We start from the raw sequence: 57671 nt of genomic DNA, 5'->3' as shown, positions 1-57671 counted from the left end.
CAACCGATCGGCGAGCCGCTGCAACTCGATCGCCTGCAGACCGACATGGGCACCCTGTACGGCCTGGACTATTTCGACCAGGTGCAATACCGCGTGGTGCACAAGGGCGACGCCAACACCCTGGTGATCAAGGCCCGCGGCCGGCGCGGCGGTACCGACTACCTGCGCCTGGGCCTGAACCTGTCCGATGACCTGCGCGGCGACAGCGCCTTCAACCTGGGCGCCAGCTACCGGGTCAACGGCATCAACCGCCTGGGCGCCGAATGGCTGACCCGCGCCCAGATCGGCGACCAGCAGGAGCTGTACAGCGAGTTCTACCAGCCGCTGGACGTTGGCTCGCGCTACTTCATCGCCCCGTATCTGGACCTCGGTTCACAGAACGTCGAGGCCACGCTGGACAACGACCCGGTGGCCGAATACCGCCTGGAGCGCTACGGCTTTGGCCTGAACGTCGGGCGGCAGATCAGCACCTACGGCGAAGTGCGCCTGGGCGTGGGCAAGGCCTGGGGCCAGGCCGAGGTGCGCATCGGCGACCAGAGCCTGCCCAAGGTCAGCTTCAACGAGGGCTTCTACGAGCTCAAGTACTCGTACGATACCTTCGACAATGTCTACTTCCCCCACAGCGGCGAGGAAATCGGCCTGACCGCGCGCAAGTACGACCAATCGCTGGATTCGGACCAGGACTACCGGCAGTGGTTGTTCAACCTGGACAAGGCCTTCAGCAGCGGACCGAATACCTTGGTGCTGGGTGGGCGCTACGGGCGCACGCTGGATGATGCCGAAGTGGTGACATCGAGCTTCGTGTTCGGCGGCGCCCGGCAGCTGTCGGGCTTTCGCCAGGACTCGATTTCCGGGCAGAACATGAGCCTGCTGCGCATGGTCTATTACCGCCGCCTGACGCCACGCGCCTACCTGCCGCTGGACTTCCCGCTTTACGTGGGCGGGTCGCTGGAGAGAGGTCGGGCGTGGAACAACGACAATGAATTCGACAGTGGCTACATCAATGCCGCGAGCATCTTCCTCGGGCTGGAGACGCCGCTCGGCCCGCTCAACCTGAGCTATGGGGCCAACGATGCGAATGAGCAGGCGGTGTACCTGAATCTGGGGCACACCTTCTAGAACGCATCGCGGGGCAAGTCGCAGCGGCGCACCGCCGCTCCCACGCTGTGGACGCTGCGTGGGAGCGGGCTTGCCCCGCGATTTGGCTGCGACTCAGGACTTCTCGAGATTGCCGAGAATCTTGGCGTGTACCCGCATGCAAACTTCCAGATCGGCTTCATCCACCCCGCTGAACAGCTCCACGCGCAGAGCATTGGCAATGGTCTCGATCTGATCGATCAGCGGTTTGGCCGGTGGGCACAGCACAATCTTCTTCGCCCGACGATCCTCCACCACCGCCTGACGCCGCACCAGGCCCTGGCTTTCCAGGCTGTCGAGCAGGCGGGCCAGGGTCGGGCCTTCGACCCCGACGCTCTGGGCCAGCTCACGCTGGGTTGGCGCATCGTCGAAACGCGCCAGGTGCAACAGCACCAACCAGCGCGCCTGGGAAAGATTGAGCCCGGCGAGGCGGCGGTCCAGTTCGGCACGCCAGCCCCGGGACATCTGGGCCAGCTGCATGCCGAAGCGGTGTTGGTTGTCGGTCAGGGGCATAAGCAACTCAATGAATAGAACTAATTATTAGTCAGCTAACCATGCCCCAGCCCATGAGGCAAGGTTCAGCGCTTGGGAAATATCCGATAATCCTGTAATCGCCTGACAAAGGTCAGCAAATGGCACAAATGCCAGCGATCACAAGCCGAACTCCGATGCCAGCGCCGCCCGCACGCAATACAACACGCCTTCGGGAACGCGTGAGCCGAACAGCGGCGCGACTGCCGAGACCGGCGGCAGCTCGCCCTCGCCATCGAGGAAGGCATCCTGCACCTCCATCATCAGCTCTTCGGGCAGGTCGAGCGCCTGCTCCAGGCTCAACTCCTGTCGGCCGATGGCTTCTGCCAACAGGCTGTAGACGTTCTTCTCGCTGCAGTTGAGCTGGCCAGCGATCTGCGCCGGGGTCATGCCGGCGCGGGCCAGGCTGACCAGCTCGTGGCGCAGGTCGAGCACCACTTTCGGTGCCTCCTCGGTGCCGCCGGCACCATTGAGCACTTCGAGGAAGGCCTGGCCGTAGCGCTCCAGCTTGCGGGCGCCGACGCCGCTGACCTGGGCCATGTCGCTGAGGCTGGTGGGCATGCTGCGCAGCATTTCCAGCAGCGTCGAGTCGGGGAAGATGACGTAGGGCGGCACGCTGTGCTCTTCGGCCAGTTTGCGCCGCAGGGTGCGCAGCGCCTCCCACAGCTCGCGCTCCTCGGCCCGCACCAACTGGCTGGCCGGGCTGCCACCGCTGCTGCCGGACGACTTGGCCACGGTTTGTGGCTTGAGGTCGCGACGCAGCTGCAGGTTCACCTCGCCACGCAGCAGCGGCCGGCAGCTGTCGGACAGGCGCAGGCCGCCATAGCCTTCAAGATCGATGTCCACCAGGCCGCGGGCCACCAGCTGGCGGAACAGCGAGCGCCATTCGGCCTCGGCCAGCGCCTTGCCGACGCCGTATACCGAGAGTTTCTCGTGGCCGAAGTTGCGCACCTTTTCGTTGTCCTTGCCCAGCAGCACGTCGACCAGATGGCCGACGCCATAACGCTGGCCTGTGCGGAACACCGCCGACAGTGCCTGGCGGGCAGGCTCGGTGGCGTCCCAGGTCTGGATCTGGTCTACGCAGTTGTCGCAGTGGCCACAGGGCTGCTCCAGCACTTCGTCGAAGTAGGCCAGCAGCGACTGGCGGCGGCAACGGGTCTCTTCGCACAGCGCCAGCATGGCGTCGAGCTTGTGCTGTTCGATGCGTTTGTGGCGCTCGTCGCCTTCGGAGTTCTGCAGCATCTGCTTGAGCATGACCATGTCCTGCAGGCCGTAGGCCATCCAGGCATCCGACGGCAGGCCATCACGGCCGGCACGGCCGGTTTCCTGGTAGTAGGCCTCGAGCGACTTGGGCAGGTCGAGGTGGGCGACGAAACGCACGTTGGGCTTGTCGATGCCCATGCCGAAGGCGATGGTGGCGACCATGATCAGCCCTTCCTCGTTGAGGAAGCGGTGCTGGTTGGCGGCGCGGGTTTCGGCTGCAAGGCCTGCGTGATAGGGCAATGCCGGGAAGCCCTGCTCGCAGAGGAAGGCCGCGGTTTCGTCGACTTTCTTGCGTGACAGGCAGTAAACGATGCCGGCGTTGCCACGGCGCTCGGCGAGGAAGGCCATCAGCTGCTTGCGCGGCGCTTCCTTGGGCACGATGCGGTAGAAGATGTTCGGCCGGTCGAAGCTCGACAGGAAGCGCTCGGCGCCCTGCAGGTGCAGGCGCTGGACGATTTCCTCACGGGTACGCATGTCGGCGGTGGCGGTGAGGGCGATGCGCGGCACATGGGGGAACAGCTCGGCGAGCTGGCCCAGTTGCAGGTATTCGGGGCGGAAGTCGTGGCCCCATTGCGATACGCAGTGGGCTTCATCGATGGCGAACAACGAGATGTCGAGGTCGCGCAGAAAATCCAGCATGCGCTGCTGTACCAGGCGCTCGGGCGCCAGGTAGAGCATCTTCACCTCGCCGCGGCGCAGGCGCCCGGCCAGTTCGCGCTGCTGCTCGGCACTGAGGGAGGAGTTGAGCGCCGCGGCGGCCACCCCCAATTCGTCGAGGGTGGCAACCTGGTCGGCCATCAGCGCGATCAGTGGCGAGACCACCACCGTCAGGCCCGGGCGCAGCAGCCCCGGCACCTGGAAGCACAGCGACTTGCCGCCGCCGGTGGGCATCAGCACCAGGGCGTCGCCGCCGTTGGCCACGCATTCGATGATCGCGGCCTGGCGCCCACGGAAACTGTCGTAACCGAAGACATCCTTGAGAACGCGCTGAGCCTGTTCGAGCATTTGCCACTCCAAAATCGCCGTACCATCCTGGACACAGGCTGGACGATAAATCCGCCAGGCACCGTACAAATGCGTAAGCGTTTTTTGCCGGATCGCCGCACAGGCCACCCAACACGAAAAGTGGCGGAGTATACCCGACTGGCTCAGCCCACGGCAGGCTGCGGTGACAGACGTTCCCTTTGCCCCGTTGCCGCCGCAAGGTGCTAGAATTCGTTATCGTTTATTCCCCAAGGTAGCCCTGTAATGTCCTTCGCCGAGCAACTGACCCGCCTGCAAGCCTTTCTCGATGCCGATGAGCTGCACGAAGAAGCGCTGGACTACGTCGCCGCACACGGCTACCTGACCGCACTGTCGATCTGCTCGGAAGAGGTTCCCGAGCGCGAATGGATCGACGCGCTGTTCGCTGAAGAGCCCCACTACACCAGCGATGCTCAGCGCACCGAGATCGAAGCCACGCTGGTAGCCCTCAAGGCCCACATCGCTCGCCAGCTGGCCAGCGAAGAGGAATTCGACCTGCCCTGCGACCTCGACCTGACCGACGAGCCGGACGACTCGGACCTGCGCGGCTGGTGCATCGGTTTCATGGAGGGCGTGTTCCTGCGTGAAGAGGCCTGGTTCGACAGCTCCGAGGATGAAGTCAGCGAAATGCTCCTGCCGATCATGGTCGGCTCGGGTCTGTTCGACGAGCAGCCGGAGTTCGCCGACATCGCCAGCGATGCCAACCTGCAGGACGACATGATCGTGCAGATTCCCGAAGCGCTGAGCGCGCTGTTCCTGCTGCAGCACGCACCGGACGAAAAACCTGCCGTACTCAAACCACGCCGACACTGATCGGCGTGGTGCGCTACCTGCTGCTGGCCGTCGGCTGGCTCAGCGTCGCGCTGGGGGTGGCGGGGATCTTCCTGCCAGTACTGCCCACCACCCCTTTCCTGCTGCTCGCGGCGGCCTGTTTTGCCCGTAGCTCGCCGCGCTTTCACGCGTGGTTGGTGAACCACCCGAAACTCGGGCCGTGGATTCGCGACTACCTCAGCGGCGAGGGCATCCCGCTCAAAGGCAAGGTGTATGCGATCGGCCTGATGTGGGCGAGCATCGGCTTGTCGTGCTACCTGGTACCGCTGTTCTGGGCGCGGGCGTTCATGCTGACCAGCGCGGTGCTGGTCAGTGCCTGGATTCTCAAGCAGAAGACATTGCGCCGCGAAGGCTGACGCCCTCGCGGCGCAAGACCATCTACACCGTATCTACCTTCAACGAATGGTCATTGAGCATGCCGTTGATGATGGTCGCCGTATCATGCCCGGCCGCGATCAGCCCGCCGGCACCTGCCGTGACCCCATAGTGCTGGGCCAGGTCGACCCCGGCCAGTTCGATGGTCTGGGTCGGCGCCGCCCCCGCAACGCTGCTCACCTCGATGGTCGACACCACGTTGCTGCCCGTGCCGCTGACCTTGAAGTGCAGGTAATCATCCAGCGAAGCGCTGGTGGCGTTCTCGCCCTGTAGCAACTGCGAGAGATCGAGGCGATCGGTGCCCGGGGTGAAATCGGTCACGGTGTCATGCCCGCTATCACCCTTCTGCCAGACGAAGGTGTCGTTACCACTGCCGCCGGTCAGGGTGTCATTACCAGGGCCGCCAATCAGCGTGTCGTTGCCGTCGCCGCCCTTGAGCACATCATTGCCAGCGCCACCGTTGAGCACGTTGTCGCCGCCATTGCCGATCAAGGTGTCGTTGTAATCTGAGCCGATCAGGTTCTCGATGCTGTTCAGGGTATCCACACCGGCGCCCCCGGTGTTCTGCGCACCGACGTTGCCCAGATCGACCACCACCCCGGCAGCGGCCTTGGCAAAACTGACCGTGTCGATGCCCTGCCCGCCATCGAGCAAGTCATTGCCGGGCCCTGCGATCAGCAAGTCATTGCCGTCGCCGCCATGCAGGCTGTCATTGCCGGCACCGGCCACCAGCACGTCATTGCCGGCCCCGCCGTTCAGCGTATTGTCGCCAGCTCCGGCGAGCAGCACATCGTCTCCCCCCGTGCCCTCGAGAACATTACCTGCCTGATAAGTGATATCGACGTTGCCGGTCGCCGTGCCGCCATGGTTGTCGCTGACACTGTAGGTGTCATGGACCACGGGGTTACTGGCGTTGCTGTAGTCCACCAGCAGGCTCAGCTTGTAGTTCTCGGCGGCCTTGCTGCTACCCAGGGCGTTCTCGGTGTTGACCAGGTGAATGCTGTACACCCCGTCATGGCTGGCCGTGAAACTCTGGCCATCGGCAATCGGCTGGTAACTGCCCGTGGCGTCCTTCCACTCCATCAACAGGTTGCCGGCCGGGCGGTCGTGATCGAGGGTGAGGGTTTCGCCCTTGCGCAGGGTGACGGTGAAAGTGTCCTCGTCGTTGGCATTGCTGTTGCTGATCAGCCCGAGGTAGCCCGCCACCACCAGTGCCGCGGTCATGCTGCCCGACTGGCTGGTGAACTCGCTGCGTGCCAGGCTGCGGAACTGGTTCTCGGCGCGGTCCTTGGTGCCGTCCATGTACAAGGTCTGCGCCTGGACGCCCGGGGTGAAGCCCGCGCCTTTGTCGGCGAAGCCGGTGTCGAAGGTGATCGGCGCCGCGCTCAGACGATCGTGGTCCGCATCGCTGTCGTTGGCCAGCAGCGCTTCGGCCGGCACGCTGATGCTGGGACCGCTGATATTGGTGATGATGTGGTCCGCGCCGGCGATCGGTGCATGGTTGCCGTTGATGTTCACCGTCAGGGTGGCGGTGCTGGTATCACCGTCGTTGTCGCTGGCGGTGAAGGTGAATTTCTCCACCTGGCCGCCGTTGTCCTTGGGTGGTGTGTAGGTGAATTCACCGTTGTCCATGTTCACCAGCAGGGTGCCGCCCAGGCTGGTCTTGATGGTGAGGCTGTTGCTGAGGGTATCGAACGACGCCTTGTCCACCCCGCCACTGACCGTGTAACCGCCCTGCCCGCCGTTGGCTTTCGGATCGAAGCCATAGGTGGTGCCGTCCACCATCAGGGCTTTGATGAAGCCACCATCGGCACCGAAGTCGCCACCACTCATCAGGCTGCCGGTGATCGGTGCGCCCTGCACCGTGCCCGAGAGCACCGCACCGAGCTGGTTGAGGTCGGTGACCACCACCGACTGGGTATCGACATGGCTGCTGCCATCGTAGGCCAGCGGGTCGAGATTGCCCTCGTTGACGCCATTGCCCATACCGATGGCGTAGGCCTTGATGCCATTCTGGTCTAGGAACGACTCCCACGTGGTTTCATGCGAGGAGGTCATGCCGTGGCCCGAGCTCGGCTCACCGTCGGAGAAGAAGTAACTGACATTCTGTGCACCTTCGAGCTTGCCGCTGGTGGCGAACGCCTGCTGGGCCTTGGTGGCTGCCGAGTCGTAGTAGGTCGCGCCGTCGGCATGGAGCCCGGCGATCAGGTTCTTGGCCTCGCCGATCGATACCCATGTCTGCGCCTGCTGGGTGGCGCCGCTGGAGAAGGTGACGATCTGCACCTTGATGTCGCCCATCGCGTCGTACTTGTCCAACAGCGTGTTGATCGCCTGCTTGGCCAGGTCCAGCCGGCTCAGGCCATTCACGCCGGAATCCCAGGCCATGCTGCCGGAGACATCGATCACCAGGAGGATATTGGAATCCACCTGGCCGGGGGTGATGCTGCGCACTGCGCACTCAGCCTTGGGCACGTCGTCGACGATGTTGATGGCAATGGTGTTGGTGACACTGTTGCCCTGTGCGTCGGTGGCCTTGTAGGTGAAGTGTTCCACCACCGTGTTGGCACCATCGTTGGCCCCGCCCGGAGTTTTCGGTGCAGAGGTCAGGGTGTAGGTGTAGGAACCGTCAGCCTTGAGCAGTAGCTGCCCGTACTGTCCTGTCGCATTGCTTTCCAGGCTGTAGGTCAAGGCGCCGGAGCCGCCGGTGACCGACCCGACCAGGCTGCCGGACGCCGTCTCGCCGGTCGACCCAGGGTCGCTGCCCACGACGCTGCCGGCCGCGAGGTCATTGCCGTCCTTATGCAGGTCCAGCGCCTTTTCATACACAGTGACGTCGTTGTCCTCGGACGCCATCAGCTTGCTGTCCAGCACCTTGACCGAAATGGTCGTGGTGCTCTCGTCACCATCGGCATCACGGATGGTGTAGACGAAGGTGTCCGTCGCCCATGGCGGCAGATCCTGGTTGGGGTTGGCGTGGTAGGTGGCGTTGCCCTGGGCATCCAGGGTCAAGTAGCCGTATTGGCCGTAGATCGGGTCACCTAAATGACCGCTGGCCGAGGTAGAGGTGTCGTTACCGGCGCGTACACCCACCACATACTGGCCGTCGCCGCGGACATCGGCGCCGATCACATCGTTGGCCAGCACGTTGCCGCTGATGCTGTCGCCCTCGCTGACATGGGCGAAATCGCAATGGGCCTTGGGCACATCGTCGACGATGCTGATCACGATGGTGCTGGTGGTGGTGTTGCCCAGYGARTCCTTCACCTGRTAGGTGAAGCTGTCGGTGATYACGTTCGGGCCGTCGTTGACATGATTCGGCGAGTTCGGCGCCGAGGTCAGGGTATAGGTGTAGCTGCCATCGGTGTTCAGCAGGATCTGGCCGTATTGGCCTGCAGCATTGCCCACCAGGGTGAAGGTCAATGCACCCACGCCACCGGTGACCGCATCAGTCAGCGAACCGGATGCTGTTTCGGCGCTGGAATGCGGGTCGCTTCCCTCTACGTTGCCACCGGCCAGGTCATTGCCATCCTTGGTCAGGTCCAGGGCTTTCTCGTAGACCGTCACTTCGCTGTCGGTGCCGGCGACCAGCTTGCTATCCAGCACTTTGACCGAGATTGTCGTGGTGCTCTCGTCGCCATCGGCATCACGGATGGTGTAGACGAAAGTGTCCGTCGCCCATGGCGGCAGGTCCTGGTTGGGATTGGCGTGATAGGTGGCGTTGCCCTGGGCATCCAGGGTCAGGTAGCCGTATTGGCCGTAGATCGGGTCACCTAGATTACCGTGCGCAGAACTCGACGTATCGTCGCCTGCTCGCACTCCGACCACATACTGGCCATCACCGCGCACATCCGCGCCTTTGACGTCGTTGTCCAGCACATTGCCGCTGATGCTGTCGCCCTCGCTGACATGGGCGAAGTCGGCATTGGCCTTGGGCACGTCATCGACGATGCTGATCACGATGGTACTGGTGGTAGTGTTGCCCAGCGAATCCTTCACCTGGTAGGTGAAGCTTTCGGTGATCACGTTCGGGCCATCGTTGACATGGTTCGGCGAGTTCGGCGCCGAGGTCAGGGTGTAGGTGTAGCTGCCATCGGTGTTCAGCAGGATCTGGCCGTATTGGCCGRCAGCATTGCCGAYCAGGGTGAAGGTCAATGCACCGACACCACCGGTGACTGCATTGGCCAGTGAACCCGACGCTGTTTCKGCGCTGGAGTGCGGATCGCTCCCCACYACGTTGCCACCGGCCAGGTCGTTGCCGTCCTTGGTCAGGTCCAGGGCTTTCTCGTAGACCGTCACTTCGCTGTCTGCGCCAGCGACCAGCTTGCTGTCCAGCACCTTGACCGAGATGGTCGTGGTGCTCTCGTCGCCATCGGCATCACGGATGGTGTAGACGAAGGTGTCCGTCGCCCATGGTGGCAGGTCCTGGTTAGGGTTGGCGTGATAAGTGGCATTACCCTGGGCATCCAGAGTCAGGTAGCCGTACTGGCCGTAGATCGGGTCACCTAGATTACCGTGCGCAGCACTCGACGTATCGTCGCCTGCTCGCACCCCGACCACATACTGGCCGTCACCGCGCACATCGGCGCCTTTGACGTCGTTGCCCAGCACGTTGTCGCTGATGATGCCGCCCTCGGTGACATGGGCGAAGTCGGCATTGGCCTTGGGCACATCGTCGACGATGTTCACATCAAGGCTGCCGCTGGCATGGCTACCGTTGCTGTCGGTGACGCTGACCGGGAAGTGTTCCATCAGGCTGTTGGTGCCATCGCCGTTGGGATGGCTTTCATTACTCTGCAGCGTGTAGCTGTAGCTGACCACGCCCGTGGCCGGGTTGTAGCCGATGATGGTGAGGATATTGCCAAGGCCGGTGACGATGGACTGCCCCACACCGGTCACCACACCGGCGGTAACCACGTTGATGCCGCCGACACTGAGGTTGTATACCCCATCCGGCGCCACCACGTTGAAACTGCCGTTTTGCGTCAATGCCGCCGGGTTGTCCGCGCTGCCCTGGGGCAGGTTGGCTTCGTTCACGGTCAGCTCACCCGGCTCGACCTCCAGGCCCTTGAGGGTGACCGGGTGATCCGGCGGGCTGGCTGGAGGTGGCACAAGCGGATTCAATGCCCCACTGTCGTTGCCGTCGATGTCCCGCTCGCCCAGGTAAAGATTGGCCAGCTCGGGGATACCGTTGAAACCTGCCGTCGGGAAACCGATGGTCGGGGCGACTCGCGCTGCCACCTCGGACAACATCACGAAACTGTGCCCGCCACCCAACGCGCCTGCCACACCACCGGGGTTACCACCCGCCGCAGTGGCCTCGGCTTCCTCGGTCGGGTCGGCACCCGCAGCGATGGCCTTCTGCAAGCGCTCGACATCACTGAGTTGCGCCTCGCTCGGTTGCAGGTCGGGGGTATGCACATGGGGCGCGTGATTGGCCAACAGCTCCGGGGTCATCTGCAGGCTGCTGTCGCGGCCCAGTGTGAGTTCGGCACCGTTTTGCAGGCGCACTGCCACGGCACTGGCATCCCCCGTTTCCAGCTGCTCACCGGCAAACAGGCGGTCGCCTTCCACCAGCAACCGCCGATGGCCGTCGTCCCCCACCGCGAAAACCTGGCCAACCACTTTGCTGACCACGCCGACTAATCTGGCCATGAATGCACGCCTCCCCTGCCGATGGGCTTTTCGCAGATCAAGGCATGCCGGGTAACTCGTGCAACGTTCCGTATAAGCTGTTTGCCGGACCGTTACTGTCACATACGCGGGAATCACCCTCCATGTGACTACTGCTGCGATAGCGGTGATAGGCAATGGCCATGAATAAATGCCAATTTATTGTCGCCAAATTCCGCTTTCGCCGTCCTCCCCGTACTGCTTATCCGCAAAAAATCTAGAACTTTCTGCAAAGCCCGAAAACCGCCTATCCCAGCCAGTTCGCCGAGCCACCTGGATAAAACAATGTCGTGGTTTCTTTAGACCGCATAAGTTTTTTTTCGCATATACCTTATGAGAAATTCTTCTTAGTTCGCGCGTTAAATGTTCTTAGCTCTGTTGTTACAAACCTGAAACGGTTTGATTCTAATATTTCGTCATTTTATTGGCGATCGCAGGACTTTTTAGAGACCAGGGAGAAGTACCCCATGCGCACGTTACCCCCCCTCACCAGTGCGATTCTATTGGCCATGGTTTGTGCCAATTCTCAGGCGATGTCCATCACCGAAGCCGTGCAGAGTGCCGTGGACCAGCATCCGCAGATCAGCGCCAGCCGTAACAGCCGGCTGTCGGCCGACGAGGATGTGAAGTTCGCCCGCGGGGGTTACTACCCAACCGTCGACCTGGTGGGCGGCTATGGCCGCCAGCGCTCGGACAACACCAACACCCGCGGTTTCAACCCGGACGGTACGCGCAACCACAACAAGGAAACCCTCAGCTACACCCAGTCCGAACTGCGCCTGCGGCAGATGCTGTTCGACGGTTTCAACACCGCCAACGAGGTCGGCCGCACCGAAGCGGTGGCCAACTCCCGTGCTTACTACACCCAGGCCACCGCCGAGACCGTGGCGTTGCGCGCCATCGAGGTCTACCTCGAAGTGCTCAAGCGCCGCGAGCTGGTGACCCTGGCCAAGAACAACCTGCAGGCCCACCTGCGGGTCAATGACCAGATCGGCCTGCGCAGCGAGCGTGGCGTGGGCAGCAATGCCGACCTCGACCAGTCCAGCGCCCGTCGCGCCCTGGCCGAAAACAACCTGGACACCGCCGAAGTCGATCTGGCAGACGCCGAAACCAACTTCTACAGCGTGGTCGGGCGCGTGCCCGACGAGCTGGAAACGCCGGTCACGATCAAGGGCGAAATGCCAGGGACCCTGCAGGATGCCCGCCAGGGCATGCTCGAGAACAACCCCTACCTCAAGTCGGCACAAGCGGACATCAAGTCCGCCGAGCAACAGTACGAAGTGGCCAAGTCGCCCTTCTATCCGCGCCTGGACGCGGTACTGGCCACCGGCGCCAACAACAACATCGCAGGCCAGAAGGGCCACGACAACAACGACTGGCAGGCTGGCGTCGAGCTCAGCTACAACCTCTTCCGCGGGGGCAGTGACAAGGCCCGCCTGCAATCCGATGCCCACAAGATCAACCAGGCCATGGACATCCGCAACAACGCACTGCGCGAGCTCAACGAAAACCTCGGGCTGGCCTGGAACGCCATGAACAACGCGCGCAAGCAGACCCCCACCGCACGTGAGTACGCCGAAACCACCCAGCGCGTGCGCGCCGCCTACCAGGACCAGTTCGGCCTCGGCCAACGTACCCTGCTCGATCTGCTCGACAGCGAAAACGAGCTGTACAACGCCAACCGCCGCTACACCGAGGTGCGTTACACCGAGGAGTTCTCGATGTACCGGGTACTGGCGACCATGGGTGAGCTGCTGGGCAAACAACGCATCTCGCTGCCGCCGGAGGCCATCGCCAAGAGCGAAGTGCGTAACGAGGCCAGGCTGCCCGACATGCGCTAAGCAACAAACACACAGGGATCTTTTGCGTCCACCGCGGCAGGAGTAGGCCATCGTGACCAGCATGCAAAGCACCCAACCGCGCCTGGATGTGGATGATCCGTTGCTCGATGGCTTGCTGATCCTGTGCAAGCTGCATGGCTGCCCGGCCAGCCGCGCCAGCCTGTGCAGCGGCCTGCCGCTGGCCGAGCAGCGCCTGGGGTTGGCGCTGCTGCCGCGCGCCGCCGCCCGTGCCGGGTTACAGGCGCGGGTGCTGCAGCGCACGCTGGACGCCATCTCGCCACTCAACTTGCCCGTGCTGTTGATCCTCAACGATGGCCGCAGCGCCGTGCTGCAACGTTGGGGGGACGACGGCCGGGCGTTGCTGCTGCCGTGCGAAGCCGAAGGCGGTGAACAATGGGTCGCGCGCGAGGCACTGGCCGAAGCCTACAGCGGCCAGGCGCTGTTCGCCCGCCCCCGACACACCCTGGAGGACGTCCGTGCTCCGCTGATTCCGAGGGTCAACGCCTGGTTCCGCGACACCTTGCGCCATTCCCGCTGGTTGTACGGCGACGCACTGCTGGCGAGCCTGCTGATCAACCTGCTGGGGCTGATGGTGCCGCTGTTCGTCATGCAGACCTACGACCGCGTGGTTCCCAACCAGGCGTTGTCGACCTTGTGGGTACTGGTCGCCGGCCTGTTCATCGGCACCGCCTTCGAGCTGGTGCTGCGCATGGTCCGTGCCCATCTGCTGGACCAGGCCGGCAAGAAGACCGACCTGATCCTGTCCGCCACCTTGTTCGAACGCATCACCGGCATGAGCATGAAAGCCCGCCCGGCCACCATCGGTGGTTTCGCCCAGAGCATCCACGATTTCCAGGGCCTGCGCGAATTCCTCACCGCCGTGACGCTGACCAGCATCATCGACCTGCCCTTCGTCGCGCTGATGCTGCTGGTGATCGGCCTGCTGGGCGGCTGGCTGGTGCTGATCCCGCTGATCGCCTTCCCGGTGGCCATGGGCCTGGCGCTGTTGATCCAGGTGCGCCTGCGCGACACCGTGCAAAAGAGCCTGAGCCTTGGCGCCGTGCGCCAGGCCCTGTTGATCGAAACCCTCGGCGGCCTGGAAACCCTCAAGGCCTGCGGCGCCGAAAGCGAGCGCCAGTACCAGTGGGAGCACACCAACGGCGCCATCACCCGCCTCGACGCCCACGCCCGCAATCTGTCGTCACTGGCCACCAACGGTACGCTGTTCATCCAGCAGTTCTGCGGCATGGCCACCATAGTCGCCGGCGTGTACAGCATCATCGCCGGCAACCTCAGCGTTGGCGCCCTGGTTGCCAGCTACATGCTGGGCAGTCGCGTGCTTGCCCCGCTGGGCCAGATTGCCGGGTTGATCACCCGCTACCAGCAGGCGCAATTGACCATGCAAAGCACCGATGCGCTGATGAGCCTGCCGCAGGAACGCCAGGCGGACCGTTTGGCGCTCGAACACACCACGCTGCACGGCGGCGTGAGCATCAGCCACGTCACCTTCCGCTACCCGGGCCAGGCTGCCCCAGCCCTCAACGACGTGAGTTTCACCCTCAAAGCGGGCGAGCGCATCGGCATCATTGGCCGCAGCGGCTCGGGCAAGAGCACTCTGGCGCGGCTGCTGATGGGCTTCCATCACCCCGACGAGGGCCAGGTACTGCTGGACAACCTCGACCTGCGCCAACTGGACATTGCCGACCTGCGCAACCAGGTCGGCTACGTCGCCCATGATCTGCCGCTGCTGGCCGGCAGCCTGCGCGACAACCTCACCCTCGGTGCGCGGCATGTCAGCGATGCACGCATGCTCGAAGTGGCCGAGCTGACCGGCGTCAGTGACCTCGCCCGACAGCACCCGCAAGGTTTCGAGCGCCCGGTGGGCGAACGCGGCCAACTGCTCTCCGGTGGCCAGCGCCAGGCCGTGCTGCTGGCCAGGGCTCTATTGCTGGAACCACCGATCCTGATCCTCGACGAACCCACCAGCCACATGGACAACAGCAGTGAGGAACAACTGCGCCAGCGCCTGGCGAACTGGGTACCGGGCAAGACACTGCTATTGGTCACGCACCGCACCTCGATGCTCAGCCTGGTGGACCGGCTGCTGGTGCTGGACAACGGCAAGATCGTCGCCGACGGGCCGAAAGATGCGGTGATCGATGCACTGCGCAAGGGCCGAATCGGTTCGGCTTTGTAGGTCAGCAAGCACAACACCATCGCTGTGGGAGCGGGTTCACCCGCGAAAGCGTCAGCTGGGCCACTGCCGCATTCGCGGGTAAACCCGCTCCCACAGGCTCTCCACTCTCCATCGGAGGCAGCAGATGTCCATTTTCCACAGCGTACGCAGCTACCTCCAAGGCACCGAACGGCACGCTGAACGCGATTACCTGCCAGAGCTCGCCGGCGCCACCTTGCAGGATTCACCCAGCCTGTCGCGCCTGACCGTGTGGCTGGCCGCCATCCTGCTGCTGGTGGCCCTGGTCTGGGCCAACTTCGCCGTGCTCGACGAGGTCACGGTCGGCGAAGGCAAGGCCATCCCGTCGAGCAAGGTGCAGGTGGTGCAGAACCTCGAAGGCGGTATCGTCACCGAGCTCTTCGTGCGTGAAGGCCAGATGGTCGACAAGGGCGCCACCCTGCTGCGCCTGGACGACACCCGGTTCAAGTCGAACAAGGGCGAAAGCGAAGCCGACCGCTACGCCCTTACCGCCCAGGTCGAGCGCTTGTCGGCTGAAGCCGAGGGCCGCCCGTTCGTGCTGTCGCAGGACGTGCGCGACAAAGCCCCGCAAGTGGCCGAGGACGAAGCGGCCCTGTACGACTCGCGCCAGCGTCGCCTGGCCAGCGAGAAACAGACCCTCAACGAACAACTGCGGCAGAAGACCCAGGAGCTCGCCGAATTCCGCTCCAAGGTCGAGCAATACCGCTCGGCGCTGGGCCTGTTGCAACAGGAACTGGACATGTCGGCGCCGCTGGTCAGCAAGGGCGCCATCTCACCGGTGGAAATCCTGCGCCTCAAGCAGCGCACCGTCGAAGCCCGCGGCCAGCTCAATGCCACCAGCCTGGCGATCCCCCGCGCCGAAGCGGCCGTGGCCGAGATCCGCAGCAAGATCCAGGAGTCCGACGCCACCTTCCGCTCCGAGGCGGCCAAGGAGCTCAACGACAAACGCACTGAGCTGTCGAAGATCACAGCCACCAGCATCGCCATTGACGACCGGGTCAACCGCACCACCGTGGTGTCGCCGGTGCACGGCATCGTCAAGCTGCTCAAGGTCAACACCATCGGCGGCGTGGTACAGCCCGGCAGCGATCTGGTGGAGATCGTGCCGATCGAGGACAACCTGCTGATCGAGGCCAAGGTAAGGCCACAGGATGTGGCGTTCCTGCACCCGGGGCAGACGGCGATGGTCAAGTTCAGTGCCTATGACTACACCATCTACGGCGGGCTCAAGGCCAAGCTGGAGCTGATCGGTGCGGACACCGTCACCGATGACAAGGGCAACGCGTTCTACCTGATCCAGGTACGCACCGACAAGAACCACCTGGGCGGGGATAACAAGCCGTTGCTGATCATCCCGGGGATGGTGGCCACGGTGGATATCATCACCGGGCAGAAGAGCGTGCTCGACTACCTGTTGAAGCCGGTCTTGAAGGCACGGACAGAAGCATTGCGCGAACGCTGATCGAAACGTGCGACCTACATGGGTGTGGGATCAGCCAGCAAGCCGTCGGCTGGTCCCGTGCGCTTCCAAGGGATTTCAAGCGCGCACCAAGCTCGATGCGGCTCGATCGAGGCATGAATCTCGAACTAGTCTGATCCCGTGCCGTGATTACGCTCGAATGTCTCCAGCCCCATCGCCCTGATCTGCCCCTCGATCAGGGCCTCGAAAGGTCGCAACACCGGATCGAACCGGCTCGCCCCTTCCAGCGCATTCAACGCCTGCACCACCGCCTCGATGGTCGACAACGCGCCCGGTTCCGGCGCCTTGCGCAGCCGATAGCGTGAGGGCGTCATATCACCCAGCGTCACCCGCGGCAGCGTGTCCAGCAGTGGGTTCAGGTAGAGCATCTTGCGCGCCTTGCGCCAGGTGCCGTCGGGGACGATCAACAGCAGGGGCAGCTCGCTGCCTTCGCCATAGCTACCCAGAACCTCGGCAGCGTCGCCGGGGAACAGCAGTACCGGCCGATACCCCGGTGTAGCCAGCAATGCTTCGAGGTCATCGAATACCTCGCCCACCCGCAGTTCGGCATTGATCAGCCCGAGGACTGCCAGGCGCGCGGTATTGAGCGCATGCGACGTTTCGCTGGGGTGCTGCAGCACGACCACCCGAGTACGGCTGGCGAGGCTGGGGATCAGCGGGCAAAGGCAATGGGCGAGCGGGCGCTGGCAACGATCGCAGTGGGGTCTGGGCATAGCGGGCTCCTTGAGGGCGCGCAGTTTGCCACAGGGTGGTGTCCAGGCGGGAATCCTGGGCCCGCGTTGCGGGCCATCGCGACACGAGGCCGCTCCTACAGGGCTATGCGCTCCCCTGTAGGAGCGGCCTTGTGTCGCGAAAGGGCCGCAACGCGGCCCCACGATCCACGCACACTCAGCGGTTGAACCGCTCCGCCAGGCTATGCAGGTACTCCGCCATGCGCTCCAGGTCCTGGCTGATCTCGGCTCCCTGCCTGGCTTGCCCGGCACTTTCATCACACAGCTGGGCAATGCGCACGATCTGCTGGTTGATGTCTTCGGCCACGTGGCTCTGCTGCTCGGACGCCGTGGCCATCTGCTGGCTCATGCCGGTGATGCGGCTGACCGCCTGGGCAATGCCGGACAACGCCTCCTGCACCGCCTCGACACTGTGCACGCTGTCGCTGGAGATCTGCTGGCCGCGGCTGGCACTGGCCACCGCACGGTCGGCCCCTGTGCGCAGGCCGGCGATGATGTGGTGGATCTCCTCGGTGGAGGCTCGGGTACGCTGGGCCAGCGAACGGACCTCGTCGGCGACCACGGCAAAGCCCCTGCCCTGCTCGCCGGCACGAGCGGCTTCGATCGCGGCGTTGAGCGCCAGCAGGTTGGTCTGCTCGGCAATCGAGGTGATCACGTCCACCACGCTGCCAATCGATTGGGTCTGCTCGGCCAGGGCATTGACCGCCTGGCCGATATCACTCACCGCCTCGCTCATGCTGCCCATCGCACGCAGGCTCTGCTGGGCCAGGTCGCTGCCCTGCTGGGCCAGCTGGTCGGCGTCGCTGGCGGCATGGGCAGTGCTCTGCACGTTATGGGTGACCTGCTGGATGGTCGCCGCCATCTGCGCGATGGCAGTGGCCGACTGGTCGGTTTCGCTGCGCTGGCGGTCGAGCATCTGCGCCTGGGCGTCGGACAGGTCGGCGGACTGCGCGGCCCGTGACTTGACCCCGACCCCGGCGTCCACCAGGCGGGTCAGCGCGGTCTGCAGACGTGCCTCTTCACTGAGGATCGCCAGGTCGAGCTGGCCCTGCAGGCCGGGGTTGTCGCTGTAGGTCAGGGCCACCAGCGGGCTGGTGAACGCTTTGGGATGCTCCTGCAAGGTGCGGCGGATGGCCTGGTTCTGCCGGTGCTCGACCAGGTACCAGGCCGCCAGCAGGCTGACCATCAGCACCCCCAGTGCGGCGTACTGGGGCAACCACAGATAGCCGGCGGCCGATATCAGCCCGGCACCGATCAACGGCCAGCCGTGGCCGATGCCATGGCCCAGGCGCGCGGCCAGCGCCACCGGCGAGCGACCGGCGCGCAGGCGCGCGTAGAGCGCTTCGGCACGGCGGATCTGCTCGCGGGTGGGCACCGAACGCACCGACTCGTAGCCGCTGATGCGGCCGTTCTCGTACACCGCCGTGACATAGGCGCTAACCCAGTAGAAATCGCCGTTCTTGGCGCGGTTCTTGACCACCCCCATCCAGGGTTTGCCTTGCTTGATGGTGTCCCACATATGGCCGAAGACTGCCGGCGGCATGTCCGGGTGACGCACCAGATTGTGCGTCTGGCCGACGAGTTCGTCGTAGGTGAAACCGCTGATGGCCACGAATGCGTCGTTGCAGTAGGTGATGCGGCTGTTGAGGTCGGTGGTGGAAATCAGCCGCTGGTGGTTGGGAAAGGTTCTTTCGTGTTCGGTGACGGGCAAATTCATGCGCATCGCTGGCGATCCCTTGCTTATCCAGATGAGTGGGAAATTCATCAAAGCAAGTAGATGTTTAGCAGAAGGCCATCACGTCAGTGGTCAAGTTTTGCAGGAATTTTTACCTACCTGACGGAATGAGCTGAAAACGACATTGTTCAGCCAACGTTGAGCTGGCTCTTGAGCAGGTCGCGGAACGTCTGGATCAAGGGTTCCCGGCTGCGGCCGCGGCGGATGATCAACGAGAACGGCGCCTGGTAACCGAAGGTGGCCGGCGACAATACCCGCAAGTCGCCCTTGTCGACCCAGGCCTGGGCGTAGTGCTCGGGCAGGTAGCCGATGTAGGCGCCGGAGAGAATCAGAATCAGCTGCGCCTCCATGCTCTCCACCGTCGCCGCACTGTGCTTGAAGCCGTGGCGGGCCAACTCGGCCTGACTCCAGTAACCGCGCCCGACCATACGCTGCTGGGTGATCACCGGCTCCGGGATGCGCCGCTCGGCGAACAGCGAGTGGCGACTGCTGCAGTACAGCCAGTGCTGCTCGCGGTACAGCGGCTGGTACACCAGGCCGCTCATGCGCGAAGAAAAGGCGCCGATGGCCAGGTCCAGGCGGTTGTCCTGCACGCCCAGCTGCAATTCGTAAGGGCTGGAAACCGACAGGTGCAGGTGCACCCCTGGGTGCTCCTGGCTGTAGGCACCGATGGCCTCGGCCAGCGGCAAGGCGCGATCACCCACCGTGGAGTCGATCACCCCGAGGTTGAGGGTGCCGCGCAGCTCGCCCTTGAGCGCCGCCGCGTACTGCTCGAAACCATCCAGTTCGCCGAGCAGGCGCAGGGTCTCCTGATGGAACAGCTCGCCCTTGCTGGTCAGGCTGAAACCACCACGGCCACGGTGGCAGAGGACGATACCCAGGGCGCCCTCCAACTGGCTCATGTAGGTGCTGATGGCCGACGTCGACAGGTTGAGGTCGCGCTGGGCGTTGGCGAACCCCTGGTGGCGCACCACGCTGGCGAAGATGCGCAGCAGTTTCAGGTCGGGCAGCGATGAGGCCATGGGGCGAGGGTTCCGCGGGCTGGAAATCGTCAGAGTCTAACGCGCCTTCAGGCGGATAGTTCAGAAATTCCTGAAGTAAGTATTTGTCGGTAGCGATTCTTCCGAAGCACTACCTTGCGCAGACTGCGGCGAAATGTCCCTGCCCGCCGCCCCCCATCGTTGTTCGAGGCGCGCGGCGGCACAGGTTCGAACAAACATAACAATCGACCGACTGATGAGGCCCACCGTGGACAAGACTCTCCACCAACCACTGGGCGGCAACGAAATGCCGCGTTTCGGCGGCATCGCCACCATGCTTCGCCTGCCCCACCTGCAAAGCGCCCAAGGCCTGGACGCCGCCTTCATCGGCGTGCCGCTGGACATCGGTACCTCGCTGCGCTCGGGCACCCGCTTCGGCCCACGGCAGATTCGCGCCGAGTCGGTGATGATCCGCCCGTACAACATGGCCACCGGCGCCGCCCCATTCGACTCGCTGTCGGTAGCCGACATCGGTGACGTGGCGATCAACACCTTCAACCTGCTCGACGCCGTGCGCATCATCGAAGAAGCCTACGACGAGATCGTCGAGCACAACGTCATCCCGCTGACCCTGGGCGGCGACCACACCATCACCCTGCCGATCCTGCGCGCGCTGCACAAGAAGCACGGCAAGATCGGCCTGGTGCACATCGACGCCCACGCCGACGTCAACGACCACATGTTCGGCGAGAAGATCGCCCACGGCACCACCTTCCGCCGCGCCGTGGAGGAAGGCCTGCTCGACTGCGATCGCGTGGTGCAGATCGGCCTGCGCGCCCAGGGCTACACCGCCGACGACTTCAACTGGAGCCGCCGCCAGGGCTTCCGCGTTGTCCAGGCCGAAGAGTGCTGGCACAAATCGCTGGAACCGCTGATGGCCGAAGTGCGTGAGAAAGTCGGTGGTGGCCCGGTCTACCTGTCCTTCGACATCGACGGCATCGACCCGGCCTGGGCACCGGGTACCGGCACGCCGGAAATCGGCGGCTTGACCACCATCCAGGCGATGGAGATCATCCGCGGCTGCCACGGCCTGGACCTGATCGGCTGTGACCTGGTCGAAGTCTCCCCACCTTATGACACCACCGGCAACACCTCGCTGCTGGGCGCCAACCTGTTGTTCGAAATGCTCTGCGTGCTGCCAGGGGTAGTACGCCGCTGATTGGAATGAAGGCTTGTGGGAGCGGGCTTGCCCCGCGATAGCGATCGCGGGGCAAGCCCGCTCCCACAACAACCCGTCGAGCCATAGAAACACCCCGGCAGGAGCCATCCGGGAGGGCCATTGAGGCCCGCCGACACAAGACAGGACCGCCGGGCGCCGTGAGAAGCGACGGCGGTCGATCTCGCCATAATAAAGATAATCGGGAGACCCCCAATGGCCTTGGACATCATCGTTGTACTGATCTATGCCGTCGGCATGCTCGGCCTCGGCTACTACGGCATGCGCCGTGCGAAAACCCACGAAGACTACCTGGTGGCCGGACGCAACCTGGGCCCGACCCTGTACATGGGCACCATGGCCACCACCGTGCTGGGCGGCGCCTCCACCGTCGGCACCGTGCGCCTGGGTTATGTCCATGGCATCTCTGGCTTCTGGCTGTGCGCAGCCTTGGGCCTGGGCATCATCGCCCTGAACCTGTTCCTCGCCAAACCCCTGCTGCGCCTGAAGATCTTTACCGTCACCCAAGTGCTGGAGCGTCGCTACAACCCCATGGCGCGCCAGGCCAGTGCGGTCATCATGCTGGCCTATGCGCTGATGATCGGCGTGACCTCGACCCTGGCCATGGGCACCGTGCTGCAGGTATTGCTCGACGTGCCGTTCTGGCTGGCGCTGCTGTTCGGCGGCGGCGTGGTAGTGGTGTACTCGACCATTGGCGGCATGTGGTCGCTGACCCTGACCGACATCGTCCAGTTCGTGATCAAGACCGTGGGCCTGATGTTCATCCTGTTGCCGGTGTGCCTGTACAAGGCCGGCGGCTGGGACGTGCTGGTGGCCAAGTTGCCGGCGGCCAGCTTCAGCTGGACCACCATCGGCTGGGACACCATCATCACCTACTTCCTGATCTACTTCTTCGGCATCCTGATCGGCCAGGACATCTGGCAGCGGGTGTTCACCGCCCGTGACGAGAAAGTCTGCCAGCGCGCCGGTACCACCGCTGGTGTCTACTGCGTGCTGTACGGCCTGGCCTGCGCCTTGATCGGCATGGCCGCCCATGTGCTGATGCCAGACCTGGCCAACCCGAACAACGCCTTTGCCGAAATGATCAAGGGCCAGTTGCCTGAAGGTATCCGTGGCCTGCTGATGGCCGCTGCCCTGGCCGCGATGATGTCCACCGCCAGTGCCGGCCTGCTGGCCGCCTCGACCACCCTGACCGAAGACCTGCTGCCCAAGCTGCGCGGCGGCAAGCAGTCGAGCCTGGGCGTCAACCGCCTGTTCACCCTGCTGACCGGCCTGGTGGTACTGGGCATCGCCCTGGCGGTGAACGATGTAATCAGCGCCCTGACCCTGGCCTACAACCTGCTGGTGGGCGGCATGCTGATCCCGCTGATCGGCGCGATCTTCTGGAAGCGCGCGACCACCGCCGGGGCCATCGCCAGCATGTCGCTGGGCTTTGTCACCGCGCTGTTCTTCATGTTCAAGGATGGTCTGGAGGCCAACACGCCGATCTACTACAGCCTGGCGATCGGCCTGGTGAGCTTCGTGGTGGTCAGCCTGGCGTCGCGCAAGCCGGCTGCGGCAGTCAACCTGGCCTGACGCCAACCCCGCTCCCACATCAGACCTTGTGGGAGCGGGCTTGCCCCGCAATTAGCTGCACCCTCAATGCAAAAGGCCGCCGCATCTTGTCGATGCGGCGGCCTTTTGCATTGAGGGTGTATCAGCGACGACGCGGCTGGCGCTTGCGCTGTTCTTCGTCGGTAGGGATCGGCACCGGCTGTAGGGGTGGCGGGAGCAAGCCCAGGGCGACGGCCAGGTCGTGGAGCCAGTTGTACATGCGTTCGTTCATAATGCCCCCTTGACGGGTTCAGCCTCACGGTCAATCAATCCTGCGATGCGTCATACAGATCATAGTCCGATGTCCTGTATTGCGCATGCCTCTGTTCTTACAGATATGGGCGATTTTGACCCGGATCAAGCGCAGGCGACAGCTTCCGACGGTCGGTCAATCGTTTCGCTTTGTTGCAGTTCGATCCACGCCTGCAGATTGGCCCCACGCATGCCCTGGCGCCACATCAACCAGGTGACCGCCTGATCGAATGGTGTTTGCAAGCGATGGGCACGCACCCGGTCACGCCCCGGCAGGCTGTCGAGCATCGATTGCGCCATCAGCGCCACCCCGGCGCCGGCGATCACACAGGCCAGCATGCTCTGGTACGACTCGATCTCCATCACCCGCCCCATGGGCGTGTGGGCATGGGCGTACCAAGCCTCCAGGCGCATACGGTAGGAGCACCCCTGGCGGAAGGTGAACACCGCCCTGCCAGCCACATCCCGGGCGCTGCTGACTGGCGGATGCTCGGGGCTGGTGATCAGTACCAGCTCTTCCTCACACAAGGGCACGCCATCCAGCCCGGCCAGGCTTGGCGGACCATCCACCAATGCGGCATCGAGCCGATGGCTGAGCAGCCCCTCGAGCAAGTCGCCGCTGGGGCCTGCCTGGACCTGCAGGTTCACTGCCGGGTAGGCCTGGTGATAACGCGCCAGCAGCGCCGGCAAATGGATCGCCGCCGTGCTGTACATGGTACCCAGCACAAAATCACCGGCCGGCTGCCCGCCTTGCACGGCGGCCATCGCTTCGTCACGCAGGGCCGACAGGCGGTTGGCGTAATCCAGTAGTACCTTGCCCGCAGGCGACAGTTGCAGGCGCTGGCGCTCACGCAGGAACAGCTCCACGCCCAGCTGCTCCTCGAGTTGGCGTAGGCGCGTCGACAGGTTCGACGGTACGCGGTGCAGGCGCTCGGCGGCGCGGGTGATCGAACCTTCCTCGGCCACGGCCAGGAAGATACGCAGTTGGCTGAACTCCATATCATTCTCCAGAACAGAACAACTTGATCATCATTATTCAATTTTATTGAAAGTCAATCCGCCCTACCCTGCCATCCATCGCAACCATTCGAGCAGGAGACGCCTCCATGTCGCCCTTCGTGCAACTGCTGGCCAGCGCCGTGGCCCTGATGATGGCCATGGGCATCGGCCGTTTCGCCCTCACCCCGCAACTGCCCCGCCTTATCGCCGAGGGCCAGTTCGACCTGACGGCAGGCGGCCTGGTCGCTGCCGCCAACTACCTTGGCTACTTCCTCGGTGCGGTGGACGGCATGTTCGCCCGCCAGCCGGCCCAGGTGCGTCTGCGTCTGCACGGCGGCCTGTGGCTCTGCGTATTGCTCACCCTCGCCTCGGCGGCCGCCGACGGTTTCTGGAGCCACCTGCTGCTGCGCTTCGGCACGGGCGTGGCCAGTGCCTGGGTATTGGTGATGATCACCAGCCTCAGCCAGCAACTGGCCAACGCCCATGGCCGTCAGCGGCTCGGTGCCCTGGTGTTCGCCGGGCCCGGTGTGGGGATCGCCGTCACCGGCCTGCTGGCACTGGGCGCGCACCTGCTGGGGCTCGGCTCGCCGGCGCTGTGGCTGATCTACGCGATGGCGGCGCTGGTGATGCTGCTGGCCGTGCTGCGGTGGTTGCCACGGCCCCAGGAGCCTGCGCCAGTCGCCAGCAACAGTGGCCCGACACAGGGCAACGGTATCGGCCGCCTGGGCCTGGTTTATGGGCTGTACGGCATCGGCTATATCTTGCCAGCCACCTTCCTGTCACAGATGGCCAACCAGCAGTTCCAAGGGCAGTGGATGGCCGATCTGTTCTGGCCGGCATTCGGTCTGTCGGCGGCGCTGGGCGTGGTGCTTGTCAGCCTGCGTCGCTCGGGACGCACCTCGGCTTGGCTGACCGCCACGCTCTGGCTGCAAGGCCTGGGTGTGCTGGCCTGCCTGCAAGGCGGCGGCATCGGGCTGGGGCTGGGGGTAGTGCTCTGCGGTGGGCCATTCCTGGCCTGCATGCAACTGGTGATGCAGCGCTCACGGGAACTTGCGCCCCATGCCACCCAGCGCAATGCCGGGCTGCTGACCGCGTGCTTTGCCTTGGGGCAGTTGAGCGGGCCGCTGCTGGCGGCCTTGAGCAGCCACTTCAGTGGTGGCTTGCAGCCGGCGCTGGTAATGGCGGCTGCGGGGCTGGGGCTGGCCGGGGTACTGGTGCTGACAGGGGCCGTGCCACTACCTGCGTCATGCACCGGCCTGCGCCGGGCGGGCTGAGTCTGGCGCTCGTCTGCTATCCCACGATCCTGCGCAATTGCCGCCGCACCCAAACCTCGGCACTGACCATGATCACCCCCACCAGCACCAGCACCGCGCCGAGCACGAAGTTCAAGCTCAGCGGTTCGTCCAGCAGCATCACGCCAAAGGTCACCCCGAACAGCGGCGTGATGAAGGAGAACACCGCCAGGTTCGAAGCCAGGTACTTGCGCAGCAACCAGAACCAGGTCAGGTAGCTGACGAACGACACCACGATGCCCTGGAACAGCACGCTGCCAACCGCCAGCGGGGTCAGCGCGAAATCGGCGATCTGCCCGCTCACCAGGGCCATCAGCAGCAGCCCGGCGAAACCCACCGCCAGTTGGTAGAACAGCGTCAAGGTCGCCGGCGCCTCGGACAGCCGCGAACAGCGCACAACCACTGTGGTCGCGCCCCAGGCCAAGCCGCCCAGGATAGCCAGGGCGTCACCCAACAACATGCGCCCATCGAGCTGCTCGAACGAGACGCCTCCGGCGAATGCCAGGGCGATGCCCGCAAACGCCAGCAGGATACCCAGCCACTGCAACAGGCGCAGCCGCTCGCAGGGCATCATGATATGCAGCCCCAGGGCGGTGAAGATCGGCGCGGTATAAAGGAATACCGACATGTGCGCCGCCGAGGTCAGCTTCAGCCCCTCGGCGATGAACAGGAACTCCAGCCCGAACAGCGCACCGGCCAGCACCCCGGCACGCCAGGTGATACCCACCTGGCCCCAGCCGCCTTTGAAGCAGACCAGCAGCCCTACCAGCACGGCGGCGATGCCGTTACGGAACGCCGCCTGCATCACCGGGGCAATGTCGACGGCAGCGGATTTGATCAGCACCTGCTGGCAGCCCCAGATCAGGCACAGCCCCAGCATCACCTGCAGGGCAAAGGCGTCGGGGTTCTTGCGGACCTCGCTCATAAGCGGGCCGCCTTGATTGCTACAGACATGATCGAGGGCTCGGCAGTGGCAGACGAACGGCGATTATCAGCCGTTCAGCCTGCCACTTGCCAGCCTCAAAACGACCTCAGGCGATCCGTGCACTTGCCGAGACCTGGTCGAAGGCGTTCTCGTCCGGCGCATCCTCCTGCCGGTCAAGGACTTGTCGCGGATGGCCGCAACCCGGGATGCCGTTGTCGATCAGGCTGAACTTTCAAATTGCCCCGCCTCTCACACGTAGCAGGATCACCAGAGGCCAAGATGATGAAAACCCTCTACCGCGCCGCAATGTTTGCCAGCCTGGCGTGTGCCTTGCCCGCCTGGGCCTGCACGCCGGAAGAAGCCACGCATAAACGCGAGGAACTCGCCGGGCTGGTTGCCCGGCTGACCGAGCAGAATCCGCAGAAAGCCAAGGAAATCAATGACGAACTGCAAGGCATGGAGCTCGGGACGGCAAGCAAGGACTTGCCGGACAAATGCCAACTGATCGACAAGCGGATCAAGGAATTGAAGGAAGCCGAGAAAAAGACCTGAGCAGCGCCTGTCTCAACGGCGCTGCTGGGCCAGCATGTATTGACGCAGCAACTGGTTGATTCGCGTCTGGTAGCCACTGCCTTGGTCCTTGAACCAGGCCAGCACGTCAGCGTCGAGGCGAATGGTCACGGTTTGCTTGGCAGGTAACCGAAGCTCGGCCTGGCGGAAGAAATCGTCGTCCAGCTCGGGGATATCCGAGGTGTCGATCGGCCCGCGGCCGGAGTGTTCATCACTGTTTCTGGATGGTTTCGACATAGCGTATTTCCTCGCGTCGGGTAGCTCTTCTGGCGGAGATGACTCGGATCACATCCCCTTGCCGCTCGGTCTAGGCGACCACGCTGACCCAGGCGTTGATCCAGCCCATGCTGATCCAACGTGGTTCTATGTAGTCGAAGCGCTCATCCTTGAGCACCAGCATCGGGTGCCGGAACATGTCGGGCACTTCGTTGAAATCGATACCGTGCTTGCGGATGTTCAGCTGGTTCTTTTCCTCGTCCCATTCAAACCGCATGGGACTTTCGTATTTACAGTTGTACATACGCTACTCCTGCCAGCGAAAACATGCCAGAGGGAGTTTGGAAGCCAGGCAGCAAAATGCCTGGACCAAAGAGCAGTTTGGGAAATGGGCTACGCACGCTTGGGGAAAGCGCGAAATCACCCGCCACCCTTGCGGTGGCGGGCTTGAACCGAAAAGCGCTTACTCCGCTGCTGGCTTGCGCTTCTTCAGCGGTGCCATGCCATCGGAACTGGCCAATGGTGCATTGGCCTTGGGCTTGGCGGTCGGTTTGCGCTTGGCGGTGCCCTTCTTGTCACCGGCCTTTTTCTCGGTCTTTTTCTTCTTGGTGCCAGCTGCCTTGCCCGAGGCCTTGACCTTCTTCGGCCCGCTGTAGGTGCCCTTGACCTCCTTGATGACACGGCGCTCGAACTGCTGCTTGAGGTAGCGTTCGACGCTCGACATCAGGTTCCAGTCGTTGTGGGTGATCAGCGAGATCGCCAGGCCTTCGCCACCGGCACGGCCGGTACGGCCGATACGGTGCACGTACTCGTCGCCGCTGCGTGGCATGTCGAAGTTGATCACCAGGTCCAGCCCGTCGATGTCCAGGCCGCGCGCCGCTACATCAGTGGCCACCAGCACCTTGGAACCGCCTTCCTTGAAGCGGTCGATGGCCAGCTTGCGGTCCTTCTGGTCCTTGTCGCCGTGCAGCACGAAGGCTTTCACGTCCTTGGCCACCAGATGACCGTAGATACGGTCGGCCAGTACACGGGTATTGGTGAAGATGATCGCCTTCTGGTAGGTCTCGTTGGCCAGCAGCCACTGCACGATCTGCTCTTTGTGCTGGTCGTGGTCAGCGGTGATGATCTGCTGGCGGGTACCTTCGGCAAGCTGCGAGACACTGTTGAGCATCAGGTGTTCAGGGTCTTTGAGGACCTTGCCGATGATGTCGCGCAGGGCTGCACCGCCGGTGGTGGCGGAGAACAGCAGGGTCTGCTTGCGGTTCTCGCACTCCTTGCACAGGCGCTCCATGTCTTCGGCGAAGCCCATGTCGAGCATGCGGTCGGCTTCGTCGAGGATCAGCACGTCCACGTGGGACAGGTCGAGGTTGCCGGCATTGAGTTGCTCGAGCAGGCGGCCCGGGGTGCCGATCAGCACGTCCGGCACCTTGCGCAGCATGGCGGCCTGTTCCTTGAAGTCTTCACCGCCGGTGATCAGGCCCGACTTGATGTAGGTGAACTGGGAGAACAGCTTCACCTGCTTGAGGGTCTGCTGGGCCAGCTCGCGGGTCGGCAGCAGGATCAGCGCGCGGATTTCCACGCTCGGGCCGCTGCGGTCGACCAGGCGGTTGAGCAGTGGCAGGACGAATGCAGCGGTCTTGCCGCTGCCGGTCTGTGCCGTCACCCGCAGGTCACGCCCTTGCAGGGCCAGGGGAATGGCCGCTGCCTGCACCGGGGTCGGCTCGACAAATTTCAGCTCGGCCACGGCTTTGAGCAGGCGTTCGTGCAGGGCGAATTGGGAAAACACGGGGGTAACCTCGGGCAAGTGCGAAAAATTCAAGTTGCATAGGGTAACGTTTTCCGCCGCCAGAACCGAATTTCTTTTGGCAACTTTGCGCCGATCCACGCTCTAATGCCGCTTCGTACCGCAACACAGACCGTTTCTACGCTTATGGACCTCCAACGATTCTGGCGCGATGCCCTCGACCTCTGGGGCACCCTCGACCAACACCCGCTGCTGCACGCCGCCCTCGGACTGGCCGTGCTGCTGCTCGTCTCGCTGCTGATCGGCCGCCTGGCGCGCTTCCTGATCCTGCACACCAGCCGCCTGCTGGGCCGCCAGCCGGCGCTCAAATGGCTGGACGACCTGCGCCACAACAAGGTGCTGCACCGCCTGGCCCAGACCACCCCATCGCTTGTGGTGCAGTTCGGCCTGAAGCTGGTGCCGGAACTTTCGGCCACCGCCCAGCATTTTCTCGGCAACCTCGCCCTGGCCATCACCCTGCTGTTCATGACCCGCGCGCTGTCGTGCCTGCTCGACGCGCTGCTGGACATCTATGCCCGCACCGAGCATGCCCGCACCCGCTCGATCAAGGGCTACATGCAGCTGGCCAAGATGATGCTGTGGATCTTCGCCGCCATCGTCATCGTCGCCACCCTGATCGACCGCTCGCCGCTGTTGCTGCTGTCGGGTCTGGGTGCCATGTCGGCGGTGCTGTTGTTGGTGTACAAGGACACCCTGCTGTCGTTCGTCGCCAGCGTGCAATTGACCAGCAACGACATGCTCCACGTCGGCGACTGGATCGAGATGCCCCAGGCCGGGGCCGACGGCGATGTGGTGGATATCACCCTGCACACGGTCAAAGTGCAGAACTTCGACAAGACCATCGTCTCCATCCCCACCTGGCGCCTGATGAGCGAGTCGTTCCGCAACTACCGCGGCATGCAGCAATCCGGCGGGCGGCGGATCAAACGCAGCCTGTTCATCGACGCCGCGGGCGTGCGCTTCCTGACCCAGGAAGAAGAACAGCGCCTGGGCCAGGTGCGCCTGCTCGGCGGCTACCTGGCCGGCAAGCGCCAGGAGCTGCGCGAATGGAACGAGGCCCAGGGCCACAACGCCGGGTTGTCGGCCAACCGCCGGCAGTTGACCAATATCGGTACCTTCCGCGCCTTTGCCCTGGCGTACCTGAAGAGCCACCCCAACGTGCACCCGAACATGACCTGCATGGTCCGCCAGATGCAGACCACCGCCGAGGGCGTGCCGCTGGAGATCTACTGCTTCACCACCACCACGGTATGGGCCGAGTACGAGCGCATCCAGGGCGACATCTTCGACTACCTGCTGGCGGTGTTGCCGGAGTTCGGCTTGAGCCTGTACCAGCAGCCCAGTGGCAATGACATGCGCGCGGGGCTTGCGACGCGAGTTGCGCGTCAGGAACCGGCCTGAAGCCAATGCGGGGCAAGCCCGCTCCCACAAGCACCGTGGGAGCGGGCTTGCCCCGCGACAAGGCCATCAAAGCCTGCCAATCAACGCGATGCTGGCTGCACAGTACGTTGCCCGCCCAACCGGCTCATCCACACCGACAACAAGATGATCGTCCCGCCAACGGCCAACCTGCCCAGCGGTTCGTCCTGGTTCCAGATCAGCAGGTTCAGCAGCAGCCCCACTGGTACATGCAGGTTGTTCATCACCGCCAGGGTGCCGCCGGATACCAGGCAGGCGCCCTTGTTCCACCAGTACAGGCCAAGCGCGGTCGGGCACAGCCCAAGGAACAACAGCACCAGCCACTGGGTGTCGGTGCTCGGCAGGTGCTGGGCGTTGCCGAACAGCAGGAAGGCCGGCAGCACCACCAGCAGCGCGCCGAGGTAGAAATAGCCGAAACGTCGGTAGTGCGGCAGATCGCTCGGGTGGCGCGCCACCAGATGGCGGTACAGCACCTGGCCGGCGGCGTAGGTGAAGTTGGCCAGCTGCAACAGCAAGAAGCCCACGAAGAACTCGCCCGTGACACTGTCGAAACGGATCACCGCCGCGCCGGCCACGGCCACCAGCGCAGCCAGCAGCGCCCACGGGTTGAAGCGCCGGTTCAGGGCGTCCTCGATCAAGGTGACGTGCAGCGGTGTGAGGATGGTGAACAGCAGCACTTCAGGCACGGTCAGCACGCGGAAGCTCAGGTACAGGCACACGTAGGTAATGCCGTACTGCAACGCGCCGATCAACAACATGGAGCGCATGAAACGCGGTTCGACCTGGCGCCAGCGGGTCAATGGCAGGAACACCAACCCGGCCAGCACCACCCGGGCCAGCACGGCAAAGTAGCTGTCGACGTGGCCGGCCAGGTATTCGCCGATCAGGTTGAACGAGTACGCCTGGATCAGCGCGACGATTATCAGGTAGCCCATGGTGGCCTCTCGTGGATCAAGGCGGCGACCTTAGCGGGTTGGGTCCGGGCAGTTCAACCATGAGGTTTGTAAGGGCTGTGCCGGCCTCTTCGCGGGTAAACCCGCTCCCACAGGATCATGCATAACCTGTGGGAGCGGGTTTACCCGCGAAGAGGCCGGCATAGGTATTTGCTGTGTCCCAGCCATAAAAAAGCCCGGCCGCAATGGCCGGGCAGGTACACCCAAAGGAGCAACAAGGTGTCAGGGTTGGGAATTCGTTGAGCCTCAGGCCACCGCGGCCAGCTTGGCCTTGGCCTGGTTCAGGCCCTTCTCGTGGAACTCGCCGCTCATGTTCAGGCCTTCGGCATGGATGAAGTCCACATCATGGATGCCGATGAAGGCCATCACCTGGCGCAGGTAAGGTTCCTGGTGATCGCTTCTGGCGCCGGCATGGATGCCGCCACGGGCGGTCAGGACGATGGCGCGTTTGCCGGTCAGCAGGCCTTGCGGGCCGGTCGGGGTGTACTTGAAGGTGATGCCGGCCCGCAGGACGTGGTCGAGCCAGGCCTTGAGGGTGCTGGGGATGGTGAAGTTGTACATCGGCGCCGCCATCACCAGCACGTCGGCTGCCAGCAGTTCGTCGGTCAGCACGTTGGAACGGGCCAGGGCCTCCAGCTCGGCGGCGCTGCGCTGCTCCTCAGGCTTCATCCAGCCGCCCAGCAGGTTGGCATCCAGGTGTGGCACCGGGGCCACGGCCAGGTCACGGACCTTGATCTCGTCAGCAGGGTGCGCCGCTTGCCATTGGGCAATGAAATCCTGGGTCAGTTGACGGGAAACGGAATCCTGCTGGCGGGCACTGCTTTCGATGATCAGTACGCGGGACATGGTTGCCTCCATCGGCGGTAAAGGGTGGCGATTCGATGGAGGTGAGATTAAGGGTTGACCTATCGATAAAAAAGCGTAAAAAGTGGGACCAATCTATCGATGAATCAGTTTTATTCCGCTTTGCAGTCCAGCTGGATGCGCAATTTGAGAATCTCGCGGTTGAATTTCGCCGTTACATCGACGCTCTTGCCCGCCGGCACATTGACCCGGCGCACGCGCGGCGCCTCGGGGCCATTGCGGAACGTGACCTTGCACGCCGCCGGCACCTGCCCATAGTTGTTGAGGTTGATCGAACCGATGTCGTAGGTGGTGTCATAGGCGGTGTAGTCGACCTTGACCCCGTCGGTCTGTTTCTCCACATCGATGGGGTAGGCCATGGCCCCGAGGGGCAGCCACAACAGCAAAGCCGCACAACATTTCTTCATACCGGCGCTCTCCTTGAGAAGAGCGCAGCTTAGGACAACAGGAGCCCTGGATGAAAGCGCCGCGCGTAACCCTGGATCAGTGGCGGACCCTGCAGGCGGTGGTCGATCACGGCGGCTTCGCCCAGGCCGCCGAGGCGCTGCACCGCTCGCAGTCATCGGTGAGCTACACCGTGGCGCGCATGCAGGAGCAACTGGGCGTGCCGCTGCTGCGCATCGACGGGCGCAAGGCCGTGCTGACCGAGGCCGGCAGCGTGCTGCTGCGCCGCTCGCGGCAATTGGTCAAGCAGGCCAGCCAACTGGAAGACCTGGCCCACCACATGGAACAGGGCTGGGAGGCCGAAGTACGCCTGGTGGTGGACGCCGCCTACCCCAGTGCCCGCCTGGTACGCGCCCTCAGTGCGTTCATGCCGCAAAGCCGCGGCTGCCGGGTGCGCCTGCGTGAAGAAGTATTGTCCGGAGTCGAGGAAGTGCTGCACGAAGGCATCGCCGACCTGGCCATCAGCAGCTTCAACATCGGCGGTTATCTGGGCACCGAGCTCAGCCCGGTGGAGTTCGTCGCCGTCGCCCATCCCGAGCACGCCCTGCACCGCATGGGCCGTGAGATCACCTTCCAGGACCTGGAAAGCCAGCTGCAGGTGGTGATCCGCGACTCCGGCCGCGCCCAACCGCGCGACGTCGGCTGGCTGGGCGCCGAGCAGCGCTGGACGGTGGGCAGCCTGGGCACCGCCACCACCTTCGTCAGCAGCGGCCTGGGCTTTGCCTGGCTGCCCCGGCACATGATCGAACGCGAACTGCGCGATGGCGTGCTCAAGCCCTTGCCACTGGATCAGGGTGGCAGCCGCCACCCGCTGTTCTACCTTTATTCGAGCAAGGAAAAGACCCTGGGCCCGGCCACGCAGATCCTCATCGAGTTGCTGCGCAACTTCGACACCGCGCCGCTGGACGTGCCCTTCGCAGCCCCCCCGCAAGCCTGAGAGGACCGCGCCCATGGCCTGTTTCGAACATGACGGATGCCTGCTGCATTACGAGGAACATGGCCAGGGCGAGCCCCTGGTGCTGTTGCACGGGCTGGGCTCGAGCAGCCAGGACTGGGAGCTGCAGGTGCCTGAGTTCAGCCGCCATTACCGGGTCATCCTCATGGACATCCGCGGCCACGGCCAATCCTCCAAGCCGCGGCGCGGCTACCGCATCAAGACCTTCAGCGAAGACCTGCTGGCCCTGCTCCAGCACCTTGGCACCGGCCCCGTGCACTTCGTCGGCCTGTCGATGGGCGGCATGGTCGGTTTCCAGTTCGCCGTCGACCACCCCGCCTGGCTGCGCAGCCTGTGCATCGTCAACAGTGCGCCGGAGGTGAAACGCCGCACCCGCAGTGACTGGATCTGGTGGCTCAAGCGCTGGGGCCTGGCGCGTGTGCTCAGTGTCGAAACGGTGGGCAAGGGCCTGGCCGCCAGGCTCTTTCCCAAACCCCAGCAGGCCGAACTGCGGCGCAAGATGGCCGAACGCTGGGCCCGCAACGACAAACGCGCGTATCTGAAAAGCTTCGACGCCATCGTCGACTGGGGCGTGCAGGAACGCATCGGGCAGATCGCCTGTCCTACCCTGGTGATCGCCGCCGACCACGATTACACACCGATACAACTCAAGGAGCGTTACGTCGCCCTGATGCCACAAGCCCGACTGGCGGTCATCGAGGATTCCCGGCACGCTACGCCCCTGGATCAACCCGCAGTCTTCAACCGTACCCTGCTGCCCTTCCTCGCAGCCGCTTCCACCTCTCAAGGATCTTTGAGCCCATGCTGAAAAAACTCCTGCTGACCGCCTGCTCGGTCGCCTTCGCCACCAGCGTCATGGCCTCCGACAAAACGCCACACGTGTTGCTGGACACCAGCTTCGGCCAGGTCGAGATCGAGCTGAATGCTGAAAAAGCGCCAATCAGTACGAAGAATTTCCTGCAGTACGTCGACAGCGGTTTCTATAACAATACGATCTTCCACCGCGTGATCCCGGGCTTCATGGTCCAGGGCGGCGGCTTCACCGACCAGATGGTGCAGAAGAGCACCAAGGACCCGATCCGCAACGAAGCCAGCAATGGCCTGCAAAACACCCGTGGCACCTTGTCCATGGCCCGTACCTCCGACCCGAATTCGGCCACCAGCCAATTCTTCATCAACGTGGCCGACAACGATTTCCTCAACCCCGGGCGTGACCGTGGTTACGCGGTGTTCGGCAAGGTCACCAAGGGCATGGAAGTGGTCGACCAGATCGTCAACTCGCCAACCACCGTCAAGAAAGGCATGCGCGACGTGCCGGCCGACCCGGTGTACATCAAGTCAGCCAAACGCATCGACTGACCGCAGGCTTCACAAGGACGTGAACCGCCTGAGGGTCGGATGGAACAGGAGTTATCTCACCCATGCTGTACCGTCGTTTCGAGCAATTGATCGACATCTTCCGCGAGGCGCCGAGCGAGGCGCCACCCGGCAAGGTCTGGCCCTTCTACCTCTATTACCTGCGCCAGGTCTGGCCCAGCTTTCTCGCCCTGCTTATCGTCGGCCTGTTCGCCTCGCTGATCGAGGTGGCGATGTTCAGCTACCTGAGCCGGATCATCGACCTGGCCCAGGGCACGCCCAATGCCAACTTCTTCAGCGCGCACGGCGCTGAGCTGATCTGGATGCTGGTGGTCATTCTGCTGCTGCGCCCGCTGTTCTTCGGCCTGCACGACCTGCTGGTGCACCAGACCATCAGCCCGGGCATGACCAGCCTGATCCGCTGGCAGAACCACACCTACGTGCTCAAGCAGAGCCTGAATTTCTTCCAGAGCGACTTCGCCGGGCGCATCGCCCAACGCATCATGCAGACCGGCAACTCCCTGCGCGACTCGGCAGTGCAGGCGGTGGACGCGCTGTGGCACGTGCTGATCTACGCCATCAGCTCGCTGGTACTGTTCGCCGAAGCCGACTGGCGGCTCATGCTGCCGCTGCTGATATGGATCGCCTGCTACATAGCTGCGCTGTACTACTTCGTGCCCCGGGTGAAAGAACGCTCGGTGATCTCCTCCGACGCCCGCTCCAAACTGATGGGCCGTATCGTCGACGGCTACACCAACATCGCCACCCTCAAGCTGTTCGCCCACACCGACTACGAACAACAGTACGCCCGTGAAGCGATCCGCGAGCAGACCGAAAAGACCCAACTGGCCGCGCGGGTCGTCACCAGCATGGACGTCGTCATCACCTCGCTCAACGGCCTGCTGGTGGTCGCCACTACGGGGCTGGCGCTGTGGTTGTGGAGCCAGTCGCTGATCACCGTCGGTGCCATTGCCCTGGCCACGGGCCTGGTGATTCGCATCGTCAACATGTCGGGCTGGATCATGTGGGTGGTCAACGGCATCTTCGAAAACATCGGCATGGTCCAGGACGGCCTGCAGACCATCGCCCAGCCGGTGACGGTCAGCGACCAGCCCGATGCGCCGGCACTGAAGGTCAGCCAGGGCGCGGTCCGTTTCGAGCACGTGGGCTTTCACTATGGCAAGGGCAGCCAGGTCATCGATGCGCTGAACCTGGACATCCGCCCCGGCGAGAAGATCGGCCTGATCGGCCCGTCCGGCGCTGGCAAGTCGACCCTGGTCAACCTGCTGCTGCGTCTGTACGACGTGCAGGCCGGGCGCATCCTCATCGACGGCCAGAACATCGCCGAGGTCAACCAGGCCAGCCTGCGCGCACAGATCGGCATGATTACCCAGGACACCTCGCTGCTGCACCGCTCGATCCGCGACAACCTGCTGTACGGTCGCCCCGATGCCACTGATGAAGAAGTGTGGGAAGCGGTGCGACGGGCGAAAGCCGACGAGTTCATCCCGCAGCTGTCCGACGCCCAGGGCCGCACCGGCTTTGACGCCCATGTCGGCGAGCGCGGGGTCAAGCTCTCCGGCGGCCAGCGCCAGCGCATCGCCATTGCCCGGGTGCTGCTGAAGAACGCACCGATCCTGATCATGGACGAAGCCACGTCGGCGCTGGACTCGGAGGTCGAGGCGGCGATTCAAGAGAGCCTGGAGACGCTGATGCAGGGCAAGACGGTGATCGCCATCGCCCACCGCCTGTCGACCATCGCCCGTATGGACCGCCTGGTGGTGCTGGACAAAGGGCATATCGTCGAAAGCGGCAGCCACAGTGAACTGCTGGCCCAGCACGGGCTGTATGCGCGGCTGTGGCATCACCAGACCGGTGGGTTTGTCGGGGTAGATTGATACAGTAAACAGCGTGGGAAGACAGCGTGGGAGCGGGCTTGCCCCGCGATGGCGTCAGATCAGGCTATCGTGTCTCCTGATTTGACGCCATCGCGGGGCAAGCCCGCTCCCACGCTGTTCCCACGCCCCCTTGATCTTCATGCCTGACGATACGGCAACATCCCCCGCGCTTCCTCGGCATAGGCCCGCACCCCGGCCCGCTCCTGCAACAGGAAATCCCCCACCGCCCGCCGCAACCCCGGATGCAGCAAGTAGTGCCACGACCGCGTGATCACCGGCTCGAACCCTCGAATCAGCTTGTGCTCACCCTGCGCCCCGGCATCGAAACGCTGCAGCCCTTCGGCCATGGCAAAGTCCATGCCCTGGTAGAAACAGGTCTCGAAATGCAGGCGGTCGAACTCGTCCAGGCAACCCCAGTAACGGCCGTAGAGGCTGTCGCCCCCCACCAGGCTCAAGGCCATGGCCACCTCGCGGCCATTCTGTCGGGCAATCACCACCCGAATCGCCTCGGGCATGCCCGCGGCAATCAGGCTGAAGAATTCGCGGGTCAGGTAGGGTGAACGGCGGCGCACGGTGTAGGTGTTGGCATAGCACAAGTAGACGAAGTCCCACTGCGCCTCGCTCAGTTGATCGCCCCGATACCACTCGAACTCGATGCCATGCGCCGCCACCTGCTCGCGCTCCTTGCGCATCTGCTTGCGCTTGCGCGAGCTGAGCGTGTCGAGGAAGTCCTGGAAATCCCGGTAGCCTCGGTTGCGCCAGTGAAATTGGCACCCCAGGCGCTCCATCCAGCCCGGCAGATCGGCGATGGCCTCGTCCAACGCAGCATCAGTGAAGTTGATATGCGCCCCTGACAATCCGCCCTTGCCCAGGTACTCCGGCATCGCCTGCAGCAAAAGCAGGCCATCGGCCGGGTCGGTACTGAGCAGGCGCGGCCCGCTTACCGGGCTGAACGGCACAGCGCCGAGCAGCTTGGGGTAGTAGGCGATGCCGGCACGCTCGCAGGCGTCGGCCCAACCATGGTCGAACACGTACTCGCCGAACGAATGCCATTTGCGATAGGCCGGCAGCAGCGCCCGCACCTCACCGTCGCGCTCCAGCACCAGGTGTTCGGCGGCCCAGCCGTTGTCGGGCGCGACACTGCCGCTGTCTTCCATGGCACAGAGAAAGGCATGGCGCAGGAAGGGTTGGCCATCGGGCACCAGCGCATCCCAGGTGGTTGCCGGCAGGTCGCGCAGATGGGCAAGGCTGTGAAGGCTGATCACGATTCCGACTCGTTGAATTGAAGTGGGCAGTATTGCCAATGCAGCCGCGACACTCAATTGAACTGCTGTTCACTTAACAGCAGTGCCACCAATTGGACATTATTCTGTCATTCCCCCCCGCAATACTTGCGCCTGTTTTTCGGATGCCCAGAACCTGTCTAGTCAGGCCTTTTCCGAAGACATGCCAACTCGGGGGCGGCCGCGTGAGCCTCCCCACTTTATTCAACAGGGAGAACCTTATGCGTCTTGTTTCTACACTTACTGGAGTGAGCCTCACCGGCATGATGCTGGCTCTGAGTACTCCAGCCAGTGCTGCTGTCGACGCCAAGCTACTCGAAATGCTCCGCGCCAATGGTTCGATCAACCAGGCGCAGTACAACGAACTGCAGGGCGACCTGGCAAAAGAAACCAAGGAAAAGGCCGACCAGAAAGCTCAGTCCGAACGTATGAGCTCCTTTGAACAAAAAGTGGCATGGGCCGCCAAGACCCAGATCAAGGGTGATGTGCGCCTGCGTTACGAAGACGTCAACGTCGACAACCCGATCGCCCGCAGCCCCAACCAGGACCGTGAGCGCGTCCGTGCCCGCGTCGGCTTCTACAGCGAGATCAACCCGCAGGTCGACGCCGGCGTACGTGTGGCCACCGGCAGCAGCGCCGATGCCCGCTCGACCAACCAGAGCCTGGACAACTACTTCGAGAAGAAATCGCTGTGGGTCGACCTGGCCTACCTCGACTGGCACCCCACCGCAGTGCCGAACCTGCACCTGATCGGCGGCAAGATGCTGCAGCCTTGGGTCAGCATGGGCGACATCATCTGGGACAGCGACATCAACCCCGAAGGCCTGGCCGTCACCTACAAGACCAACCTGGGCGGCGCCGAACTGTTCGGCAGCGCCGGTCATTACAACCTGAAGGACAACGTCGACGGCGACGGCGTGCAGTTCAAGCACGACGCTCAGCTGTACCACGGTCAATTGGGTGCCAAGTTCAATGCGACCGATACCCTCAAGCTGACCGTTGGCGGCAGCATCTACGGCTACGACAACGACAAGAAGTCGGCGGCACTGCGCTCGCTGGGCAACACCACCAACGAGTTCAACCTGGCGGAAGGTTTCGGTCAGTTGGACTTCACCGGCTTCGCCATCCCGCTGTCGGCCTACGGCCAGTTCGTCAAGAACACCGAAAGCACCGACGGCAAGGACAAGGCCTGGCTGGCCGGTCTGAAAACCAAGGTGGGTGCCTGGAGCCTGGACTACAACTACCGCGACGTGCAGCGTAACGCCGTGGTCAGCCTGTTCACCGACTCTGACTTCGGTAACGGCTTCACCGGTTCGCGTGGCCACAAGTTCAAGGTCGGCTACGAGATCGACAAGAACTTCGCCCTCGGCGCGGCCTACATGATGGCCAAGACCGACTACTCCAACCTGCCGAACAGCGATGCTGACGTAGACACGCTCCAGGTGGACCTGGAAGCCAAGTTCTAAGCGACACGCTCCTTTCGTTTCACTCTGAGGCGGGAAATGCTGACCCCATCCAGCATTTCCTGCCTTTTTTGCCTGCTGGAAACTGTGGGAGCGGCAAGTCGCATCGGCGCACCGCCGCTCCCACGTTTCAAGCAAGCATCAGCGCTTGCGCAGAATCACGCTACCAATCGAATACCCGGCGCCAAACGAACTCAACACCCCCAGCGAGCCCGCAGCCAAGTCATCCTGGTACAGGTGGAAGGCAATCACCGAGCCCGCCGAACTGGTGTTGGCATAACGGTCCAGAATCACCGGAGCCTCTTCCTCGGCCACCTCACGCCCCAGCAGCTTCTTGACGATCAGGTGGTTCATGCTCAGGTTGGCCTGGTGCAGCCAGAAGCGCTTGACGTCGTTCGGCTGCAGGTCGTTCTCTTCCAGGTGCTGGCCGACGATCTCGGCCACCTTCGGGCACACCTCACGGAACACCTTGCGGCCTTCCTGGATGAACAGTTTGTCCGCTGCGCCCTCGCCCTCCTCCGCCGCACGGTTGAGGAAACCGAAGTTGTTGCGGATGTTGTTGGAGAACTCGGTCCACAGCTTGCTGCTGACGATGTCGAACTGGTGCTTCGAGGTGGCCTGGTCGGCACGCTCGATCAGCACGGCAGTGGCAGCGTCACCGAAGATGAAGTGGCTGTCACGGTCACGGAAGTTCAGGTGGCCGGTGCACACCTCCGGGTTGACCATCAGCACCGCACGCGCCTGGCCCAGTTGCACGCTGTTGGCGGCGGTCTGGATGCCGAAGGTGGCCGAGGAGCAGGCCACGTTCATGTCGAAGGCGAAGCCCTGGATGCCCAGTGCCTGCTGCACTTCGATGGCGATGGCCGGGTACGGGCGCTGCAGGTTGGAGCAGGCGACGATCACGCCGTCGACATCGGCGGCAGTGCGACCAGCGCGCTCCAGTGCCTGGCGGGCGGCAGCCACGGCCATTTCGCAAAGCACCGAGGGTTCGTCGTTGCTGCGCTCAGCCAGGCGCGGCTTCATGCGCTGCGGGTCGAGGATGCCGGCCTTGTCCATCACGAAGCGGCTCTTGATGCCCGAGGCCTTCTCGATGAAGGCGGCATCGGACAACGGCGCGGCCTCGATTTCGCCGCGCTCGATGGCTGCGGCGTTGTCCTGGTTGAACTGCTGCGACCAGGTGTTGAAGGACTCCACCAGTTCTTCGTTGGAAATGCTCTGGGCCGGGGTATACAGGCCGGTGCCGCTGATCACGACGTTGTGCACGGTCGTTCCTCTGGTCAAAGGCCATCGCCATGCGGCGCAGGCCGGGAAAAGGGCAACATAATGGCACCTTGGTACCAATTTAAAGTCGAGGGCAGCGCCCTCGATCGCTGGCAAGCCAGCTCCCACAGTTCAATGCGTCCCCTGTGGGAGCTGGCTTGCCAGCGATCGGCCGCACAGCGGCCGCAAATTCCGTCAAGTTTGCCACAACTTGCAACGGTTAGGCTTCCACCTGACTCCACTGCTTGCTCAGTCGCTTGTCGGAAACCGGCACTTTCGTACCCAACTGCTGGGCGAACAGCGACACCCGGTACTCCTCCAGCAGCCAGCGATACATCAGCAACTGCTCGTCACGCTTGCCCTCCTGGGCATGCTTGTCGGCACGGGCCTTGTACTGGGCCCAGCAATTGGCCAGTTCGCCGCTCCATACCCGGTCCTTCTGCACCTGCGACCCCAGCTTCTCCAGACGCAGTTCCACCGCCTTGAGATAACGCGGCAGTTCCTTGAGCCAGATACCCGGCGTCTCGCGCACAAACCCCGGATAAACCAGGTTGGCCAGTTGCTGCTTGATGTCGTTCAGCGCCACCGCCTGGCTCAGGTCGATCTTGCCCTTGAAGCGCTTCTGCAGGCCATGCCACAGCTTCAGCACCTCAAGGGTCAGGCGTGCAAGGCGTTCGGCATGCTCAATCCAGCTGCCGCGCTTGCGCTCGGCCAGCGACGCCAGGCCAGCACCATCGCGGGGCAAGGGCTCTTCGCCCTCGAGGATGCAACTGTCGAGGCTGGCCAGCAGGATGTCCTCGACCAACGCCTCGACCCGCCCCAGCTCGCGGTACAGCAAGCCCAGTTCGGTCAGCCCCGGCAGCTTGCCGCGCAGGAACTTGGCCGGCTCGGCCAGTTGCTGCAGCAGCAGGCGCTGCAGTGCGCGACGGTGCTGGAACTCGGCTTCGGCCTGGGTGGAGAAACGCCCCTCGCGCACGCTGCCATTGTCCTCGACCAGCGCCGGGTAGACGGTCATCGACAGCCCGGCAATCTTCTGCTGGGCGGTCTGCGCCACCTGAGTGAATGCCTTGGCCTGCACCGGCTGCTCGGCCTTCTCGTTGCGCGGCAGGGCCAACGCCGCCTGGCTGGCGGCGGCGAAGCGCGCGGTCAGCTCGGCCAGGTCACGGCCCTCACCGAGGAACTTGCCCGCGGCGTCGACCACTTCGATGTTCATGCGCAGGTGGCCTTCCACCAGCCCGGCGGCTTCCGCCCAGGCTTCATCGGACACCCGTGCCCCGGTCATGCGCAGCAGTTCCTGCCCCAGCGCCTGCGGCAGGCCGCCCTGGCCGAAGGTCATGCGCGACAGCGCCGCCTTGACGAAGTCCGGCACCGGCACGAAGTTCTTGCGCAAGGCCTTGGGCAGGTTGCGCACCAGGGCAATGCACTTGGCCTCGAGCAGCCCCGGCACCAGCCATTCCAGGCGTTCGCCCGGCAGACTCGGCAGCAGCGGCGCCGGCACCCGCACGGTCACACCATCGCGCGGGTGGTTGGGCTCGAAGTGATAGCTCAGCGACAGGCGCAGCTCGCCCACCTGCAGATGGTCCGGGTACTGCGCGGCGGTCACCTCGCTGGCCTCGCGGGCCAGCACGTCTTCCTCGCGCATGATCAGCAGGTTGGCATCCTTCTGGCTGGTCATCCGGTACCAGGCGTCGAAGGTCGCGGTCTGGTGAATCTCTTGCGGCAGGCGCGCCTCGTAGAAGGCGTACAGCGTCTCTTCATCGGCCAGGATATCGCGCCGGCGCGCCTTGGCTTCCAGCTCGTCGAGCTGCTCGAGCAGGCGCTTGTTGGCCGCCAGGCACTTGGCCCGCGACTGGATCTCGCCACCGACCAGCCCCTCGCGGATGAACAGCTCCCGTGACGTGACCGGGTCGATCGGGCCAAAGTGCACCGGCCGACGGCCGACCACGATCAGCCCGTACAGGGTGATCTGCTCGTAAGCCACCACCTGCCCGCGCTTCTTCTCCCAATGGGGCTCGAAGTGGTTCTTCTTGATCAGGTGGGTGGCCAGCGGTTCGATCCAGTCCGGCTCGATCTTGGCCACCATGCGCGCATACAGCTTGGTGGTTTCCACCAGTTCGGCGGCCATCACCCACTGCGGGCGCTTGCGGCCGATGCCGGACGACGGATGAATCCAGAAGCGGCGCTGACGCGCGCCCTGGTAATCGCCCTCTTCGGCCTTGTGGCCGATCTGACTGAGCAGGCCGCTGAGGATCGCCTTGTGCATGCGCGGGTAATCGCACGGGTCTTTGTTCACCGCAAGCTGCAGGTCGCGGCAGATCAGCGCCAGCTGACGATGGGCATCGCGCCACTCGCGCAGGCGCAGGTAGTTGAGGAAGTTCTTCCGGCACCAGTTGCGCAGCGGGTTGGCGGTCAGCGCCTGGCGCTGCTCCTCGAAACCGCGCCACAGGTTGACCAGGGCGGCGAAGTCGGAATCGACGTCCTTCCACTGGGCATGGGCCTGGTCGGCAGCCTGCTGGCGCTCCGGCGGGCGCTCACGCGGGTCCTGCACCGACAGCGCACTGGCAACGATCAACACCTCTTGCAGGCTGCCCAGGCGAGCGCCTTCGAGCAGCATGCGGCCCAGCCGCGGGTCGATCGGCAGGCGCGCCAGCTGGCGGCCCAGCGGCGTGAGCTGGTTCTCGCGATTGACCGCCGACAGCTCCTGCAACAGGTTGAAGCCATCGCTGATGGCCTTGCCATCCGGCGGCTCGATGAACGGGAACGCGTCGATGGCACCCAGACGCAGGTGCAGCATCTGCAGGATCACCGCCGCCAGGTTGGTACGCAGGATCTCTGGGTCGGTGAACGCCGGCCGACCGTTGAAGTCCTCCTCGCTGTACAGACGGATGCAGATACCCGGCTCGACCCGGCCGCATCGGCCTTTACGCTGGTTGGCGCTGGCCTGGGACACCGCCTCGATCGGCAGGCGCTGGACCTTGGCCCGGTAGCTGTAGCGGCTGATGCGCGCGGTACCACTGTCGATGACATAGCGGATGCCCGGCACCGTCAACGAGGTTTCGGCAACGTTGGTCGCCAACACGACACGGCGCCCGCTGTGGGACTGGAAGATCCGCTGTTGCTCGGCCGGCGACAGGCGTGCGTACAGTGGCAGGATCTCGGTATGGCGCAGTTGCGCCTTGCGCAGGATCTCGGCGGCATCGCGGATCTCGCGCTCGCCGGGCAGGAACACCAGCACATCGCCCGGCCCCTTGCCCTGGCTGCGTTCGTGCTGGGCAATCTCGTCGAGGGTGGCGAGGATTGCCTGGTCGACCGAGAGGTCGTCCTCGATCTGGTTGCCCTCCTCGTCCTGCTCGCTGGTCAACGGGCGATACCAGGTATCCACCGGGTAGGTGCGCCCGGACACCTCGATGATCGGCGCGCGGTCGAAGTGCTTGGAGAAACGCTCCAGGTCGATGGTCGCCGAGGTGATGATCAGCTTCAGCTCCGGGCGACGGTGCAGCAGGGTCTTGAGGTAGCCCAGCAGGAAATCGATGTTCAGGCTGCGCTCGTGGGCCTCGTCGACGATGATCGTGTCGTAGCGCTCGAGGAAGCGGTCATGCTGGGTTTCGGCCAGCAGGATGCCGTCGGTCATCAGTTTGACCAGGGTGTTCGAGTCGCTCTGGTCCTCGAAGCGCACCTGGTAACCGACCAGCGCGCCCAACGGCGTGCCGAGTTCTTCGGCGACCCGCGTCGCCACGCTGCGCGCGGCGATCCGCCGGGGCTGGGTGTGGGCGATCAGGCCATGGCTGCCGCGCCCCAGCTCCAGGCAGATCTTCGGCAATTGGGTGGTCTTGCCCGAACCGGTCTCGCCGGCGATCACCAGCACCTGGTGTTCGGCCAGGGCCTTCTTGATCTCGTCACGCTTGGCCGCAATCGGCAGGCTGTCGTCGTAACGGATGCTCGGCACGCTCTGCTGGCGCGCGGTGACCTGGGCAAAGGAGGCCTGGACCTTCTCCACCCACTGCGCAAGCCTGGCCTCATCGGGGCGCTTGCGCAGCTCGTGCAGTTGCCGGCGCAGGCGATGGCGGTCGGCGATCATGGCGTGGTCGAGGTTGTTCAGCAGTTGGTCGATGGCGTGGTCTGTCATGGGGCTTTTTAATGATGCAGCGGGCGCTGCTTATTCATGATCGGCATTCGAAGGGGCGGGATTGTCGCAGATTTGCCGGTTGTTTGCTGGCAGTACCGGCCCTGTCGCGGGGGAAGCCCGCTCCCACGAACCCGTGGGAGCGGGCTTGCCCCGCGATCAATGTTTAGCCGAACACAATCTGAACGTCGCCATTCACTGCTTTAATCAACCTTACGCGCCATGTGAGTATCCCAAGCATGCTCCCCGACACGCTCATCGCCCGCCCGCTGCCTCGCCCTTCGCTGCCGAAGGCCAGGGCCCGTGCCGGCGAGAATCCGCTGGTGCATGTCATCCTCGCCTTCTGGGCCCTGTGGCATTGCCGCCACGCGCGCCCACCAGACACCTCGCTCGCCACTCACTGACCCGTTGCGGCATCACTGCCGACCTTTTCAGTACGACCGACCGAACCTACACGGCGGTCCTGTGCGCCCGTGGGCGCGAGCGAATTCCACCATGCACTTTGCACCCGCAGAGCAAGCCAGGCGTTTCCTGGCCGACAACCCCGATATCGACCTGATCGAACTGTTCATCCTCGACGCCAACGGCGTGCCACGCGGCAAGCTGCTGCACCGCGATGAACTGCTGGCGGTGTTCGAAACCGGTCGCCCGCTGCCGAGCACCATCCTCGGCCTTACCCTCAACGGCGACGACGTGGAAAACTCCGGGCTGGTCTGGGATGTCGGCGACATCGACTGCCGCGCTTACCCGCTGGAGGGCAGCCTGGTGCGCCTGCCCTGGCGCCGGGTGCCGACCGCCGCGGTGCAGGTCAGCATGCACCCCAGCGAAGGCATGCCAGCCAGCATCGCCGATCCGCGTCACGTACTGCTGCGCACCATCGATGCGCTCAAGGCCGACGGTTACTACCCGGTGATGGCCTGCGAGCTGGAGTTCTACCTGCTCGACCAGCAGCGCGACGCCCAGGGCCGCCCGCAACCGGCGCTGGACAACGACGGTGGCCGACCGCGCACGACGCAAGTCTATGGCCTGCGCGAGCTGGAACAGATCGAACCCTTCCTCGCCGACCTGTATGCCGCCTGCAAGGCCCAGGGCATCCCGGCACGCACGGCGATCTCCGAATATGCCCCGGGCCAGGTCGAAATCACCCTGGAGCATGGCGATGCGCAGGAGGCGATGGACCAGGCCGTGCGCTATAAACGCCTGGTCAAAGGCGTCGCCCACGCCCACGGCATGCAGGCCTGCTTCATGGCCAAGCCGTTCGCCCAACTGGCCGGCACCGGCATGCACATGCACCTGAGCCTGGCGGATGCCGACGGCAACAACCTGTTCGCCAGCGAGGACAAGGCCGGCACCCCGCTGCTGCGCCAGGCGGTCGCCGGCATGCTGCGCCACCTGCGCGAATCGCTGCTGCTGTTCTGCCCCAACGCCAACTCGTACCGCCGCTTCCAGGCCAACAGCTATGCGCCGCTGGCGCCGACCTGGGGCGTCGACAACCGCACCGTCAGCCTGCGCGTGCCGGGCGGGCCGGCCAACAGCCGGCATGTGGAGCACCGCATCTGCGGCGCCGACGCCAACCCTTACCTGGCCGCCGCAGCGATTCTGGCCGCCAGCCACCAAGGCATTCGTGAGCAGCTCGACCCAGGCGCACCGGTGCAAGGCAACGGCTATGCCCAGGCCACCGAGCACCTGCCCACCGACTGGCTCACCACCCTCGATGCCCTCGAGCGTTCGGCCTGGGCCCGGGAAGCCTTCGGCGAGGCCTTCCTGGGTGTGTACCTGAAGGTCAAGCGCGCCGAATACCGCCAGTTCATGGCCGAAGTGGGCGAGCAGGACTGGCGCTGGTACCTGCACCAGGCCTGACAGACGAATTACAACAAGGAACACTCATGAACGCAGCAGTGAACAAAGGGCCTGCCCAGCGCGCGCCGTCCTACTACAGCGCCACCCTCAACGACCACAGCGAATACCCCACCCTCAAGGGCACGGTGCAGGTCGACGTGGCGATCATCGGCGGCGGTTTCACCGGTGTTGCCACCGCAGTGGAACTGGCCGAGCGCGGCCTGAAGGTCGCCATCGTCGAGACCAACCGCATCGGCTGGGGCGCCAGTGGGCGCAACGGCGGGCAGGTGACCGGCAGCCTGTCGGGCGACGAGGCCATGCGCACGCAAATGCGTGACCGGCTCGGCGCCGAGGTGGATGACTTCATCTGGCACCTGCGCTGGCGCGGGCACCAGATCATCGAGCAGCGGGTGCAACGCTATGGCATTGCCTGCGACCTCAAGCGCGGCCACCTGCATGCGGCGATGAAGCCCTCGCACCTGAACGAACTGCGCGCCTTCGAGGCCGAGGCCCAGCGCCGCGGCATGGGCGACCAGGTGCAATTGCTCGACCGCGCCGCCATGGCCGAGCACCTGCAAAGCCCGCTGTATATCGGCGCGCTGAAGAACCGCCGCAACCTGCACCTGCACCCGCTCAACCTGTGCCTGGGCGAGGCCCGCGCGGCACACAGCCTGGGCGCACTGATCTTCGAAAACTCCGAGGTCCTGGACATCGTCCACGGCCCGCGCCCGGCGGTGGTCACCGCCCACGGCCGGATCGAGGCGCGGCAGGTGATGCTGGCCGGCGATGTGTACCACAAGCTGGAAAAGCGCCAGCTCAAGGGCAAGATTTTCCCGGCCATGGGCGGCATCGTCACCACCGCGCCACTGGGTGAACTGGCCGCGCAGATCAACCCCCAGGACCTGGCGGTGTACGACTGCCGCTTCGTCCTCGATTACTACCGCCTGACCGCCGACAAGCGCTTGCTGTTCGGCGGCGGCGCCAACTATTCCGGGCGTGATTCGCGGGATATCGAGGCCGAACTGCGCCCGTGCATCGAACGCACCTTCCCGGCGCTGAAAGGCGTGCCGATCGAGTTCCAGTGGAGCTGCGCCATGGGCATCGTGGTCAACCGCATCCCGCAGCTGGGCAAGCTGTCGGACAACGTGTGGTACTGCCAGGGGTATTCCGGGCATGGCATCGCCACCAGCCACATCATGGGCGAGATCATGGCCGAGGCATTGACCGGGACGCTGGAGAAATTCGACACCTTTGCGGCGTGCAAGCACATCAAGGTGCCGATGGGGGATCTGCTGGGGAATCCGCTGTTGGCGGCGGGGATGTGGTACTACCAGATGCTTGAAAAGCTGCGCTGATTTTCACTGGCCCATTCGCGGGTAAACCCGCTCCCACAGGTTCATCGCCGATTCTGAAAATGGCGCGACTCCTGTGGGAGCGGGTTTACCCGCGAAGAGGCCGGTGAAGGCTATCAGGCGATCTTCTTCAGGCCCTGCTTCTTCAGCTCTTCATCACGCAGCTCGCGGCGCAGGATCTTGCCAACGTTGGTGGTCGGCAGTGCATCGCGGAACTCGATGTAGCGCGGCACCTTGTAGCCGGTGACGTTGGCGCGCATGTGCTCCATCACCTGCTCCTTGGTGACGGTCATGCCCGGCTTGACCACGATGAACACTTTGATCACCTCGCCGGATTTTTCGTCCGGCACGCCGATGGCGGCGCACTGCAGCACACCCGGCAAGGCGGCGAGCACGTCTTCGAGTTCGTTGGGGTACACGTTGAAACCCGAGACCAGGATCATGTCCTTCTTGCGGTCGACGATGCGCATGTAGCCGTCCGGCTGGATCACGGCGATATCGCCGGTCTTCAGCCAGCCATTGCTGTCGAGGATTTCAGCCGTGGCTTCTTCGCGCTGCCAATAGCCCTTCATCACCTGCGGGCCCTTGATGCACAGTTCGCCCACTTCGCCCAGCGGCAGTTCCTGGCCGTTGTCGTCGATGACCTTGCACAGGGTAGAAGGTACCGGGATGCCAATGGTGCCGACCTGGTTGGCCTCGGACGGGTTGACCGACGCCACCGGGCTGGTCTCGGTCATGCCGTAACCTTCACAGATGGCGCAGCCGGTCACCGTCTTCCAGCGCTCGGCAACGCTCTGCTGCAGCGCCATGCCACCGGACAAGGTGATTTTCAGCCCCGAGAAGTCCAGGTTGCGGAAGGTTTCGTTGTTGCACAGGGCGACGAACAGGGTGTTCAGGCCGACGAAGCCGCTGAACTTCCACTTGCCCAGCTCCTTGACCATGGCCGGCAGGTCACGCGGGTTGCTGATCAATATGTTGTGGTTACCGATCAGCATCATGGCCATGCAATGGAAGGTGAAGGCGTAGATGTGGTACAGCGGCAGCGGGGTGATGAGGATCTCGCAGCCTTCGTGCAGGTTCGAGCCCATCAGCGCACGGCACTGCAGCATGTTGGCGACCAGGTTGCGGTGGGTGAGCATCGCGCCCTTGGCCACGCCGGTGGTGCCGCCGGTGTACTGCAGCACGGCCACATCGTTGGCCTGCGGGTTGGCCTCGGTCACCGCGCCGCCCTTGCCCAGGGCCAGCGCATCGTTGAAGCGCACGGCATTGGGCAGGTTGTAGGCCGGCACCATCTTCTTCACGTACTTGATAACGCTGTTGACCAGCAAACGCTTGAGCGGTGGCAACAGGTCGGCCACTTCGGTGACAATGACGTGCTTGACCTGGGTCTTGGGCACGACCTTCTCGGCCAGGTGCGCCATGTTGGCCAGGCACACCAGTGCCTTGGCGCCGGAATCGTTGAACTGGTGCTCCAGCTCCCGCGCGGTGTACAGCGGGTTGGTGTTGACCACGATCAGCCCGGCACGCATGGCGCCGAACACGGCGACAGGGTATTGCAGGACGTTGGGCAGTTGAACAGCGATGCGATCGCCCGGCTTCAGGTCGGTATGCTGCTGCAGCCAGGCGGCAAATGCGCCGGACAGCGCATACAACTCGCCGTAGGTGATGGTCTTGCCCAGGTTGCTAAAGGCAGGTTTGTCGGCAAAGCGTTGGCAGGATTGCTTGAGAACCGCCTGGATATTGGGGAATTCGTCAGGATTGATGTCCGCCGTGACCCCGGCTGGGTACTTATCCTTCCAAAAATGTTCGATCATGGAAGCCCGCTCCTTCAGCAACAGCGAATTCGGTACGCGTCGATGCGCTTATTATTGATATGCGAAGCCGGCTCATTGCAAACCGGATCCTCGGAAAGCGCGCCGAGAGTAACAGCTTTACCAGGGGTCGCCTAGAGGCCGAAATTGGCCTTGCGGTCACAAAAATGACTCAAAGAATTATCCAGGTCATTTTTAGAGTATTTAGCCAAAGTGTCGCGATTTCGGCTGAAAATGCCGAAGTAGAGCCATTATCGCTGTGGGAGTGGGTTCACCCGCGAACTTGGCAGTGGCCCCGCCTACGCCTTCGCGGGTAAACCCGCTCCCACAGGACCTTCAAAGCCTCAGGCGATGTCGCGCAGCTCCCGACGCAGGATCTTGCCCACCGGCGTCATCGGCAACGAATCACGCAGCACGATGTGCTTGGGCACCTTGTAGCCGGTGAAGTTGGCCTTGCAGTAAGCCTTGAGCTCATCGACGCTGAGCCCCCCGTCACGCGGTACCACGAACAGCTTGACCGCTTCGCCGGAGCGCTCGTCCGGCACGCCGATGACCGCACAGCTGGCCACCTGCGGATGGTTCATCACCACGTCCTCGATTTCGTTGGGGTACACGTTGAAACCCGAAACGATGATCATGTCCTTCTTGCGGTCGACGATACGGGTGAAACCGTCCGGGTCGATGATCGCGATGTCGCCGGTCTTGAACCAGCCATCGACATCAAGCGCCTGGGCCGTGGCCTCCGGTTGCTGCCAGTAGCCCTTCATCACCTGCGGCCCCTTGATGCACAGCTCGCCGCGCTCGCCCAGCGGCTGCTCGTTACCCTCGTCGTCGATCACCTTGAACGCCGTGCCGACCACAGGAATGCCCACCGTCCCCAACCGCGCCAGTTGGCCATAAGGGTTGGTGCTGGCCACCGGGGACGTCTCGGTCAGGCCGTAGCCTTCGACGATGCGACAGCCAGTCAGCGCCTCCCAACGTTCGGCCGTGGCCTTGACCAACGCAGTACCGCCGGAATTGGTGACCTTGAGCGCGGAGAAATCCAACGACTTGAAGCCTGGGTGGTCCATCAAGGCGACGAACAGAGTGTTCAGCCCCAACAGCGCCGAGAACCGCCACTTGCCCAGTTCCTTGATAAAACCCGAGATGTCGCGGGGGTTGGTGATCAGCACGTTGTGGTTGCCGGTGACCATCATGCACATGCAGTTCGCGGTGAAGGCATAGATGTGATACAGCGGCAGCGGCGCGATCATCACCTCCTGGCCTTCCTTGATCAGCGGCTGACCGTCGGGGCCGTGCTGGGCGAAGCAAGCCAATACCTGCAACATGTTGGCCACCAGGTTGCCGTGGCTGAGCATGGCACCCTTGGCCAGGCCAGTGGTGCCGCCGGTGTACTGCAGCACGGCGATATCTTCGTGCACTTGCGGCACCGGTTTGTGGGTCAGCCCGCGCCCCTGGCGCAGCACCTGCTTGAACGACACCGCCTGGGGCAGTTGATAGGCAGGCACCATCTTCTTCAACTTGTCGACCACGGTATTGATCAACCAGCCCTTGGCGGCGGGCAGCAGGTCGCCCATCTTCGCCTCGATCAGATACTCGATGCCGGTGTCGGGCAACACCTCCTGCACGCGGCTGCCGAACATGTTCAGGTAGACCAGCGCGCGGGCCCCGGAGTCCTTGAACTGGTGGCGCATCTCGCGGGCGGTGTACAGCGGGTTGGTGTTGACCACCACCAGCCCGGCACGCAGGGCGCCGAACACGGCGATGGGGTACTGCAATATGTTGGGCATCTGCACCGCGATGCGGTCGCCCGGTACCAGGTCGGTATGCTGCTGCAGCCAGGCGGCGAAGGCCGCGGAGTGGCGTTCGAGCTCTGCATAGCTGAGCGTCACGCCCAGGTTGCTGAACGCCGGGCGGTCGGCGAAGCGCTTGCAGGAGCGTTCGAAGACATCGACGACGGACGCATAGGCCGTCAGATCCAGTGTGGAAGGCACGCCCGCCGGGCGCTTGTCGTTCCAGAAATCGGCTTGCATTTGTTGTTGTTCCTCTGCCGGGACCTTCCCTGACCTTGATGCCAGGTGGCAAAAAGGCGTTCTGCCGACGTTAGCAGTTCGGCCCAAGGTGGCAAATACGCCAAGTGCTGCCATTAACATTGTGAATCTTATTTATGCCCTTCCTGCAATTGTGGCCTTTGCGCATACACTGTTCCTCGAACTCCGTGCGCAAGGACCCGCCATGCCCCATGACGCCTTCTGGCTGCCCGCCAGCGAGCATTGCAGCCTCTACGTGCACCAATGGCTGCCGGCCACGCCGGTCAAGGCCGTGGTGTTGCTGGCCCATGGCATGGCCGAGCATGCCGGGCGCTACCAGCGCCTGGGGCATGCCCTGAATGACGCCGGTTACGCCCTGTTCGCGCCAGACCTGCGTGGCCATGGGCGCACCGCCGAGCTGGGCCACCTCGGCCTGTTCGCCAGCCACAATGGCTGGAATGCCGTACTCAACGACCTGGGCTTGCTGGCCCAGCACATCGGCCAGCAGTTTCCCGGCACGCCGCTGTTCCTGTTTGGCCACAGCATGGGCAGCTATATCGCCCAGGCCTACCTGCTGCACCACAGCGCCAGCCTGCAGGGGGCGATCCTCAGTGGCTCGAACTTCCAGCCTGCAGCGCTGTACCGCAGCGCGCGCCTGATTGCCCGGTTCGAAACCTGGCGCCAGGGGCCGCTGGGCAAGAGCGCGCTGATCGACTGGCTATCGTTCGGTGCGTTCAACAAGGCATTCGAGCCCAACCGCACCGCCTTCGACTGGCTCAGCCGCGACCCGGACGAGGTCGACAAGTACATCGCCGACCCACTGTGCGGCTTTCGCTGCAGCAACCAACTGTGGCTCGACCTGCTGCAGGGCCTGGCGCAGATCAGCCAGGCAAAGCACCTCGCACAGATCGATCCGAACCTGCCAATACTGGTTATTGGCGGTGAATGTGATCCGGTGAGTGCCGGCAAGCGTCTCACGGTTCTGGCCGACGCCCTGCGCGCGACCGGCAACCGCCACGTGCAGTTGCGCGTCTACCCTGGCGCACGGCACGAAGTGCTCAACGAAACCCATCGCGACGAGGTCAGTGCCGATATCATCGGCTGGCTGGAGCAGGCGCTGGCCCTTGGCCGCCCTGCCCGCAGTGAATGATAGGCACCCTCGCCCGCCCCACAAGGAAGCCCCGATGACCCAGGTCAGCAACACGCCTTACGAAGCCCTCGAAGTCGGCCAGAAAGCTGAGTACAAGAAGTCCGTGGAAGAACGCGACATCCAGCTGTTCGCCGCGATGTCCGGTGACCACAACCCGGTGCACCTGGACGCCGAGTTCGCCGCCAAGAGCATGTTCCGCGAACGCATCGCCCACGGCATGTTCAGCGGTGCGCTGATCAGCGCCGCAGTGGCCTGCACCCTGCCCGGCCCCGGCACCATCTACCTGGGTCAGCAGATGAGCTTCCAGAAGCCGGTCAAGATCGGCGACACCCTGACCGTGCGCCTGGAAGTCCTCGAGAAGCTGCCCAAGTTCAAGGTGCGCATCGCCACCAACGTGTACAACCAGAACGACGAACTGGTGGTCGCGGGTGAGGCCGAGATCCTGGCACCGCGCAAGCAGCAGACCGTCGAACTGGTGAGCCCGCCGAATTTCGTCGCCAGCTGATAACTGTTCTTGGGGGCCTTGCAGGCCCCTTTCGCTGGCAAGCCAGCTCCCACAAGGATCGCGCCACGCTCATGTGGGAGCCGGCTTGCCGGCGATGAGGCCAGTGCGAGTGACACTAGACAGTTGCCCTACAGAGCACGGGCTTGCGAGGGTTGTGCCTAGCCCAGCTCGCGCAGGCGTCGCTCGATATGCCGCCGTTCCGGCCCCTGCCGAGTCAACGCCAATGCCTGCTGCCAGGCACTGCGAGCCTCTTCGATGTTGCCCAACTGCCGATGCAGCTCGGCCCGCGCGGCATGGGCCAGGTGATAATCGCCCAACTCGCCACGCGCCAGAATCGCCTCCACCGCCTGCAAGCCCACCTGCGCGCCATCCCGACGGGCCAGCGCCGCTGCACGGTTGAGCTCGACCACCGGTGACGGCCAATGCCGTTGCAGCACCTCGTACAAACCGACAATCTCCCCCCAGTTCGTGGCTTCGGCGCTGGGCGCTTCGGCATGCACGGCAGCAATCGCAGCCTGCAGGCTGTAGGGCCCGAACGCCCGGCTGCGCAGCGCCTGCTGCACCAACTGGCAACCTTCCTCGATCTGCGCCCGATCCCACAGGCTGCGGTCCTGCTCATCGAGCACCACCAGTTCGCCGTCGGCATCGCTGCGCGCTCTTTGCCGCGAGGCCTGCAGCAACATCAGCGCCAGCAGGCCGAGCACCTCGGCATCCGGCAGCAACTGCCCAACCAACCGGCCCAGGCGAATAGCCTCATCGGTCAACGCCTGGGTCACCACGTCTTCACCCGTCGAAGCCGAATAGCCTTCGTTGAACACCAGGTAAATCACCCGCAACACACTTTCCAAACGCTCGGGCAACTCGTTCAGGGCGGGCACCTGGTAGGGGATCCCGGCATCACGGATCTTCGCCTTGGCGCGCACGATACGCTGGGCGATGGTCGTCGGGCTCTGCAGGAAGGCACGGGCTATCTGCTCGGTGGTGAGGTCGCACACCTCGCGCAGGGTCAGCGCCACCTGGGCATCGAAGGCCAGCGACGGGTGGCAGCAGGTGAAGATCAGACGCAGACGATCGTCGGCCAGCAGCTCCTCATCGCCGGGGTCGTGCGCCTCGCCTTCGAGCAGCATGATCAGGTCGGCCTGGGAACGGTCGAAACGGGCTCGTCGGCGCAAGGCGTCGATAGCCTTGAAACGCCCGGTCGAGACCAGCCAGGCCCGCGGATTGTCGGGGATGCCGTCGCGCTGCCAACGCTCGACGGCAATGAAGAAGGCATCGTGCATGGCCTCCTCGGCCAGGTCGAAATCCCCCAGCAAGCGAATCAGGGTAGCCAGGATGCGCCGCGAGTCGCGGCGATAGACCGCCTCGGCCTCCTCGCGTACCTGCGCCGGCGCTTGCATCAGTCCTGCATCCGCTGGGTCACTACCTCCACCAGGCGGTCCAGGCTTTCTCCCCAGCCCTGATGAAAGCCCATTTCTTCATGGGCGAGGCAATCGGCGGCACTCCAGTGCCAGGCACGCGCGGTATAGCGTGTCTTGCCATGCTCTTCGTCGAAGGTGACCACGGCGGTCATGAAGGCTTTGTCCGACGGCACCCAGCCTGGGCGGAAGGCATCAGTGAAAACCAATCGGTGCGGTGGGTGGATTTCCAGGAACACGCCCTGATGCGGGTATTCGCTGCCGTCGGGCGCACGCATCAAGGTGCGGAACAACCCGCCTGCCCACAGTTGCATTTCGCATTCCGGGGTGGTCATGCCGTGCGGCCCCCACCACTGCATCAGCCATTGGGGTTCGGTCCAGGCCCGGAACACCTTGGCCGGCGGGGCATCGATCAGTCGGCTGATGGACAGCTCGTGCGGGGCCTGTAGCGGTTGCGCCAGTGTCATGCTGGTTGTTCTCCGTCAGGGTTGCAGTTCGCGTACGGGCCGCACTTCAACACTGCCAACCCGTGCAGCCGGGATGCCCTTGGCGATGTTCAGCGCCTCGTTGAGGTCGCGGGCATCGACCAGGTAGAAGCCCGCCAACTGCTCCTTGGTTTCGGCGAACGGGCCGTCGGTGAGGCTCATGTGCCCACCGCGCACGCGCACCGTGGTCGCGGTCTGCACCGGCTTGAGCGCCTCGGCGGCAAGCATGCGCCCGGAGCCCTGGATGGACTCGGCGTAGGCCATGCATTCGGCGTCTTCGGGGCTGTCGGGCAGGCTGTGCAACAGCCCTTCATCACAGTAGACCAGGCACAGGTATTTCATGATCGTCTCCAGCGTGGGGTGGCGATGGGCGGTCGACAGGCTTCAGGGCTTGAGGTCGAACAGGGCTTTTTGCGTTTCCATGTCGAAGGGTGCCGACCAGTGCTCATGGATGACCTGCCATTGACCCGCCTGGCGCCGGTACCCCACCGTGACCCGCATGAAGCCGCACTGGCTTTCATCGTCGGAAGGCCCGCAGCGGTTGAGCCAGTGGGCCAGGCCCAGATCGCCGTCGGCATGCACGGTCAGTTGCGCCACTTCGAATACCATGGGGCCGGTGCACATCCCCATGCACATTTCCCAGTGCGCGCGGTAGGCGGCCTTACCCTTGAACTGCAGGGCCTGGATCGCATCGAAGGCGAGGATGTCGTCGGCATAGGGCGCGACGATCTTGTCGACATCGCGATCACGCACGGCCTGGATCCAGTGCTCGATCAGTTGGCGGATTTCATGTTCGGCTGCGCTGTTCATCGATGTGTCCTCCGGACGTTGGGGCGACGGCGTTGATGTTGCGTTCACCTTTGGTCGAACGGGGATCGGGCAATTCGACAGCACCTGCAAGAATTTCCCGGTGCCTCAGCGGCGCTCGAGCGGAATCCAGATTTCCATCACGGCCTGTGGGTCGGCAGGGTCGAACCCGGCCGGGTAGCGCTCGAACACTGCGGCATTGGCCGAGCGCTCGCCGGAGGCAGGCAGCCACTGCTGGAAAATGCCGTCGAAGGTCGCCTTGAGCCCCTGCAGGCTGCCGTGGTGTTCAAACACCGCATAGTGCTGGGGCGAGAGCGTCAGGTGAGTGAAGCCGGCGGGCAACCCGGCAGTCGCAGCGACCTCGACGCCGGCCAAATAGTCGAAGCCGCCCTGCTCGTCGGGGTTGTAGCACACACCATAACTGTCATGGCCATGGGCACCGGGCACATGCTCGATATGCGGCCCGAAGCGCTGCCACAGGCGCGGCAGCCCACTGAGATCGGCCATATTGAAGCGCTCGGCGAAGCCGGCGAGGGTCAGCGCCCGGCCATCTTCGTAGCGAACGGGGATCGGGTTCATCATCATCGGTCTCGCTGAATTGACGTGGAGGGCATTGCACCGGGCCATGCTGGTTCGATAGCGTAGCCCAGATCCGCCACAGGGAAGCGTCCCATGCCGTTGACCAGCCAACCCCTGCTCGCCTGCGCACAGCTGGAGTTGTCGTGGGTGCACGCGCAGGGCAGTGCCAGTTTTGCTCGCCATACCCACGACGAATACGTGCTGGGTGCCAATTTGCGAGGCGCCGAACAGATATGGCTGGACGGTCGCGAGCTGGCCGTACCCGCCCGCCGCGTAACCTTGTACAACCCATTGGCCGTGCAGGCTTCGACCTTCGGCCCCGACGGCGTGGAATACATCAGCCTGCACCTGGCCACCGACACCCTGCGCCAGGTGATCGGTGACAACAATCTGCGCTCGACCGACCAGCCCCCGGCGTTCGAGCAGGGCATCCTCGAACACCCCGGCCTGTTTGCAGCCCTGCTCGACCTGGCTCGGGCCGACGCCGGCGAGCGCGAGCAGGCCTTGCTGTTGCTGGTGGCGCAATTGCTCGAACAACCCACGGCCACGCCGGGCGAACAGTCGGTCGCTGTCAGCCGCAGCCTGGCTGCGATGAACGCGAGCCTCGACAGCCGCCTGGAGCTTGAGCAACTGGCGCAGCTGGCCGGGCTCAGCAAATACCACTACGCGCGCTGCTTCAAGAAAGCCACTGGCCTTGGGCCGCTGCAGTACCACATGCAGCTGCGCCTGATCGAAGCGCGGCGCCGCCTGCGCGCAGGCCAGCACCCGCAGGACGTGGCGCTCGACCTGGGCTTTTATGACCAGAGCCACTTCATCGGTGCCTTCCGTCGCGTGCACGGGGTAACCCCGCAGCACTACGCAACCCGTTACAAGGGGGGCGCGGCCGGGATGAACTCGCGGTAACCGGAAAGGACCACGTACAATTCTTGAGGCATTTCGGTCCGAGTGAGCTGGCAACGCAGCACCAGCCTTTTGCAGTC

45 protein-coding genes and 2 pseudogenes (1 of these 47 running past the window's edge) are annotated in these 57671 nt (G+C 63.9%); 21 read left to right on the top strand and 26 right to left on the bottom strand.

From position 1 onward, the window contains the following. Positions 1-1119 carry the 3' portion of a patatin-like phospholipase family protein gene (locus RTH46_RS04170; protein WP_153787660.1) on the top strand. Its footprint begins 1068 nt before the window's first position, so 1119 of the gene's 2187 nt are visible here — the last part of the coding sequence; its start codon lies off the left edge, out of view; its stop codon occupies positions 1117-1119. A gap of 93 nt (positions 1120-1212) precedes the next feature. Here the strand turns inward: RTH46_RS04170 and RTH46_RS04165 are convergent, their stop codons facing one another. Together RTH46_RS04165 and recQ are read right to left on the bottom strand one after the other, a co-directional pair. Beyond that, positions 1213-1650, bottom strand: coding sequence for a MarR family transcriptional regulator (locus RTH46_RS04165; RefSeq protein WP_153787661.1), 438 nt, complete (start codon positions 1648-1650; stop codon positions 1213-1215). A gap of 138 nt (positions 1651-1788) precedes the next feature. Further along, complete coding sequence (gene recQ / locus RTH46_RS04160) at positions 1789-3936, bottom strand: DNA helicase RecQ (protein WP_316905105.1); 2148 nt, start codon at positions 3934-3936, stop codon at positions 1789-1791. 243 nt (positions 3937-4179) lie between these two features. On the opposite strand from recQ, the gene RTH46_RS04155 reads away from it, so the two are divergent. Both RTH46_RS04155 and RTH46_RS04150 read left to right on the top strand, forming a co-directional pair. After that, positions 4180-4767, top strand: coding sequence for a YecA family protein (locus RTH46_RS04155; protein ID WP_153787663.1), 588 nt, complete (start codon positions 4180-4182; stop codon positions 4765-4767). Next, positions 4764-5141: a YbaN family protein gene (locus tag RTH46_RS04150; protein WP_371923719.1), complete on the top strand. Its 378-nt coding sequence runs from the start codon at positions 4764-4766 to the stop codon at positions 5139-5141. Before RTH46_RS04155 ends, RTH46_RS04150 begins: the two co-directional genes overlap by 4 nt. A gap of 22 nt (positions 5142-5163) precedes the next feature. Here RTH46_RS04150 and RTH46_RS04145 read toward each other — a convergent pair whose 3' ends face one another. Continuing rightward, on the bottom strand, positions 5164-10812 hold the full coding sequence (locus RTH46_RS04145) for a retention module-containing protein (protein WP_316905104.1): 5649 nt from the start codon (positions 10810-10812) through the stop codon (positions 5164-5166). Between the two features lie 485 nt (positions 10813-11297). Here RTH46_RS04145 and RTH46_RS04140 point away from each other — a divergent pair, with 485 nt between their 5' ends. The 3 genes from RTH46_RS04140 to RTH46_RS04130 all read left to right on the top strand — a co-directional run bounded on the left by RTH46_RS04140 (position 11298) and on the right by RTH46_RS04130 (position 16348). Further along, on the top strand, positions 11298-12671 hold the full coding sequence (locus RTH46_RS04140) for a TolC family outer membrane protein (RefSeq protein ID WP_316905103.1): 1374 nt from the start codon (positions 11298-11300) through the stop codon (positions 12669-12671). A 61-nt stretch (positions 12672-12732) separates the two neighbouring features. After that, the gene (locus RTH46_RS04135) at positions 12733-14868 is read left to right on the top strand and encodes a type I secretion system permease/ATPase (protein WP_316905172.1); all 2136 of its coding nucleotides are present in this window, start codon (positions 12733-12735) and stop codon (positions 14866-14868) included. A 124-nt stretch (positions 14869-14992) separates the two neighbouring features. Then, positions 14993-16348, top strand: coding sequence for an HlyD family type I secretion periplasmic adaptor subunit (locus RTH46_RS04130; RefSeq protein WP_153789040.1), 1356 nt, complete (start codon positions 14993-14995; stop codon positions 16346-16348). A gap of 125 nt (positions 16349-16473) precedes the next feature. Here RTH46_RS04130 and RTH46_RS04125 read toward each other — a convergent pair whose 3' ends face one another. The 4 genes and pseudogenes from RTH46_RS04125 to RTH46_RS04115 all read right to left on the bottom strand — a co-directional run bounded on the left by RTH46_RS04125 (position 16474) and on the right by RTH46_RS04115 (position 19854). Further along, the gene (locus RTH46_RS04125; protein WP_316905102.1) at positions 16474-17079 is read right to left on the bottom strand and encodes a tRNA-uridine aminocarboxypropyltransferase; all 606 of its coding nucleotides are present in this window, start codon (positions 17077-17079) and stop codon (positions 16474-16476) included. A 175-nt stretch (positions 17080-17254) separates the two neighbouring features. After that, positions 17255-18283, bottom strand: a complete 1029-nt coding sequence (locus RTH46_RS04120; protein ID WP_371923760.1) for a methyl-accepting chemotaxis protein — start codon at positions 18281-18283, stop codon at positions 17255-17257. A gap of 234 nt (positions 18284-18517) precedes the next feature. Beyond that, positions 18518-18814: pseudogene (locus tag RTH46_RS26230) on the bottom strand (PAS domain-containing protein); the annotation flags it as partial. 146 nt (positions 18815-18960) lie between these two features. Beyond that, the gene (locus RTH46_RS04115; RefSeq protein ID WP_110996362.1) at positions 18961-19854 is read right to left on the bottom strand and encodes a LysR family transcriptional regulator; all 894 of its coding nucleotides are present in this window, start codon (positions 19852-19854) and stop codon (positions 18961-18963) included. Between the two features lie 226 nt (positions 19855-20080). Here RTH46_RS04115 and speB point away from each other — a divergent pair, with 226 nt between their 5' ends. Then, a complete protein-coding gene (gene speB / locus RTH46_RS04110; protein WP_110996363.1) occupies positions 20081-21031 on the top strand; it encodes an agmatinase in 951 nt (316 codons plus the stop codon). A gap of 213 nt (positions 21032-21244) precedes the next feature. Then, entirely contained in the window at positions 21245-22624 is a 1380-nt protein-coding gene (locus RTH46_RS04105; protein ID WP_153789043.1) for a sodium:solute symporter, read from the top strand. 121 nt (positions 22625-22745) lie between these two features. Here the strand turns inward: RTH46_RS04105 and RTH46_RS04100 are convergent, their stop codons facing one another. Further along, positions 22746-22874, bottom strand: a complete 129-nt coding sequence (locus RTH46_RS04100; protein WP_256206021.1) for a PA1414 family protein — start codon at positions 22872-22874, stop codon at positions 22746-22748. 125 nt (positions 22875-22999) lie between these two features. Next, positions 23000-23893 (bottom strand): putrescine utilization regulator PtrR, encoded by an 894-nt coding sequence (ptrR, locus tag RTH46_RS04095; RefSeq protein ID WP_316905101.1) that lies wholly within the window; start codon positions 23891-23893, stop codon positions 23000-23002. Between the two features lie 107 nt (positions 23894-24000). Here ptrR and RTH46_RS04090 point away from each other — a divergent pair, with 107 nt between their 5' ends. Beyond that, positions 24001-25167, top strand: coding sequence for an MFS transporter (locus tag RTH46_RS04090; RefSeq protein ID WP_316905100.1), 1167 nt, complete (start codon positions 24001-24003; stop codon positions 25165-25167). A gap of 16 nt (positions 25168-25183) precedes the next feature. Here RTH46_RS04090 and RTH46_RS04085 read toward each other — a convergent pair whose 3' ends face one another. Further along, complete coding sequence (locus tag RTH46_RS04085) at positions 25184-26110, bottom strand: DMT family transporter (protein ID WP_316905099.1); 927 nt, start codon at positions 26108-26110, stop codon at positions 25184-25186. 282 nt (positions 26111-26392) lie between these two features. Between RTH46_RS04085 and RTH46_RS04075 the strand changes: the two genes are divergently transcribed. Beyond that, complete coding sequence (locus RTH46_RS04075; RefSeq protein ID WP_153789056.1) at positions 26393-26662, top strand: hypothetical protein; 270 nt, start codon at positions 26393-26395, stop codon at positions 26660-26662. A 12-nt stretch (positions 26663-26674) separates the two neighbouring features. Here RTH46_RS04075 and RTH46_RS04070 read toward each other — a convergent pair whose 3' ends face one another. The 3 genes and pseudogenes from RTH46_RS04070 to RTH46_RS04060 all read right to left on the bottom strand — a co-directional run bounded on the left by RTH46_RS04070 (position 26675) and on the right by RTH46_RS04060 (position 28682). Further along, on the bottom strand, positions 26675-26917 hold the full coding sequence (locus RTH46_RS04070; protein ID WP_153789047.1) for a BrnA antitoxin family protein: 243 nt from the start codon (positions 26915-26917) through the stop codon (positions 26675-26677). After that, a pseudogene (locus RTH46_RS04065) lies at positions 26892-27173 on the bottom strand (BrnT family toxin). The gene RTH46_RS04070 and the pseudogene RTH46_RS04065 overlap by 26 nt, the downstream one beginning before the upstream one ends. Positions 27174-27359: 186 nt before the next feature. Beyond that, a complete protein-coding gene (locus RTH46_RS04060; RefSeq protein WP_153789048.1) occupies positions 27360-28682 on the bottom strand; it encodes a DEAD/DEAH box helicase in 1323 nt (440 codons plus the stop codon). Positions 28683-28826: 144 nt separating this feature from the next. On the opposite strand from RTH46_RS04060, the gene RTH46_RS04055 reads away from it, so the two are divergent. After that, positions 28827-30101, top strand: a complete 1275-nt coding sequence (locus RTH46_RS04055; RefSeq protein ID WP_279845397.1) for a mechanosensitive ion channel family protein — start codon at positions 28827-28829, stop codon at positions 30099-30101. A gap of 80 nt (positions 30102-30181) precedes the next feature. On the opposite strand, the gene RTH46_RS04050 is transcribed toward RTH46_RS04055, so the two are convergent. From RTH46_RS04050 to RTH46_RS04040, 3 genes are all read right to left on the bottom strand, one after another. After that, the gene (locus tag RTH46_RS04050; protein WP_153789050.1) at positions 30182-31054 is read right to left on the bottom strand and encodes a carboxylate/amino acid/amine transporter; all 873 of its coding nucleotides are present in this window, start codon (positions 31052-31054) and stop codon (positions 30182-30184) included. A 264-nt stretch (positions 31055-31318) separates the two neighbouring features. Beyond that, a complete protein-coding gene (locus RTH46_RS04045) occupies positions 31319-31918 on the bottom strand; it encodes an FMN-dependent NADH-azoreductase (protein WP_316905098.1) in 600 nt (199 codons plus the stop codon). Positions 31919-32028: 110 nt separating this feature from the next. Beyond that, on the bottom strand, positions 32029-32343 hold the full coding sequence (locus RTH46_RS04040) for a 3-phosphoglycerate kinase (protein ID WP_316905097.1): 315 nt from the start codon (positions 32341-32343) through the stop codon (positions 32029-32031). 50 nt (positions 32344-32393) lie between these two features. On the opposite strand from RTH46_RS04040, the gene RTH46_RS04035 reads away from it, so the two are divergent. The 4 genes from RTH46_RS04035 (at position 32394) to RTH46_RS04020 (ending at position 36589) form a co-directional block, all read left to right on the top strand. Further along, a complete protein-coding gene (locus RTH46_RS04035) occupies positions 32394-33317 on the top strand; it encodes a LysR family transcriptional regulator (RefSeq protein WP_110995903.1) in 924 nt (307 codons plus the stop codon). Between the two features lie 13 nt (positions 33318-33330). Further along, positions 33331-34143 carry an alpha/beta hydrolase gene (locus tag RTH46_RS04030; RefSeq protein WP_316905096.1) on the top strand — a complete coding sequence of 271 codons (813 nt, stop codon included), beginning with the start codon at positions 33331-33333 and terminating at the stop codon, positions 34141-34143. Beyond that, positions 34137-34694 carry a peptidylprolyl isomerase gene (locus tag RTH46_RS04025; protein WP_125859592.1) on the top strand — a complete coding sequence of 186 codons (558 nt, stop codon included), beginning with the start codon at positions 34137-34139 and terminating at the stop codon, positions 34692-34694. The genes RTH46_RS04030 and RTH46_RS04025 overlap by 7 nt, the downstream gene beginning before the upstream one ends. Positions 34695-34756: 62 nt before the next feature. After that, positions 34757-36589, top strand: coding sequence for an ABC transporter ATP-binding protein (locus RTH46_RS04020; RefSeq protein ID WP_279848909.1), 1833 nt, complete (start codon positions 34757-34759; stop codon positions 36587-36589). A gap of 137 nt (positions 36590-36726) precedes the next feature. On the opposite strand, the gene RTH46_RS04015 is transcribed toward RTH46_RS04020, so the two are convergent. Next, positions 36727-37854 (bottom strand): GNAT family N-acetyltransferase, encoded by a 1128-nt coding sequence (locus RTH46_RS04015; protein ID WP_316905095.1) that lies wholly within the window; start codon positions 37852-37854, stop codon positions 36727-36729. A gap of 239 nt (positions 37855-38093) precedes the next feature. Here RTH46_RS04015 and RTH46_RS04010 point away from each other — a divergent pair, with 239 nt between their 5' ends. Continuing rightward, entirely contained in the window at positions 38094-39338 is a 1245-nt protein-coding gene (locus RTH46_RS04010) for a putative porin (protein ID WP_316905094.1), read from the top strand. 138 nt (positions 39339-39476) lie between these two features. Here RTH46_RS04010 and RTH46_RS04005 read toward each other — a convergent pair whose 3' ends face one another. Continuing rightward, positions 39477-40598, bottom strand: coding sequence for a beta-ketoacyl-ACP synthase III (locus RTH46_RS04005; protein ID WP_279848915.1), 1122 nt, complete (start codon positions 40596-40598; stop codon positions 39477-39479). Positions 40599-40815: 217 nt separating this feature from the next. Beyond that, positions 40816-44721 (bottom strand): ATP-dependent RNA helicase HrpA, encoded by a 3906-nt coding sequence (gene hrpA / locus RTH46_RS04000; RefSeq protein ID WP_316905093.1) that lies wholly within the window; start codon positions 44719-44721, stop codon positions 40816-40818. 492 nt (positions 44722-45213) lie between these two features. Between hrpA and RTH46_RS03995 the strand changes: the two genes are divergently transcribed. Together RTH46_RS03995 and RTH46_RS03990 are read left to right on the top strand one after the other, a co-directional pair. Next, complete coding sequence (locus tag RTH46_RS03995) at positions 45214-46578, top strand: glutamine synthetase family protein (RefSeq protein WP_316905092.1); 1365 nt, start codon at positions 45214-45216, stop codon at positions 46576-46578. Between the two features lie 26 nt (positions 46579-46604). Next, positions 46605-47912, top strand: coding sequence for an FAD-binding oxidoreductase (locus RTH46_RS03990; RefSeq protein WP_316905091.1), 1308 nt, complete (start codon positions 46605-46607; stop codon positions 47910-47912). 113 nt (positions 47913-48025) lie between these two features. Here the strand turns inward: RTH46_RS03990 and fadD1 are convergent, their stop codons facing one another. Both fadD1 and fadD2 read right to left on the bottom strand, forming a co-directional pair. Next, entirely contained in the window at positions 48026-49723 is a 1698-nt protein-coding gene (gene fadD1, locus RTH46_RS03985; protein ID WP_279845608.1) for a long-chain-fatty-acid--CoA ligase FadD1, read from the bottom strand. A gap of 341 nt (positions 49724-50064) precedes the next feature. Continuing rightward, positions 50065-51753 carry a long-chain-fatty-acid--CoA ligase FadD2 gene (gene fadD2 / locus RTH46_RS03980; RefSeq protein ID WP_153785875.1) on the bottom strand — a complete coding sequence of 563 codons (1689 nt, stop codon included), beginning with the start codon at positions 51751-51753 and terminating at the stop codon, positions 50065-50067. 202 nt (positions 51754-51955) lie between these two features. On the opposite strand from fadD2, the gene RTH46_RS03975 reads away from it, so the two are divergent. Together RTH46_RS03975 and RTH46_RS03970 are read left to right on the top strand one after the other, a co-directional pair. Further along, entirely contained in the window at positions 51956-52900 is a 945-nt protein-coding gene (locus RTH46_RS03975; RefSeq protein ID WP_316905090.1) for an alpha/beta hydrolase, read from the top strand. Between the two features lie 34 nt (positions 52901-52934). Continuing rightward, the gene (locus RTH46_RS03970; RefSeq protein WP_110995916.1) at positions 52935-53405 is read left to right on the top strand and encodes a MaoC family dehydratase; all 471 of its coding nucleotides are present in this window, start codon (positions 52935-52937) and stop codon (positions 53403-53405) included. 158 nt (positions 53406-53563) lie between these two features. Here the strand turns inward: RTH46_RS03970 and RTH46_RS03965 are convergent, their stop codons facing one another. The 5 genes from RTH46_RS03965 to RTH46_RS03945 form a co-directional block, all read right to left on the bottom strand. Continuing rightward, on the bottom strand, positions 53564-54802 hold the full coding sequence (locus RTH46_RS03965) for an RNA polymerase sigma factor (RefSeq protein WP_316905089.1): 1239 nt from the start codon (positions 54800-54802) through the stop codon (positions 53564-53566). After that, the gene (locus tag RTH46_RS03960) at positions 54802-55287 is read right to left on the bottom strand and encodes an SRPBCC family protein (RefSeq protein WP_316905088.1); all 486 of its coding nucleotides are present in this window, start codon (positions 55285-55287) and stop codon (positions 54802-54804) included. The genes RTH46_RS03965 and RTH46_RS03960 overlap by 1 nt, the downstream gene beginning before the upstream one ends. 15 nt (positions 55288-55302) lie before the next feature. Beyond that, the gene (locus RTH46_RS03955; RefSeq protein WP_110995919.1) at positions 55303-55647 is read right to left on the bottom strand and encodes a YciI family protein; all 345 of its coding nucleotides are present in this window, start codon (positions 55645-55647) and stop codon (positions 55303-55305) included. Between the two features lie 42 nt (positions 55648-55689). Then, complete coding sequence (locus RTH46_RS03950) at positions 55690-56115, bottom strand: YybH family protein (RefSeq protein WP_316905087.1); 426 nt, start codon at positions 56113-56115, stop codon at positions 55690-55692. A gap of 105 nt (positions 56116-56220) precedes the next feature. Then, positions 56221-56694: a GyrI-like domain-containing protein gene (locus tag RTH46_RS03945; protein WP_316905086.1), complete on the bottom strand. Its 474-nt coding sequence runs from the start codon at positions 56692-56694 to the stop codon at positions 56221-56223. Positions 56695-56784: 90 nt separating this feature from the next. On the opposite strand from RTH46_RS03945, the gene RTH46_RS03940 reads away from it, so the two are divergent. Beyond that, positions 56785-57594, top strand: a complete 810-nt coding sequence (locus tag RTH46_RS03940; protein ID WP_316905085.1) for an AraC family transcriptional regulator — start codon at positions 56785-56787, stop codon at positions 57592-57594. The last annotated feature ends 77 nt before the right edge of the window (positions 57595-57671 follow it).

It is taken from the genome of Pseudomonas sp. zfem004, from assembly GCF_032621715.1.
Classification (GTDB): domain Bacteria; phylum Pseudomonadota; class Gammaproteobacteria; order Pseudomonadales; family Pseudomonadaceae; genus Aquipseudomonas; species Aquipseudomonas sichuanensis.
Note: the sequence above shows the minus strand (reverse complement) of the source record. Positions and strands in the feature narration are given on the sequence as shown.

What these genes read in the sequence shown, in the direction of transcription:
- RTH46_RS04165 (WP_153787661.1), bottom strand. Translation starts at nt 1,650, where the DNA reads ATGCCCCTGACCGACAACCAACACCGCTTCGGCATGCAGCTGGCCCAG.
- recQ (WP_316905105.1), bottom strand. Translation starts at nt 3,936, where the DNA reads ATGCTCGAACAGGCTCAGCGCGTTCTCAAGGATGTCTTCGGTTACGAC.
- RTH46_RS04155 (WP_153787663.1), top strand. Translation starts at nt 4,180, where the DNA reads ATGTCCTTCGCCGAGCAACTGACCCGCCTGCAAGCCTTTCTCGATGCC.
- RTH46_RS04140 (WP_316905103.1), top strand. Translation starts at nt 11,298, where the DNA reads ATGCGCACGTTACCCCCCCTCACCAGTGCGATTCTATTGGCCATGGTT.
- RTH46_RS04135 (WP_316905172.1), top strand. Translation starts at nt 12,733, where the DNA reads ATGCAAAGCACCCAACCGCGCCTGGATGTGGATGATCCGTTGCTCGAT.
- RTH46_RS04130 (WP_153789040.1), top strand. Translation starts at nt 14,993, where the DNA reads ATGTCCATTTTCCACAGCGTACGCAGCTACCTCCAAGGCACCGAACGG.
- RTH46_RS04125 (WP_316905102.1), bottom strand. Translation starts at nt 17,079, where the DNA reads ATGCCCAGACCCCACTGCGATCGTTGCCAGCGCCCGCTCGCCCATTGC.
- RTH46_RS04120 (WP_371923760.1), bottom strand. Translation starts at nt 18,283, where the DNA reads ATGGTCAGCCTGCTGGCGGCCTGGTACCTGGTCGAGCACCGGCAGAAC.
- RTH46_RS04115 (WP_110996362.1), bottom strand. Translation starts at nt 19,854, where the DNA reads ATGGCCTCATCGCTGCCCGACCTGAAACTGCTGCGCATCTTCGCCAGC.
- RTH46_RS04105 (WP_153789043.1), top strand. Translation starts at nt 21,245, where the DNA reads ATGGCCTTGGACATCATCGTTGTACTGATCTATGCCGTCGGCATGCTC.
- RTH46_RS04100 (WP_256206021.1), bottom strand. Translation starts at nt 22,874, where the DNA reads ATGAACGAACGCATGTACAACTGGCTCCACGACCTGGCCGTCGCCCTG.
- ptrR (WP_316905101.1), bottom strand. Translation starts at nt 23,893, where the DNA reads ATGGAGTTCAGCCAACTGCGTATCTTCCTGGCCGTGGCCGAGGAAGGT.
- RTH46_RS04090 (WP_316905100.1), top strand. Translation starts at nt 24,001, where the DNA reads ATGTCGCCCTTCGTGCAACTGCTGGCCAGCGCCGTGGCCCTGATGATG.
- RTH46_RS04085 (WP_316905099.1), bottom strand. Translation starts at nt 26,110, where the DNA reads ATGAGCGAGGTCCGCAAGAACCCCGACGCCTTTGCCCTGCAGGTGATG.
- RTH46_RS04075 (WP_153789056.1), top strand. Translation starts at nt 26,393, where the DNA reads ATGAAAACCCTCTACCGCGCCGCAATGTTTGCCAGCCTGGCGTGTGCC.
- RTH46_RS04070 (WP_153789047.1), bottom strand. Translation starts at nt 26,917, where the DNA reads ATGTCGAAACCATCCAGAAACAGTGATGAACACTCCGGCCGCGGGCCG.
- RTH46_RS04055 (WP_279845397.1), top strand. Translation starts at nt 28,827, where the DNA reads ATGGACCTCCAACGATTCTGGCGCGATGCCCTCGACCTCTGGGGCACC.
- RTH46_RS04050 (WP_153789050.1), bottom strand. Translation starts at nt 31,054, where the DNA reads ATGGGCTACCTGATAATCGTCGCGCTGATCCAGGCGTACTCGTTCAAC.
- RTH46_RS04045 (WP_316905098.1), bottom strand. Translation starts at nt 31,918, where the DNA reads ATGTCCCGCGTACTGATCATCGAAAGCAGTGCCCGCCAGCAGGATTCC.
- RTH46_RS04040 (WP_316905097.1), bottom strand. Translation starts at nt 32,343, where the DNA reads ATGAAGAAATGTTGTGCGGCTTTGCTGTTGTGGCTGCCCCTCGGGGCC.
- RTH46_RS04035 (WP_110995903.1), top strand. Translation starts at nt 32,394, where the DNA reads ATGAAAGCGCCGCGCGTAACCCTGGATCAGTGGCGGACCCTGCAGGCG.
- RTH46_RS04030 (WP_316905096.1), top strand. Translation starts at nt 33,331, where the DNA reads ATGGCCTGTTTCGAACATGACGGATGCCTGCTGCATTACGAGGAACAT.
- RTH46_RS04025 (WP_125859592.1), top strand. Translation starts at nt 34,137, where the DNA reads ATGCTGAAAAAACTCCTGCTGACCGCCTGCTCGGTCGCCTTCGCCACC.
- RTH46_RS04020 (WP_279848909.1), top strand. Translation starts at nt 34,757, where the DNA reads ATGCTGTACCGTCGTTTCGAGCAATTGATCGACATCTTCCGCGAGGCG.
- RTH46_RS04010 (WP_316905094.1), top strand. Translation starts at nt 38,094, where the DNA reads ATGCGTCTTGTTTCTACACTTACTGGAGTGAGCCTCACCGGCATGATG.
- hrpA (WP_316905093.1), bottom strand. Translation starts at nt 44,721, where the DNA reads ATGACAGACCACGCCATCGACCAACTGCTGAACAACCTCGACCACGCC.
- RTH46_RS03995 (WP_316905092.1), top strand. Translation starts at nt 45,214, where the DNA reads ATGCACTTTGCACCCGCAGAGCAAGCCAGGCGTTTCCTGGCCGACAAC.
- RTH46_RS03990 (WP_316905091.1), top strand. Translation starts at nt 46,605, where the DNA reads ATGAACGCAGCAGTGAACAAAGGGCCTGCCCAGCGCGCGCCGTCCTAC.
- fadD1 (WP_279845608.1), bottom strand. Translation starts at nt 49,723, where the DNA reads ATGATCGAACATTTTTGGAAGGATAAGTACCCAGCCGGGGTCACGGCG.
- fadD2 (WP_153785875.1), bottom strand. Translation starts at nt 51,753, where the DNA reads ATGCAAGCCGATTTCTGGAACGACAAGCGCCCGGCGGGCGTGCCTTCC.
- RTH46_RS03975 (WP_316905090.1), top strand. Translation starts at nt 51,956, where the DNA reads ATGCCCCATGACGCCTTCTGGCTGCCCGCCAGCGAGCATTGCAGCCTC.
- RTH46_RS03970 (WP_110995916.1), top strand. Translation starts at nt 52,935, where the DNA reads ATGACCCAGGTCAGCAACACGCCTTACGAAGCCCTCGAAGTCGGCCAG.
- RTH46_RS03965 (WP_316905089.1), bottom strand. Translation starts at nt 54,802, where the DNA reads ATGCAAGCGCCGGCGCAGGTACGCGAGGAGGCCGAGGCGGTCTATCGC.
- RTH46_RS03960 (WP_316905088.1), bottom strand. Translation starts at nt 55,287, where the DNA reads ATGACACTGGCGCAACCGCTACAGGCCCCGCACGAGCTGTCCATCAGC.
- RTH46_RS03955 (WP_110995919.1), bottom strand. Translation starts at nt 55,647, where the DNA reads ATGAAATACCTGTGCCTGGTCTACTGTGATGAAGGGCTGTTGCACAGC.
- RTH46_RS03950 (WP_316905087.1), bottom strand. Translation starts at nt 56,115, where the DNA reads ATGAACAGCGCAGCCGAACATGAAATCCGCCAACTGATCGAGCACTGG.
- RTH46_RS03945 (WP_316905086.1), bottom strand. Translation starts at nt 56,694, where the DNA reads ATGATGAACCCGATCCCCGTTCGCTACGAAGATGGCCGGGCGCTGACC.
- RTH46_RS03940 (WP_316905085.1), top strand. Translation starts at nt 56,785, where the DNA reads ATGCCGTTGACCAGCCAACCCCTGCTCGCCTGCGCACAGCTGGAGTTG.